The following is a 57,671-nucleotide window of genomic DNA, read 5'->3' as shown; positions in this document are numbered from 1 at the left end:
GAAACCAAATTCCCTATTGGAAGCAAGCGGTTTACACAGCGACTCTTGCTGAGCGGTTAGCCAAAAAAATGCCTTATGACGCACGGCCTAAGCCAGGGCTCGTTTATTTGACGGGTTTGCTTCACAATTTTGGTTATGTGGTGCTAGGGCATTTATTTCCGCCGCATTTTTCATTGCTATCGCGTTACATTGAGGCGAATCCGCACTTACGTTTAGATAGTATCGAAAAGCACATTCTACATGTGACACGTGAGCAAGTCGGTGCTTGGTTGATGGAGTGTTGGTCACTACCTGAAGAAGTGTGCCGTGGGGTTCGCTACTTCAATGACCCATTACATGCAGAAGCGGATTCGTTCTCTCAAGTGGTGTACATTGCGAACCGGGCCCTGCGCCAACATCAAAATGCGGATGGTCCTATTGAGTCTATTAATGATGATGTGCTCTTAGCAGCTGGACTAACGCAGCAAATTGTTGATGAAGAAATAGCACGAATGAATGAACATGATGATGAGTTGCAGGAGCTAACCCGCACGTTATCGCAGTAATGTGTAGGATAGTCTCTGGACGTATCCAAAAAGTCCGGTATCGATTATTCGTACCGGACTTTTTTGTAGGGCTTATATCCTATGCTATTCACTAGCTAGGCTTTGCTCCATGGTTTCTAGCGTTTCCGCTAGCTCCATCCATTCGCTCTCCGTTGTGTCCAGTTGCTGTGTTAATTGTGTCTGTTTAGCTAGCGTGTCTCGTAACAGGTCCTTATTACTGGCTTCGTAGAGGCTATTGTCGGCCAATAAAGTTTCTATCTCTCCCAGTTGCGCTTGAAGAGTTTCCATGGTTTTTTCGAGTGCGCTTATTTTGTTCTTTATTGGGCTAAGCTTTTTGCGTAACTCAGCGGCTTCACGCTTTTGAGCTTTGCGGTCAGCTGCTGAGATCGATTGGCTCTCACGCTCAACGGTTTTGCTTTGCGCCTGTTGGGCAATACGGCGTTGATCGGTTAACCAGCGTTGATAGTCATCTAAGTCGCCACTAAAGTCGCTTACGTTACCGTTTGCCACCAGTAAGAATTGATCGACAGTGTTACGTAATAAGTGGCGATCGTGCGAGACAAGAATGACAGCGCCTTCAAACTCTTGCATAGCCATCGTCAACGCGTGGCGTACTTCCAAGTCTAAATGGTTTGTCGGCTCGTCTAGCAGTAGTAGGTTTGGTTTTTGCCACGCAATTAAAGCCAATGCTACGCGTGCTTTTTCACCTCCGGAAAAGCGTTTTACAGGCGCTAGCGCATCATCCCCGATAAAACCAAAAGAGCCCAAGTAGTTGCGAACTTCTTGGTCGGTCGCTTGTGGTGATATACGTTGTATGTGCAAGGCCGCAGACGCTTCCATATCCAACGCTTCCAGTTGATGTTGAGCAAAATAACCCACCCGTAAATGCTCACCTGTATGACGCTCGCCATTTAAAACGGATAAATCGCCCACTAAACTTTTAATCAGAGTGGATTTGCCTGCGCCGTTAGGGCCCAAAAGACCGATACGGGAGCCGGATGTGAGCGTGATTGATACATCTTTTAGGATGGCTTTTTCAGCGTAACCGCAATCACTATGCCTGAGTGACAGCAAAGGGTTAGATACCTTATCGCTGCTCGGGAAGCGGAAAGTGAATGGGCTGTCGACATGGGCGGCGGATATTTGCTCCATGCGCTCTAGTTCTTTAACACGGCTTTGCGCTTGTTTGGCTTTAGACGCTTTGGCTTTAAAGCGGCGAACAAATTGCTCAATTTCGGCAATGCGCTGCTGTTGTTTCTCAAACTGGACTTGCTGTTGAGCTAGCTTTTCGGCACGAGCACGCTCAAAGGCGCTGTATTGTCCTTTATAGATATCCAGTTTTTGCTGGTGCATATGGGTAATATGCGTGACCACCTGATCTAAGAAGTCACGGTCATGCGATATAAGTAGCAATGTGCCCGGGTAGTTGCGTAGCCAATCCTCTAGCCAAATTGTGGCATCTAAATCTAAGTGGTTTGTCGGCTCATCAAGCAATAAGATATCCGAGCGGCACATCAAGGCTTGCGCTAAATTTAAGCGGATTCTCCAGCCGCCAGATAGCTCTTTGACCTGTTTTTGGAAGTCGTTTGCGCTAAACCCAAGCCCGGCTAATAATTGTTCGGCACGCGCATTAGCGCTATAGCCTTCGATAGAGTCGAGTTCGGCATGCAGCTCGCCAATTTTCTCGGGTTGGTTATGTGTTTCGGCGTCAACGAGTTGTTGCTGAATATGACGTAATGCGGCATCGCCATCCAGCACATAATCTAATACTTTACGGTTGGTTGCCGTTACCTCTTGTGCCATGTGGGCAATGGTAAGATTGGCTTGTACGTCTAAATCACCCGCGTCGGCCTCAAGTTGACCCAGTAAGAGTTTGAATAGGCTAGACTTACCGACGCCATTGGCGCCAATAATTCCCACTTTCCAACCGGGATAAATGGTAAGATTGGCTTTCTCGAGCAATGCCTGAGCGCCACGGTGTAAGCTGAGTTGAGATATCTGAATCATAGGCGCGAAAGTTTATCACAGCTATGCAATTACATACTCCTCTTTGGAACTTTGTGCTGGCCGTTTATGCGCAGCCAGAAGTGGAAGCCCTCTGCTTATCTTTGCAGAATGATCATGGATTATCGATCAATCGCTTGTTGTTTGCCGGATGGTTAGCTTCAGAAAAAAAGGAGTTAGATCTTGATGTGCTGGCGCAAACCCACGCCATTCGCTGGCAATCGGAAATTACAGCGCCGTTAAGGGCGTTACGTTACCGCGTGCGTGACGATCTAAAATTGGCTGCCGCAGGTGTTTACGGCGCAATGCGGCGCGCAGAGTTGGAGGCCGAACGAGTTGAGTTGGCGTTTCTCTACGATGCCTCCTTAGCATGGCCGCAACAGACTGCTAAAACAGTGAAAGAGTTGGTGACTGCTAATCTTATGTCACTCTTAAAAGACACGGGGGAAGCGAAAGTTAATGCTATCAAGGTGTTAGAGGTTGCATTTCTTGATACGATCACAGAATAGCTTATTGGTGAACTTTCCTGTGTAATGATGCACTAAGCTGTAAACTTGTATTGAGTCTTAAGGATAACGTAATGAAAAAAACGCTGCTGGCCATGACGGTCGCAAGTACCATCGCTTTGATGCCTGTAATGGCACATGCCGTAGATTTGGATTCTGAAGATCAGAAAGTCAGCTACAGCCTAGGTCTGATTTTGGGTGAAAAGCTCAAACAGGATATGGATACGCTTGATTTAGAGGCTTTCCAAGCGGGTCTAAAGTCTATCTATGAAGGTGCTACGCCAGAACTGGATGCCCAACAAGTGGGTGAAACCATGCAGGCTTTCCAGGCAAAAAAAATGGAAGAACAGCGTAAGTTAGTCGCTGATCTAGCCCAAAAAAATCTAGAGGCTGGTGAAGCATTCTTGGCTGAAAACGCAAAACGTGACGGTGTGGTGACGACGGATAGCGGTCTTCAGTTTGAAGAAGTAGTTGCAGGCACGGGTAAACAGCCTTCGGCAGAAGATACAGTCAAAGTACATTACCGTGGCACATTAATCGATGGCACTGAGTTTGATAGCTCTTATTCACGTAATGAGCCTGTTTCGTTCCCGTTGAATGGTGTTATTCCGGGATGGACAGAAGCACTTCAAATGATGAAAGAGGGCGGCAAAGCGAAGTTAGCGATCCCTTCTGATTTGGCATATGGCCCAGGCGGTATGGGTAATGCAATAGGCCCTAACTCAACGCTGGTATTTGACGTAGAGCTATTGGAAGTAAATCCAAGCGAATAGTTTGACGGCTGATCGATATAAAAAAAACCACCTTTACGGTGGTTTTTTTGTGTCTTGCTATAACGCTAGGGTACGACTAACTAGCTCTTCTTCGCTAATCGTTTAAGCATAATCTTAATACTAACCCCCATGCGCTCTATGGAGCGGGCTAGTGTGCCAATTTCGTCACCGCGGGCTGATTCATCAAGCTTGTCGTGAAACTTACCTTTACTAATATCTTCAGCAATAGCCGTAAGTTTCGCAATGGGGCGAGTGATGAGTCGAGCAATTAAGTAGGCTGCCAGTATGCTAATAATTAGGGTCGCAATCATTAAAATATACGCTTCTAATTTGGTGCGTTTTACGCTCGCGTAAGCGTCGTCATAGTCTTGCTCGATAATTAAGCGCCAGCCTTGGTTTAAAGGCTGCATGTAGGCGACTTTCTCTACGCCATTGTTGCTGTATACCACGGGTTGCTCTAGTGTGCCGTTAGCTACCATTGGGTAATCAGAAAAATCCTGTAACTGTTCTGATAGTAGCTCAGGCTTGCCGTGGGCAATAACCTTATTATCGTCGTCCAGCAGCATGGCATAACCGCTCTGGCCAAAGCTAATGTTGGCGACCGCTTCTGACATGTCGGTGAGTTTCATGCCCATACAAAGGGCCCCAGGGCTGCTCTGAATGCCGACCGTATGGCATAAGATAAATGCAGGTTTACCCAGCGTGCGGCTAAGCAGTACCTGCTGGCCTATAGCATTGCCAGCTTTTATTTGCTGAAAGTAGGTACGATCACCTCGAAAGTGTTTGGGTGTTCCATCAGCGTTGAGAACCGGGTCATTATCACTGCGTGCCGTTTTATAGCCGTCTGGGCCTATTGCGTAAACTAAGTAGGTCCATTCATAGGTATCTAAAATGCTTGCCAAGATAGGAGCCTGTAGGGCTTCGTTGTACGAACGCACCTCCGGTAAGGCAGCATTTTGCTTAAGTAAACGAACACTCATATCTGTCCAGCCGTTAATTTTCGCGGCTAAAGTTTCACTGGTGTTTTTTAGATCTTGATTAACTTTTCGTTCCAGTTCTGCCTGAAACTGGAATATGCTTTGGTAGAGTAAACCGGCAAGCGGTACGAGAATGACGAGTAAAATACTAAAGAGTATTTTTGGAAATAACGTCATACCTGTAGTTGTCGTTGTCTTCACTTTCTAAGCCTTTTTTGTTTTTTTAGGGTAAAAGTACACACTAAAACGAATAAGTGACCGTTATTAGCAACAAAATACTATATGGATTTGTGCGCTGACGCACGGTTAAAGACGAATAATGGCTTCGCTAATCTATTATAGACAGGAAATTAATTTTAGCGGAGGGTATTTAAAACACCATTTGAACCCATGGCATAGTAGGTGCCATTGCTGCCAAATGCGACATCATAAATGGAAGTGCTGTTGGGGCCGTAAGCCTCTCGTTTTTGAGCGCGCCAGCTTTTTGTTAATTGACCTGTTTGGCTGTTCCAAAGCTGGATTAAGCCAGAAGAGGTACCTGTTAACAGTTGGTTGCCATTGCTAGAAAAGCGTGCAGCCACATAACTAACGCGTTTAGGAATTAAGCCTTCGCTACTGCTTAGTGTGTGTAATACCTTGCCGGAGGCTGTATCCCAAATAATCGCCTTATCTAAGGTGCTGGCACTAAAGGCTAAACGTCCGTCGGGTGACAGGGCGGCTACATCAATAACATTGTCGAGCGTCAGTGTATGCAACGGCTCTGCGGTGGCGAGATTCCATACAGTAGTTGTGTAATCATCCGCGCCGGTTATGGCTAATTCAGCATCATCGCTAAGATCAACGGTACGGACGCGCGCTTGATGAGGAAGCGTTTGTTTGATGCCTCCGTTAATGATGTCAAAGTAGACCGCCGCTTGGTTGCTTAGCCCTAATAGCGCATATTGGCCTTGCTCACCTAAAGCCATATCTAAAATTTCACCGGGGGCTTTCCAAAACCATTCGGCTTGGCCTGTGTCTGTGTGCCAGAGCACTAAATCTTGCTGTGTCGCTGTTGCGGCAAACAGGCCATCAGGGGAAAAGCTGGTGGCAGCAATCAGAGATCGCTCTCCTGATGCGTGATTCCAGTCATACAGCCGCGCTTTGCGTTGTATGTTCCATAAGCTGCCTCCTTCCTCTTGAGCACCTACAACCGCTAAGGAGCCATCCTGCGAAATTGCACCAGAGTATGCACCCAAGGTGGTAAAGCGTTGCGAGTCAGAAGGAGATGATGTGTTATCACAGGCGCTGAGTAGTCCACAGATCAATGCCAAAGGTAGTAACTTGCCTGTGATAACCGGCATCATACTTGTGCTTCCTCCGCAGACATCACTATGTCGCGATGTGCTGTGTGGAGTACTTCTATGAGTTGATCTTCAAGCGTAAAGCGTTCTTCAATGTTCTCACCTAAAGTTGATAGCTGAAACGAAAACTCTCGGATTTGTTGAACGGTTGGTGAAGAAAAGGATGAATACGCGTCATTAAAGTCTAACGCTGCGTCCGTGGTGGGTTGTATCAGAGGGAAAAGCTTTTGCGCTTTTTCTAAGCCACCATCATCGTATTCGCTGCCTTCGCGTAATAATTGCTCATATACTTCGAAGTGACCTGAAGACAAATAGTCCATCATAGCGGTGCAGAACTGTCCGATCTTGCTTTCAAGGTTTTTCACTTCGGTGGAAGGCAAGGCAACAAACTGGCTAATGAGCTTTTGGCGAGCTTCTAACCAGTTATCGATAATATTGCTGACACCACCCCAGCGTTCTTTAGCGTTTTGGCATTTTTCTAACATAATCGGATTCCTGTTCCAATGCAGAGCTTCAATAGTAATCCCAAGCTACTTTTTAGTGCAATACGTGAATGACTGGCACTTAGATCATCCATAGCTATACTGAAGCTATTAACCCAGTATAGCTGATTTCTTGAGGATGTTCGTATGTTACCCATGCGTGGCTTGATAGCCGTCATATTTTTGTGCTTTTTTTCGGTAGCCTATGCGGCTGATGATGACGCTGCACCAGCGGATGATTATGTTGGCTATGTCGAGCTTAAGCCGTTTACAGTCAACTTTGGTGGGCCGGGTGTGACGCGTTTTTTGAAGTGTGAAGTATCGATTGCGGTAGGCTCTGAGGCCACACAGTTTGCGATTAACCATCACATGGCCAATATCCGAAACGATCTTGTGTTCTTATACAGCGGTCAAACAGCCGAAAGTGTTGATTCAATTCAGGCACAAACGGAATTGGCGAAAAAGAGCTTAAAAGTAGTTCAGGATTTAATTGTAGAAGAAGAGGGCGAGGCGATGATTTCTGACTTGTTCTTCACGAGTTTTGTGGTTCAGTAAGTTATTGTTATAAAAAATTAATACAGAATTTAGGTCGCAAGCTTCAGTAGTTGATAGAAACTTGCGACCTTTGGTATTTAGCTTTCCATATACTGGGCTAAGTACTGATCGAACTCCAGTGTATCATTTGCTTCTATATCGGCTTGTTTAAGTAAAGAGTCTGCGACAGATGCGTCGAACTCCGCTACTCGAGTGGGTGATATTTTCCGCTGTAAGAAGTTATTTTTATGCTCGATACTCTTTTGTACTAGCCATTCACTGTGTTCGGTATCACTGGCGAATAGGTCGGCAAGTACCATGGCTGATGGCGTTTTAGAGGCGTCGACCATTTTTACCTTTTGAGCCACGACAGCACTGCTATATGCGCTAGTTTGATGAATCTGATCCAGCATAGTTGCAGTAAGAGCGATCTGTTCAAGCGCGTCTATGCCGGCGGCTTTCAGGTCGATTTCGCCTTCGGGGGTCTCTAGGCTGAGTCCTGGCTCGCGCCCACGAGTGACCACCCGTTGCAGGTTTGTACTGAGCATGTCACATTCGAGCACGCTAATTTCTTTATCGCTCATCAAAAGACAAGTGATGAGGAACGCATCTAAAAAATGTGCCTGCGAACTATCAATCCCTGACGGTAATAATGGGTTGATGTCAGTGTTTCGCACTTCAACATATTCTACGCCACGCTCTTGGAGCGCATGCAGAGGCTTTTCGCCCGAGCGGGTAACGCGTTTGGGGCGAATATCGCTGTAATACTCGTTTTCGATTTGTAGAATATTGCTGTTTAATTGGCGGTAGTTACCATCCACTTTGACCCCAATTTTTTCATAAGCTGAATAGGGGGTGTGTATGGCGCTGTGCAAGGAGCGGGTGTAAGTGTGCAAGTGGTTGAAGCAGATGTTAAGCGACGATTGCGCTTTGTTTGAGTAGCCTAGATCACTCATGCGTAGCGACGTTGCGTACGGTAAGTAAAGAGTCTGCTCCTTGTGCTGCTGCAGCTCGTGAGTTCTGCCTGTAAGGAAGCTACTGCTTAATGCAGGGGAGGCTCCAAACAAATACAGTAAAAGCCATGAGTAACGTCGAAAGTTACGGATCAACTTAAAGTAAGAGGCTGATCGAAAGGCTTGTAAACTATCGGTGTTGCCTTCCTGAGCTTGATAGGCTTGCCAGAAGTCATCAGGTAGCGAAAAGTTATAGTGGATGCCTGCGATCGTTTGCATCATTTTGCCATAGCGATGCTCCAGTCCTACCCGGTAAATGTGCTTCATTTGGCCGACGTTCGAGGACCCAAACTCAGCGATGGGAATGTCTTCGGCCTTAGGAATAGTACACGGCATGCTGCCAGCCCAGATTAATTCATCCCCTAAGCCTTGGTAGCTGTAGGTATGCAGGTCGTCTAAAAACTCAATAGCGGCATCTGGCTCAGCTAGTACCGGTGTAATAAATTCAAGCAGGGCTTCTGAATAGTCGGTAGTAATATAAGGATTAGTCAGAGCGGCCCCCAATGAAGCAGGGTGAGAGGACTGACTAAGAAACCCTTGGTGATCAACCCTAAGCCCCTCTTTTTCGATACCATGAAGGATGCCTTTCAAATACTGTGCAGTGCCTTGGCTGGTCAGTTGATCAAGTTGTTGTTCTAAAACGGATGTCAAAATGAAGTCCTTCAACGAGAGGCTATATTGTGTGGCGCTATTATAGCCCACCTATTTATTAAAACGGCATTGCAACGATGCGTTCTAGTATTCAATCTGAAAGCGCTAATTTTATAACTATTTAATCTTAAAGCCAGCCGCTTTGAGGCTATCTGCAAGGCCTGTCCCTAAGTGCTGGCTGCGTTGTTGACTAGCGTTTTTGCTTGCTGGCGCTTTCTTGTACGTACGCTCACTTTGGGTAGATGTTTTGGGAGCCGCTTTGCGATTGTGGGACGTGGAGTCTGCATTTGACTTCATTGATAAAGCGATGCGTTTACGTGCCTCGTCGACATCAATCACTCGCACGCTGACAATATCACCTGTTTTGACCAAGGTGTGAGGGTCTTTCACAAACTGATCAGATAGTGCCGAAATATGTACCAAGCCGTCTTGATGGACACCAATGTCGACAAATGCCCCAAAGTTTGTCACATTGGTGACCACTCCTTCTAGTTGCATACCCGGTTCTAAATCCGCGATCTTTTCTACCCCGTCGGCAAACGTGGCTGTCTTAAATTCTGGTCGAGGGTCTCGTCCTGGCTTTTCGAGTTCTGATAGAACATCGCGGACAGTGTACTCACCGAACTGGTCACTAATAAAACGCTGGCGATCGATTTGAGAAAGCAAAGCCGTGTTGCCAATTAGTTGATCGCTTGTCGTATTAACAGAGTGTGCCATCTGATCCACTAAATCATATGCCTCGGGGTGTACTGCTGAATTATCTAGTGCTTGTTTGCCATTGCGAATGCGCAAAAAGCCTGCACATTGCTCAAACGCTTTTGCACCTAAACGCGGTACTTTAAGCAGTTTTTTACGGTCGCTGAAGGCTCCGTTAGCATCACGGTAATCGATAATGTTTTGTGCTGTCGTGCGGTTAAGGCCTGCAACTTGGACCAGTAACTCGCATGAAGCTGTGTTGAGGTCGACGCCAACATGGTTAACACAATCTTCGACAATACTATCGAGCGCGCCCGCTAAGGCTTTTTGATCCACGTCGTGCTGGTATTGGCCGACACCAATAGCTTTAGGGTCGATCTTAACAAGTTCGGCGAGCGGATCTTGCAAGCGACGCGCAATTGAAACGGCGCCGCGATACGTGACATCTAACTCTGGAAACTCTTTAGCTGCCAGCTCGGATGCCGAATACACAGAAGCGCCCGCTTCACTGACAACAATCGATGTGAAGGTAAGTTCTGGGTAGTGCTTATTAATTGCCTTTACGAGTTGTTCGGTTTCACGCGAGGCGGTGCCATTACCAATACTGATGAGGTCAACAGCGTGTTGTTTAATGAGAGTCGCTAATGAATGGATCGACTCGTCCCACTGGTTGCGTGGAGCATGCGCAAAGACTGTTGTGTAGGCTAATAGCTTACCTGTTTGATCAACAACGGTGGCCTTAACTCCGGTTCGCAGGCCTGGGTCTAAACCTAGCGTAATTTTTTGTCCAGCAGGAGCCGCTAGTAGCAAGTCTTTGAGGTTTAGACCAAATACACGAATCGCTTCTGCTTCTGCTGTTTCCCGAAGGCGGCGTAGGGCATCGGTCTCTAACTGTTTATGTAACTTCTGTGACCAAGTAAGCTCGGCAGTGGATGCCAGCCATTGATCTTGTGCTGAGTGCCCATTGGGTAGCGAGAAAAAGCGCTTGATGGTTTCTACCGGTGTTGATTGCTCTTGTTCAGGCGGTAGGATGCTTATTTTTAGCTCGCTGCCTTTTTGTCCACGAAACACGGCCAGCGCGCGATGAGAGGGCATTCGGCTTACCGCTTCGGTGTGGTCATAGTAGTCTCTGAACTTACTATCGTCGCTTGCTTTCCCACGCATGACGCTGGCATGCAGCTGACCGTTTTGCCAAAACCACTGACGTAGCGTTTCTATCAAGTTAGCCTCTTCAGCAAACTGCTCAATGAGGATCTGCTGGGCACCGTCGAGTGCGTCCTGTGGGTGGTTGATGGCGTGATCGGGATTTATGTACGCCTTGGCTAGCGTTAACGGAGCCTCGCCTGATTGCTGTAGTAACCTTGTGGCTAGCGGCGCTAATCCAGCTTCGCGGGCGATTTGTGCTTTGGTACGTCTTTTTTGTTTAAACGGTAGGTAGAGATCTTCTAAACGCACCTTAGTGTCGGCCGATTCAATATCGGCTTTTAGTTGAGGGGTGAGCTTGCCTTGTTCTTGGATGCTTTGCAGGATGGTTTGCTTACGGCTTTGCAAGTCACGCAAATATTCTACGCGCTGAGCCAGTAAGCGTAGCTGGCTATCATCCAGAGCGCCGGTCACTTCTTTACGGTAGCGAGCAATAAAGGGAACAGTCGAACCTTCGTCCAGTAAAGCTATGGTTGCTTCAACCTGCTGTGGACGGACATTGAGTTCCTTGGCAATCTGGCTGGCAAGAGTCATTGGAGCGGTATCCCTAACAATAAAAAACACAAGCGAGAGAATAACAGCAGGTTTGCGGATCGGGAACTAGTCTCTCAGTGTTAATAAAGAAAGCTTGCTACCTGTTGACGGCCGTTCGCGATGACAAGAGGGAAGGGGAAAAGGGGAAAAGTAGAGCGCACCTGTGTAAAGCCCCTGATCTGACGGCAGAACAGGGGCTTGAGTTCGTTATGCGAAATTACGGTACCTGCAATACTTGCATCGAGTTAGTGCCGCCGTTTTCCCCAATGTTAGCACCACGTGTGAGTATAATTAGATCGCCCGAGTTAAGGACACCTTTGGCTTTTAAGCCTGACAATACTTCATCGTTTAGTTTCTCGCTAGCAACTTGAGTGGCATCAAAGTGCATGGCTTCTACGCCGCGATACAAGGCCATACGGCGCATGGTGACTTCATTGCGTGTTAAGGCGTAAATAGGTAGACCCGAGCGTATACGAGACATCCAGCGCGGTGTAGAACCTGACTCTGTTAGGCAAATAATCGCCTTGACGCCCACTAGGTGATTGGCTGTGTACATGGCCGAACGGGCGATAGTCTCATCGATACGGTCACCTCGTTTGGTGATGCTCGTGACCGTTGGCTTAGCTGACTGATGCTCTTCGGCGCCTTGGCAGATCTTAGTCATGGCCTTAACGACCTCAACCGGAAAATCGCCAGCGGCCGTTTCGGCGGATAGCATAACGGCGTCTGTGCCGTCCAAAATAGCATTGGCTACATCGAATACTTCAGCTCGGGTAGGCATCGCGCTTTTGATCATGGTTTCCATCATCTGCGTTGCCGTAATCACAGACCGGCTAAGCTCGCGAGCACGAGTGATGATTTTTTTCTGTACGCCAATGAGTTGAGCGTCACCAATTTCTACGCCTAAGTCGCCACGAGCGACCATGACTCCATCACTGGCGAGAATCAGTGAATCTAATGCCTCATCGGTGGCGACCGTTTCAGCACGCTCTATCTTCGCGATGATTTCAGCATTGCTGCCTGCTTGTTTCAGTAGTGAGCGAGCCTCGTCTAAATCGGCGGCTGAGCGTGGGAAGGAAACGGCCACATAGTCCATGCCGATCTCGGCGGCCGTGATAATATCGCGCTTATCTTTGTCGGTGAGGGCCGCCGCTGAAAGGCCGCCGCCTTGCTTGTTAATACCCTTGTTGTTGGATAAATCACCAGCCAAAATGGCTTCGGTCTCTACACGCGAGCCATTGACGGCCAATACTTTCAGTTGCATACGGCCATCGTCTAGCAGCAAAATATCGCCGGGTTCGCAGTCTTTGGGTAAATCTTTATAATCCAAGCCTACTTGGTGCTGGTCGCCTGCAAGGGCATCTAGTTCACCATCTAGTACGAAATGGTCGCCAACGTTTAGATGTATTTTTCCGTCTTTGAATTTGGCAATACGAATTTTAGGGCCTTGTAAGTCACCTAAAATAGCAACGACTTTACCCAAACGGCGAGCAATATCGCGAACGGCTTCTGCGCGCTGGCGGTGATCATCAGGAACGCCATGAGAAAAATTAAGACGAACAACGTTTACGCCTTCGCGGATTAAGGCTTCTAAAATGCCCGGTTTGTCAGTGGCAGGCCCTAAAGTGGCAACAATTTTGGTTCTTTTTAACATGGCGGCTCTCGTTTGACTGAAGTCGGTATCACGCTCTTGTGTAGAGTGGATACATTTCATATAAAATCATAGCAGCTGATCATGTCAGCTTCATGTAATTAGTAATAGGACACGTGTTCTGACTAAATATCTTAATTTATCACGTACAGCCATTATCATCGGTTTGTCGGTGGGCTTCGTGTTGTTGCTAATCCAAGTATCCATGTTGAGTCAGCGTAACGGCATTGACGAATTGCAGCAGCGTACGCAAGCGGATATGAATCGCTATGCTTTGAGTCTGCAGCAAACGCTTGACCGGTATAAAGACTTACCTCGTTTATTGTCTACCCATTCGGAGCTGATTAATACGCTCTTATACGATAAAAGCAGCGATTCGCGCATGCGCGCTAATTTGTATTTAGAGCAAGTAAATAGCGTGATAGGCGCATCCGATACATATTTGATGAACAGCGAAGGGGTAACAATAGCGGCGAGTAACTGGACTAAAAGTAGTTCATTTGTTGATCGTAACTTCAGTTTTAGACCGTATTTTCAAGACGCTGTAAAAGGCCAGCCTGGTCGATATTTTGCGTTAGGAACAACCTCTAATAAGCGGGGATACTTCTTTGCTTACCCTGTTAAGCACCGTGGCACTATTTACGGTGCGGTCGTGGTTAAAATTGACTTAAACGAGATTGAAGAGGATTGGAGCGATCCCGATACAGACTTGTTGGTAACGGACGAGGATGGCGTTATTTTTATTTCCACGCAGCCCGAGTGGAAATTCCACACACTGCGGCCGTTATCTCAGGCGGATGTAAAGCGCATTATTAATAGCCTACGTTATGGCAATCATCAGTTAACCTCATTGGATGTGATTAAGCGAGAACAGCGTGCGGATGGGAGCCAGCTCATTACCTTAGTAGATGGGCCAGAAATACGAAACAGTGCGTTGGATGGAGCCAGAGCGGGTGAGTATTTACTGCAGAACACGCAGGTACCAGAAGCGGGTTTTAAAGTTGCTATTTTAGCCAGTTTAAAACCGGTAAAACGGCAAGCATTTAATGCGATGATTTTTGCTGCATTTATCTATATTGCCATTGTTCTCCTTGTGCTGGTGTTGACGATTCGGCGCCGTATCATGAAAGAGCGCTCGCAGTTTAGAAGCCGCGAACTTAAGACCTTAGAGAAAAATGAATCCCGTATCCGTGCCATTATAGATAACACACAAGCCGGATTGATTACCCTTGATAGCCAAGGACGAATAGAAACGTTTAACCACACCGCAGAGCGCTTGTTTGGGTATCGCGAAGATCAGCTTAAAAACCGCTTTTTCAGCTTACTGTTGGCGCATGCCGACAGACCTGTCTGCTGGCAGCACATAACCAACAACGCCAATGTGTTTGGTAATGATCTGAATATCGAAGCCTCAGGCCGTCGGCAGAATGGAAGCTTTTTCCCGGTAGAGCTGAGCATTGGCCAAATGCCCGGAGAAGCAGGCTCCCGTTTTCTGATTACCATGCATGACATCACTGAGCGTAAACAGTACGAAGAGGCCTTACAGCAGGCACAAGCTGAGCTTGAGAATCGCGTGCGAGATCGAACATTAGACCTCACCAAAGCGAACCAAAAGCTGCGAGATGAGATGCAACAACACAAAGAGACACAAAACGAGCTTATACAAACCGCGAAGCTAGCCGTGTTAGGGCAAATGTCGGCGGGTATCAATCATGAATTAAATCAGCCGTTGACGGCCATTAGAGCCTACGCGGACAATGCTCAGCAGTTTTTGCGCTTGTCTCGTATTGATAATGTTGAGCGTAACTTGCAGGAGATTAGCCAGTTAACTGAGCGCATGGCAAAAATTATCCACCCGCTTAAAGAGTTCTCGCGTAAGTCGAGCGGTCAGCAAGAATCGGTATGTTTGCAATCGGTTCGCGATGGCGCCATGGCGATTATGTACGGTCGATTAGGGCGTGAAGACGTGGTGATCAGTTGGCCCGAAGGCTTAGATCGTTACTATGTGCTTGGTGATATTGTGCGAATTGAGCAAGTGCTTGTTAACTTAATAGGCAATGCCATTCAAGCGATGGATCAGCAAGCAGAGCGTCGCATTGATATCCGTTTAGACTACGAAGAGCATTGCCATGTATTGTATGTCCATGATGCGGGCCCAGGAATCCCAGAAGCGGATCTAGAGCGTGTTTTTGAGCCATTCTTCACAACCAAGAAAGCAGGAAGTGGTCTGGGGTTAGGCTTGTCGATTTCACATCGTATTATCGCCAGTATGGGAGGTGAACTGTCAGTGAGTAACCACCCTGCTGGAGGAGCACAGTTCCGTTTAGCTTTACCGGCCGACCCGAGTATGGACTTGAACCAGCAGTTGACGACTCTCTAACTCGGTTTAGAACTTAACAATAATAGTGAGCCTTTTATGCAGCCCCTGAACACGACCTCTCTTGATACAACCCCTACACCCTCAGTGTTGCTGGTGGATGATGAAGAGCATATTCGGATATCAGCCGGACAATCATTAGAGTTGGGTGGTTATGACGTGGTCACAGAAGCCAGTGCCGAAAAAGCGTTGGCTTTGCTGGAAGCTGCTTGGCCTGGGGTTTTAGTGTCAGATATCAACATGCCTGGCATGGATGGTCTGGAGTTAATGAAAAAGGTACAGTCTATCGACCCTGATATTCCGATTATATTGATTACGGGTCATGGCGATATATCAATGGCGGTTAACGCAATGCGCGATGGCGCGTATGACTTTATTGAGAAGCCTTTTTCCACAGATTTGTTATTAGATATTGTACGTCGTGCCACAGAAAAACGCGCGCTTACCCTAGAAAACCGTCGACTGCGTCAGGAGCTGGAAGCTCAAAATGCTCCGGGACCTCGCATTATTGGTAATACCCCCTCTGTTCAAAATTTAAGGCGTTTAGTGTTTGCGGTAGCGGATACTCCGGCCGACATTCTCATCCTTGCGGAGACAGGTTCAGGTAAGGACCTGATGGCGCGCTACATACATGAGCACAGTAACCGTCGCAGCAACAACTTTGTAGCGATCAACTGTGGAGCTGTCCCTGAGAGCTTGATAGAAAGTGAGTTGTTTGGTCACGAGAAAGGAGCATTTACCGATGCCAAAGCACGCCGTATTGGTAAATTTGAGCATGCTAATGGCGGGACATTATTTTTAGATGAAATCGAAAGTATGCCGCTGGCGTTGCAGGTTAAGCTATTGCGTGTTCTGGAAGAGCGGACTATTGAACGCTTAGGCTCTAATGAATTAATCCCTCTTGATATTCGTGTGATAGCGGCCAGTAAAACCGACCTTAAAACGATGGCTGAGCAAGGAGATTTTCGTGAAGATTTGTATTACCGGCTCAACGTGGTTCGTATCGATATCCCTCCGTTGCGTAACCGTATAGATGATATACCGTTACTCTTTCAGCATTTCTCAATTATAGCGGCGGCACAATACAATCGTGATGTGCCCAGCATTTCGGCGGAACGGATGCATAGTCTGGTAACGCATGATTGGCCAGGGAATGTGCGGGAGTTACGTAACCTAGCTGAGCGTTACGTGCTTTTGGGCGAAAGCTGTACTTTTGACTTTGATAATCGACCGATTACCGATGCAGAAACAGGAAAGATGACGTTACCAGAACAGGTAGAACGCTTTGAGAAGATGCTTCTTCAGGCTGAGTTGGCCAGTCATGGCGGCTCAATCAAGGATACCCTGCTTGGTTTAGGCCTACCGCGAAAGACGCTATATGACAAAATGCAGAAGTATGGGCTCGATAAAAATGACTACAAACCCTAAATGTGTGGAAATCCGCCACTTTTGGGCTATACCTATGTGTGGAAGTCCGCCAAAAGTAGCGGGCTTGCGAAAGTTGTTAATTAACAATTTCAATAAAAACAATGGCTTATGCTAGTTGGTCTGCATTGTGCTATATAAGTTTCGATTAGCTGATGCTTGGCAATGCCTTGATCAGACGAAACGCAAAGAAATCTGAATAATACAAAAAACAGGAGATGCATTATGCGTTTATTGACTGCCGCTGTGACTTCAATCGCTCTGGCTATCGGTGCACAGGTTGCTACCGCTGCTCCAATCGAGATCAAATTTTCTCATGTTGTTGCAGAAAACACCCCTAAAGGTCAGATGGCTATCAAATTTAAAGAATTGGTAGCAGAACGTTTGGCAGGCAAAGCAGAAGTAGAAGTTTACCCAAACTCTCAGCTTTTCGGTGACGGTAAAGAGTTAGAAGCCATGTTATTAGGCGATATTCAGTTTATCGCTCCATCGCTGTCTAAGTTCCAAAAATATACTTCTTCTTTGCAAGTTTTTGACCTACCATTTTTGTTTAAAAACATGGAAGCGGTAGAAAAGTTCCAGCAAAGCGAAGCAGGCCAAAAAATGCTAATGTCCATGGAAGACAAGGGCTTGATCGGCCTTGGCTACCTGCACAATGGCTTGAAGCAGCTTTCAGCGAGTGAGCCATTACGAGTTCCTTCTGATGCCGCTGGTAAAAAATTCCGTATTATGACATCTGATGTGCTTCAGGCGCAGTTTGAAGCAGTTGAAGCTGTACCATTGAAAAAGCCTTTCTCTGAAGTATTTACGTTGCTTCAAACAAAAGCAATCGATGGCCAAGAGAACACATGGTCTAACATCTACTCTAAAAAATTCTTCGAAGTTCAGCCATACATCACAGAATCTAATCACGGTGTTTTGGATTACTTAGTTGTCACTTCAACTGAGTTTTGGATGGATTTGGATGAAGATATTCGTGCTGAATTGAAAAAAGCACTGGATGAGGCCATCGCTTACGGTAATGAAATAGCAGCGAAGAAAGGCGATGAAGATCGTCAAGCGATCATTGACTCTAACCGCTCAGAAATCATTGAGTTGACCGATGCTGAACGTCAGCAATGGGTTGACGCGATGAAGCCGGTTTGGAAACAGTTTGAGTCTGATATCGGTGCTGACTTAATCGAAGCGGCGGTTTCTTCAAACAACTAATCGCCACTGGTAACACATCAAAGTGGGTCGACCGACCCACTTTCTTCACAGTTTTATAACGATTTTCACGTCTAATACTTACAGGAGAGCTGTACTCAGAGCCGGGTGCTGTCCTGTAGCTATTGCTGCACGTTAATAATCGTTGCTACTCATGATTGCGGAGGCAGAAATGCTTAAAAAAATAATAGGGCAAGCAGAAGAGGCGTTTATATCGCTACTTCTTGTCTCGATGACATTGCTGGTGTTTGTCGAGGTAGTCGCCCGTTTTGGTTTTAATACGGGTATCCACTGGTCTCAAGAGCTAACGCTGATCCTTGCGGGTTGGTTTGTACTTTTTGGGGCCTCTTATGGTGTAAAGGTTGGTGCGCACATTGGTGTTGATGTGTTCGTTAAGCTACTTCCTAAAAAAGCGTATCGTGCATTAACGCTATTAGCGATCGTTTTATGCCTTGTTTACTGCGGCCTGTTCCTAGCTGGCTCATGGGTCTATGTGTCTAAAATGTACAAAATTGGTATTGAATTAGAAGATATTCCCCTTCCTCGTTGGATGCCGATGACCGTCTTGTTAATTGGTCTGGTATTACTAGTAATTCGTTTTTTACAGTTAGGTTGGAAAGTTATCACCGGCGAAGCCGATGGCTTCCACATGGCGGATGAAGCGAAAGAGTCGCTTGAACTTGCAAAAGAGCTACAAGAATCTGACGATGCGGGTGAGCTGTATTCTACTAATAAGGGGAGCAAATAATGACAATCGCGGTCCTCTTCACAGTACTGTTTGGGTGCATGTTTATCGGGATGCCAATTGCAATAGCATTAGGCTTATCGTCGATAACCACTATTTTATTATTCTCAAATGACTCGTTGGCATCAGTTGCGTTAAAACTGTTTGAAGCGACATCTGAGCATTACACTTTGTTAGCGATTCCTTTCTTTATTTTATCATCGGCTTTCTTATCGACGGGCGGTGTCGCTAAGCGTTTGATTAACTTTGCAGTGAATTCGGTGGGCCACATTCGTGGCGGCTTGGCAATGGCATCGGTTCTTGCTTGTATGTTGTTTGCGGCTGTATCCGGTTCATCGCCAGCAACGGTTGCTGCAATTGGTACGATCTGTATCGCGGGCATGGTGCGCTCTGGTTATCCACAATCGTTTGCGGCGGGCGTTATTGCTAACGCCGGTACGCTGGGTATTTTGATTCCACCGTCTATCGTTATGCTGGTATACGCAGCGGCGACTGAAGTTTCAGCATCTCGCATGTTCATGGCGGGTTTTATCCCCGGTTTGATGATGGGTTTGATCTTGATGATTGCCATTTACATTGTGGCGCGTATTAAAGGTTTGCCTTCTCAGCCGTTTCCAGGTTTTGGTGCGTTAGCTCGTTCAGGCCTTATTGCGCTGGGTGGCTTAATGCTGATCATCATCGTATTGGGCTCTATTTACGGAGGTATAGCGTCGCCAACAGAGGCTGCCGCTGTGGCCGCTGTATACGGTTACTTTATTGCTGTTATGGGGTACCGAGACATAGGTCCATTGCGCAATGTGGCATGGCGTAATGAAGGTGAAGCAATGCCCTCAGCTATCGTGCGTAACATAGGTCAGATGCTATTAGCTTTCCCTAAATCTGCATTCGACCCTGAAGTACGTAAGGTCATTCTAGACGCATCCAAAGTGTCGTTAATGCTGCTATTCATCATTGCGAATGCAATGTTGTTTGCTCACGTATTGACCACTGAGCGTATTCCTCATCATATTGCAGAAGCGATTGTGAGCTGGGGACTGCCTGCGTGGGGCTTTTTAATCATCATGAACTTACTGCTATTAGCAGCCGGTAACTTCATGGAGCCTTCGGCTATCCTGTTGATCATGGCACCGATTCTGTTCCCTATTGCTATGCAGTTGGGTATCGACCCTATCCACCTAGGTATCATCATGGTGGTTAACATGGAGATCGGTATGCTGACACCGCCGGTGGGGCTCAATCTCTTTGTTACAGCAGGTATCACGGGTCAGAACATGATCTGGGTAATCAAAGCCTGCCTACCGTGGTTGTGCTTGTTGTTAGGCTTCTTGGGATTAATTACGTATGTTCCAGAGATTTCATTGTTCTTGCCGGAATATATCGACAAGCTAAAAGGTTACTAAGCGAGTTAGGCTTAACGAATCCTGGCTGGGGGAGCCAGCCCTCTCCCCTGATTAATTAGTGTAAAAGTGCACTTCGCCGCCCATTGGGCGGCTTTTTTTTATCTCGATTTTGTTCATTGATCCCTTATAATACCGCTTCGCTTTTGTTTGTTTACGTATTGAGGTAGCTATGTTGGGGACGTTTGCAGCCATGTGGGGGTATGCGGGCATTTGTCTGATCTTCGCTAGCGCTATTTATCGCTTAGGCCCTATGGCTTTGCAGCTTACGACACAAACACTGCATTGGTATCATTGGTTGGCTCTGCTGTTTAGTGTGGTTTTTATGGGGTTTGCCGAAGGGTATAAAGGCTTTCAAAAAGGTTTTTCGCCTCGTGTGGCGGCTCGCATTAGATACCTATCTAATAACATTACTCCAGTGCGCGTATTGCTTGCTCCGCTCTTTTGTATGGGGTTTTTCCACAGCGAAAGACGCCGTAAGATAGTTACCTTTACGCTGACTATAGGCATTCTCATCATCATCCAAGTGGTGCATCATGTGCCGCAGCCTTGGCGTGGAATTATCGATGCTGGTGTTGTTTTAGGCCTGCTATGGGGGATTGTGTCGCTGACTTTGTTTACACTGAAAGCGTTCTTTGGCGAACACGATCACTCGCCGGAAGTCCCCACTAAGGCTGGTTAACGAATAACAGCAGACGGCAACCAGCGCTGCCCTTCATCGATGTCTTCTAACGTCATCGGTGCAAAAGGCGGTATGCCTAAGTCGTCGGGCGGGGCGGCCAGCTCATTTAAATCCACTGCGCGTGCTCGTCCAACTAAACCTTCATCCGTCACTGTAAATTCGTAATAAATCCCGTTCCAGAAATTCGCTCCAAATTCATTTGGCTTTTTAAACATAAAGAGTAAATCGTGCGATAGCCATTGGGTGTTGTCTGGGCTAATGGTACGAGGTGATGGGTAGGGATATGGCAGATGGCACCATAGTTCTGGGCCTTCTAAGCATTTCATCTCCTTCATAGAAAGGAAGTAATCGGTGAACTGGCTATGATCAATATGTAATTGATACTGGGTTTGTTCGCCTTCGTGAGTGAATGTGATGCTTCCTATGGTGTGAGCACTGTTGTCTTTATCGAGCAACTGTATTGTTTGGGTGCCGGATAGGTCTGCAATAGCGGGAGTTGATAGCGTTAAACAAAGACCACTGATGGCGGTGAGTTGACGTGTGAGATGCATCATAGCCGGTTCTGCCTGTTTTTATTGTTAGCCGTGAGAACTACGGTAGTTCAAAAACAGGAGCGCCTTAATGCTACTTTCAGGTTGTTTGAGTATCAATGCCGTTACATGCGGATATCAGTTATGCGCCGCTGATATCCGCTGTAAGGTCTAGCCTAAGAAAAGTTGATAGGACGCGTTGTCTGTTTCGTCCCAGTATTCATAACCGATTTCATCCAGAAACGCTTGGACTTGGCTATGCTCTTGCGCAGGCACTTGCATTCCTACTAAAACACGACCGGCTGCCGCGCCATGGTTGCGGTAATGGAACATGGAAATATTCCAACGGCCGCCTAGTTTGGTTAGAAACTTCATCAACGCGCCAGGTCGTTCAGGGAACTCAAAGCGATAAACCACTTCGTTGTCGACGGCTTCGGGGGCATGGCCTCCGACCATATAACGCACGTGTAGTTTGGCGGTTTCGTCATCGGTTAGGTCAATGACTTCGTCTAAGTGCTCTCGAATTTCAGCCAATAGCTCATCGCGGCCGTCATTGTTAGGTTTAACCTGAATGCCAGCAAATACGACAGCGGTATCGTCATTACTGTAGCGATAGTTAAATTCAGTGATGTTACGTTTACCTAACGCCGTGCAAAACTTTTTAAAGCTACCTGGCTTTTCTGGGATTTTAGCGGCGACGATGACTTCGCGCTTTTCTCCAAGCTCAGAGCGCTCTGCAATGTGGCGTAAACGGTCAAAGTTCACGTTTGCGCCAGAGTCGATGGCAATCAGTGTTTGGTTGCTGCATTGCTCGCGGGCCACATATTTTTTCATACCCGCAATACCCAATGCTCCAGCGGGCTCACAAATGGAGCGGGTATCGTCGTAAATATCTTTTATAGCCGCGCAGATTTCGTCAGTTGATACGCAGATCACTTCATCGACATATTCACGGGCCAGTTCAAAGGTATTTTCACCAATTTGAGCAACGGCCACGCCGTCAGCAAAAATGCCAACTTGTGGTAGCACGACTCGGCTACCAGCTGCCAGAGCGGCATGCAAACAAGCGGCTTCGCTGGGCTCTACGCCAATAACTTTTGTTTCTGGGCGCAGGTATTTCACATAAGCCGCAATACCTGCAATCAAGCCGCCGCCGCCAACCGGTACGAAAATAGCGTCAATCGGCCCTGACTCTTGACGAAGAATTTCCATAGCTATTGTGCCTTGGCCGGCAATAACGTCTGGGTCGTCAAAGGGGTGTACATAGGTCATGCCTTTCTCGGCAACTAAGGCTTTAGCGTAGGCTGAGGCATCATCATAGGCGTCGCCGTGCAGTACAACTTTGCCACCTAAACGGCGAACATTGTTGACCTTTAGCTCCGGAGTCGTTTTGGGCATTACAATGGTGGCTTTTACCCCCATTTTTTTAGCCGCCATGGCTAAGCCTTGCGCATGGTTACCCGCTGAAGCAGCTACAACACCACAGGCCAGTTGTTCTTCAGTTAACTGACGCATTTTGTTATAAGCGCCGCGAATCTTGAATGAGAACACCGGCTGTAAGTCTTCGCGCTTAAGAAGCACACGGTTATTAAGCCTTTCTGAAAGACCACGAGCCTCATCAAGAGGGGTTTCGACAGCGACGTCATAGACGCGAGCTTCGAGTATTTTTTTGATGTATCGGTGAGCCATGTTGTTAACTAATTTTTCAATAGGATTAGATCTGCAAGTGTCTTGCTAAGCGGTAAATGTGAGTATTTAGCAAGGAGAGGCAGAAATGCTACTCGCTGTGTTGCAATTCGTCTACAAGCGAGGGCAAATGCTGCGTATAATTTGGCCATATTTATGAATAATTAGGGTAAAACCATGACTCAAGATGAAATGAAGCTAGCTGTAGCACAAGCGGCCATCGAGTATATCCGTCCCAAGCTCAATGATGATTCCATTGTCGGCGTAGGAACAGGGTCAACAGCTAACTTTTTTATTGATGAGTTAGCAAAGATTAAACATCTTTTTGCCAGTGCCGTGGCAAGCTCAGATGAGACGGCAAAGCGTTTGGAAGCTCATGGCATCGAGGTCTTGGATCTTAATACGGCTGGGCAGCTTGATGTTTATATTGATGGCGCTGATGAGTTTGATCCGCACTTAAATCTCATTAAAGGCGGTGGCGCTGCGTTAACGCGAGAAAAGATTGTTGCAGCGGCCTCTCGTGAATTTGTGTGTATTGTCGACTCGTCAAAGCAGGTGGATATTTTAGGTGGCTTCCCGTTACCTATCGAGGTGATCCCGATGTCGCGCTCCTATGTAGCACGAGAAATAGTAAAGCTTGATGGCGCTCCGGTTTATCGTGAAGGTGTCGTAACAGATAACGGGAACGAGATTCTCGATGTGCATGATTTGTCGATCGTTAACCCTAAAGAGTTAGAGCGCGTTTTAAATAACGTGGTAGGGGTAGTGACGAATGGTTTGTTTGCTAATCGTGGTGCTGATGTCGTATTGATGAGTACTCCTGATGGCGTAGAAACGTTTAAGCGCTCATAAACGGAGCGTTAGATCAAAGCTCCCCATAATCTATTCATGGGGAGCGTATCTTAGATCAAGATCTTGTGGGGTGTGCTAACGGGTCGTCCAGTGCTTTAAGAATATCATTGAGCACGTCCTCTACAGGTTGATCGATATCGATATGAACCGCTTCATCGGTTAGTGGCTCGATGAGATCTCCAAACTGGCTCTCCAACATGCCTCGACCGTTAAAATAATGGCCTTCGCGTTGTTGATGACGTTTCCAAATCGTATCGATATCGCCTTTTAAGTAAATTAACGTGGCCTCATTGCCCTGACGTAACAGCTCACGATACTGGGGCTTAAGTCCAGAGCACGCCACAACCGCATTCGGCTTGCTAGTAATTAACTGATTGAGAGTGTGTAGCCACTCACGACGATCATGGTCATTGAGTGGAGTGCCTTGGCGCATTTTTTCCACGTTCTCAGGGGGGTGAAAATCATCTCCATCATAAAATGATAGGCCCAAGTGCTCAGCCAGCAATGATCCGATCAAGGATTTACCGCAACCCGATACGCCCATCACAATTATCTTTTGCTTATTCATCGCTTATTTCCACCACAAAGACAGTTGCGGAAAGGCGATAACCAGCGCAAGCACTATGATCTGCAACGCAATGAACGGTAGCAGGGCAGAGAATATCTCACCCAAGCTGATATCTTTGGGAGCCACCGACTTAAGGTAAAACGCCGCTGGGCCAAATGGAGGTGATAAAAAAGACACCTGCATGTTCAAGCAAAACACCACACCAAACCAGATAGGGTCTAAGCCGAGGCCGACGATAATGGGTACAAAGATAGGCATAGTGAGTAACGCAACACCCACCCAATCAAGGAACATGCCCAAAATCAGCAAAATCACCATCATGATTAATACGGTGCCCATAACATGACCGTTACTCAGCGACAGGATGACGCTTTCGACAAAGTCGATGCCGCCCATCAAGTTGTATACGCCGACTAGTGCGCTAGCACCGATACCAATCCACATGATCATACCGCAGGTTTGCATAGTCGATTTGGCGCTATCTTTGAGCATCTGGACATTAAGTTCGCCACGAATCAGCGCGCTGAGCATAATGCCAACAACACCCAGTGCAGAGGCTTCGGTGACTGACGCGACACCGGTGTAAATGCTGCCCAGAACGATGGCGACCGTTAGACCTGGGAAAAATAGCGCTTTGAAGTAATTCGTTTGTTTGGCGTCATCTTCTTTTTGCATTTCATCCGACGGTAGCGGCGCTAAAGAAGGGTCCATCCAGCAACGGATTAGTACGTAAGCGACATAAAATAGCGCGAGGATAGCTGCCGGTAAAAAAGCCGCTTTAAACAAGTCACCTATCGACACGCTGGCGGTCATGCCGTAGATAATCAACACAATGCTTGGAGGCATCATGGTACCAAGCGCACCACCGGCACAGGTTGTACCAATAGCGAGCTTACGGTTATAGCCTAAACGTAACATTTGCGGTAAGGCTAAAATACCTAAAAGAACGGTTTCTCCGCCGATGACACCGGACATAGACGCTAGAATTACAGCAACGACTAAGGTTTGAACGGCTACGCCTCCGCGTATTTTACGCGCGGCCTTCTTCATGGCGTCGAATAAATCAACAGCGATACCTGAGCGATCGAGCAGGGCTGCCATGAGAACAAACATGGGCACGGCTAAGAAAACATACCCGTTGACAAAGCTATACATGCGGCTGGTCACGAGCGGTAGAGCATCAACGCCAAACCAACCAAGAGTAAAAATTAACGCCACTAGCCCTGTTACAAAGGCTAATTGCATGCCAGTAAGCAGCAAGCCAATCAATAGGACCAGCATCGCTAAACTGCCTAAGCCGATACCGAGAGAAGATAAATCAAACATGATGACGGCCTCGATGTGTTAATGCTTTGAGCCGAGATACTTCGTTAATAAGGTGCAATAAAAACTGAATAAACATAACGCAGACAACGACCAGAATGACGGCCTTTAACAGGGAAGGAAATGCAGGGTCCCATGCCGATCCTGATGTCTCAAGGCGGATATCGCCAAAGGGTGTTACCCAGCTGCTGTATGTGATTTCCCAAGCGCCGTAGACCAGCATGCCGGTGAAAGCCAAGCCTGCAAGGTGGTGGAAAATGTTTAGATAATGGCGCGTGCGTTCGGAAACTTGGTCGTATATAAGCACAACGCGTACGTGTTTATTATTAGCCAGAGCATATGCTCCGCCTACAACAAATAAAGACCCGCCAATAAACGAAGCGCTTTCATGCACCCACATAGTGGGGGCGTTGAAAATGTAACGCATCACAATTTCATAGAATGAAATGGCAACAGTAAAGATAAACAATAGGCTAAGTAGGTTACCAATACGAAGGATAAGGCGGTCAAGAAGGTTTCTGCCTTGTTCATCGTCGGGCGAGTGATCGGGCGTGCCACCCAGATGATCTGTCGATTGCATAAAAACTCCAACAAAACAGAGCTAGGCCTGTTTATCTAGGCTGGTTAGTCGAGGTAAGGAGGAAGACGCTTATGGGCCTAAGAAGACCCATAAACCGTACTAGTAACGCAAATTAAAGCAGGCCATTCTCTTTCAGGTATGTAGAGATGGAGTTGTAGACTTTTTCAGCGTTAGGAGACTTTTGTGCATAAATTTCCCACTGAGACTGGGCGATAGCACGGAATTTTTTACGCTCTTGTGCTGACCAGTCGTGAATGGTGATTTCAGGATTAGCTTGTGCTTCTTTTACCGCTAGCTGGTCGGCTATACGCAATTGGGTTGTAATGTCTTGTGCAAAATCGCGTACCGACACGGTTAAAATTTCTTGAAGATCCGCTGGCAATTTATCCCATTTCTTTTGGCTAACCGAAATATCGATCAATGGCAAAGAATGGAAACCGGGCTGTACTGGGTGAGTTGCTACATCGTTCATGCCGGCTTTTTGGTTTGTTGAGAATACCGTGTAGTCGGCGGCATCGATAACGCCTTTGCTTAATCCAGTAAATACTTCGGAGCCTGGTAAGTTAACCGGAGACGCACCCGCTGCAGCAAAGACTTGTTGTACTAAGCCCTCTGGTGCCCGCAGTTTGAGGCCTTTTAAATCTTCTACACCGTTCAAAGGCACTTTAGAAACAAACGACTCAACGCCGGTTGTTGAGCCGCCGACAAATTTAACGCCATAGGGTGCGTAAAGGTCAGTCATTACTTGGTAGCCACCGCCATAGTTAATGTACTGTAGTAGCTGAGATGTATCTGACCAGGCGCCAACTGTATTACCAATAAGACCAAACGCTGGGTCTTTACCTGAGAAGTAACCCGTCGCTGTTACGTGACCATCGAGTATGCCCATCTTAATCGCGTCTAATGTTTCGGTGTGTTTAACTACACTGCCTACGGGGAGTAGTTCAATATCAAGGCGCCCACCAGACAGCGCTTCTACGCGATCAGCCCATTCTTGTTGAACTTGATAGTTTTTATCACCTGATGGATCAGATGACTGAATTTTAAAGGTAAAGTCAGCCGCCTGTGCGGTTACAGAAACCAAGCCCGCCAAGGCTGTTGTTAGAAGCGCTTTTGAGAAATTCATTAAATCAGTTCCTATGTTTATTTTTTTCGGGACTTTTAGTCAGCGACCGGAAGTGTATCCGAGCACTACCGCGTAACGCCTTGATGCGATGCTAGTCAGGATCGTGTTAAAGCTATGTTACCGGTAACAATGTAAATGTTACTGGTAACTTTGGCGCATAACAAGCCTTTTATACGTCTAAATAGGTTAGTTGGCTAATTTTTGAACACGCCGAAAAGGCGAGTTTTCATGCAAGTTATTGAAAAAAAAGGGGCATGCTTTAAAAAAGCAAACCCCTTCACAGGCGTAAAAGAATAACTGGTTGCTTACCAGAATAAGTAAGCAAAAGCGGTGATAACACAAATACAAATGATGTTTAGCACCATGCCTACGCGCATCATTTCGCTCTGCTTAATATAGCCAAGACCAAAGACAATGGCGTTAGGTGGCGTGGCTACCGGAAGCATGAAGGCACACGAAGCAGAAATCGCAATAATGGCTGATAAGATTACAGGAGAAATCCCCATGCTATCGGCGATCGCTGCGAAAACCGGAATGAGGATAGCGGCACTCGCTGTGTTGCTGGCAAATTCTGTCAACATCACAACGAAAGCCGTAATAGTCAGTAATGATACTAAAATACCGGCATGGTCTAGCAAGTGAGACAAGCTTTGCGCAAGAAACTCACTTGCGCCTGTCGCTTTAAGAACGCCACTTAAGCAAATGCCCCCACCGAATAAGATGAGCACGCCCCAGTCAGTACTTTTCTCAATGGTTTTCCATTCAACAACACGTGATGCACACAGCAAGATGATGGCCGATATGGCAATAACAGTATCAAGGCTTGCAATACCACCCAGTGCTTTATTGAGAGGGCCGCTAAATATCCAGCTGAGTACAGCCAACCCAAAAATGATAATGGTTAGAATGCGGCTGCGAGTCCATTCGATGTTGGTCGATTGTTGCTCAAAACGGTAACTGAGGTTTGGTTTTGTTAACAAGTATAAGATGGCGACGGCCATCGGAAGTAGGATCAACGTAATAGGTAGGCCTAGTTGCATCCACTGTGAAAAGTTTAATTTAGCTTCGGCGGCGGCTATTGCGTTGGGAGGGCTACCAACAATAGTGGCTATACCTCCAATGCTGGCGCAGTATGCAATGCCCAGCAGAATAAAAAGAAAAGTAGGACGGTCTTTTTCCCCATCCAGTTTGTTCATTATCCCTAACACTAAGGGCAGCATCATAGCGGTGGTTGCTGTATTACTGATCCACATTGATAGGCCTGCAGTAACGGCAAAAAGCATCAACACAGCGACACTCATCCGACCTTTTGCAATAGCGACCACTTTATTCGCAATAGCTTTGTCTAACTCTTGATGATGCAGAGCGGCGGCTAATGCAAAGCCTCCCAAAAACAAAAAGATGATGGGGTTAGCAAAGCTAACTAGAGCTTCAGAGGCTTTAAAAACGCCAGTCGCTATGGCCAGCAAAGGCACTAATAACGCTGTAACGCTCACATGCAATGCTTCGGTTAACCAGAGAATGGCCACAAAAACTAAAATGCTGAGTCCTTTAACAACATTAGCCTCAAATGGCAGTGTGTTTAGGAGAATTACGAACAGAGCAATGTCGGCTAATAGAATTAGCAAATGTCGCGAATTAATTGTCATAGGGGTTCCGGCTCAGGAAAGAAGTGTCTGTAATGGGTGCTGGGCATTATACATTCCAATCTGACCGTAAGAATAACAATTGGTTTAGGTGAACAGTCTTTTTCCCAAAGTGATTAAGGCGGTGAGAGCTTGTTCTTTTATGTATGATGTATTACTTTTTTATTTGTCTATACCTTAATCACAACTGCGTTAGGAAGCCTCCCATGAAATCGATCCATGTATTGTTAGTTTGGCCGAACCGTCCAGAGCAAATGGCAATGCTAGATGACGCATATCATCTCCATCGCTATGACTTGGCTAGCGAGGAGGGCAGGGTAAGCATGCTGGATGAATTTGGTGATCAAATACGTGCGGTGGTAACCACGCATGGCGGTGGGCTTGAAAAATCATTAATTGATCGTTTGCCCAATCTAGAAATTGTGGCTTGCAGTAGTGTTGGCCTAGATACTTTATGTGTTGATGAGTGCAAAGCTCGTGGCATTCAGGTAACCAATACACCGAATGTGCTGACTGATGATGTAGCCGATATGGCATTGCTACTTCTGCTCGCTACCGTTAGGCGTTTAGTGCCCGGTATTCATTGGGTGCACAGTGGAGATTGGGTCAATAAAGGCATGATGCCGCTGAACACTTCTGTTCATGGTAAAACCGTCGGGATAGTAGGGTTAGGGCGCATTGGTAAAGCCATCGCGCATCGCGCTCAAGCCTTTGGTATGAAGGTTTGCTATTACGGACGTCGTCAATCCCCCGATGTGGATTACACCTATTACGATACTATTGAGGCGCTCGCGCATGATGTCGATATTCTCATGCCTGCCATTCCTGGCGGAGAGAGCACCGAAGGTTTGATTAGTAAGCCAGTACTGAAAGCGCTGGGGCCTCAAGGCTACTTCATTAACATCGCCCGCGGGAGTGTGGTCGATGAAAACGCATTGGTTGAGCTACTCTGCGCTGGTCAGCTAGCGGGAGCGGGCTTGGATGTGTTTGCAGACGAACCGCATGTGCCCGAGGCTCTGCTTGCGTTAGATAATGTCGTTTTACAACCTCACTGCTCCAGTGGAACTTATGAAACACGTGGCCGTATGGCGCAATTGGTTGTGGATAACTTAGCCGCACATTTTGCAGGCAAGGCCCTTATAACGCCGGTTTGAGTCATTTGTAGTGGTTCGTAAAAGCATGAGACCTGAGGCTAGGGTGATTCAAAAGCCCTATCTACCTGTGCTATCGTTGCACCGCTTTGCAGGTCTCTTACGTAAAGAGCATCAAAAAGGAATTCGTTTAAACGAAGCTGTCCCCGCAACTGTATACGGGTAGCGATTCATCACAGCATTGGCTGATGATCACTGAGGTTTACCTTGGGAAGGTCGATGAATTGCAATGATCCGTGAGCCAGAATACTTGCCTGCAAGCATAACTATTTCTGATAGCCGGGGCGTGCCATCAAGGAGTGATCTGCGTTACGGCGGTTTATGCATGGCATAAGCTGTTTTTCTGCGTTTGTCTTTCCTCACCTCGGTTATCACTGGATCGGGGTGTGTCGTGATCAAGCTGTTTTCATTATGTGTTTTGTTGTGTCTTACTTTACCGGCTTATGCCGCGTCCTTATTGGCGATTACGTCGGCGGCTAATGTGCCTGAGCTGGTGTCGGGGGCGCATCGATTTTTAAAAGCGCAGCCGAGTGATCAAGTAATTATCCGTTCGACTGATCAGTGGAAACAATTGTCTCGCCATGAGCAAGCCTCATTATTATCTAACGCGGATATCGTGTTTGCCGCAGGCGTGTTTGGAGAGCCTGTTGCTCGGCTTCAGGCCGCGTTGAATGCGGGTGAGATGCGTTCATTTGTTGCACTACATAGTGATCGCTCCTTGGTGCTGCAATCCCATATTATGGGCCGACGCTTATTAAACAATGATGCAGATTTAGATGCGTTAATGGGTCACCCCAGTTTGGATCAAAGCCCAATGGAGTGGATGACTCAGCACGTAGCAAAACATCGCAATACTCAAGAATGGCTGCAAGCACGGCTTTTTTGGTTAGGGCGTGATAGCTATAACATGGAAGGGCTGTTTTATCACTTATCGCATTTAGCGACGCAGAAGCAGGTAGATGAGGCAACACGTTTTCTACCTCATTTAATCTCACCGATTCGAGTAGTGTATCAAGGCGAAACGACCGACTATCGCACGTTTGATATGAGTGTAAAGCCGCGTTGGGTCGTGGTAATGGATTATGAAACAGGTGATCGTCAAGGAGACAAATCGGTTAATGAGGCAATGTGTACCGCCATCGAGCAGCGTGATTCAAGCCTAGGGTGCTTATCTCTGTTGGCCAGCTGGGGAGACGCGAGTGTGGCCGCACTAGAATGGTTGACCGAGCACGACTCGTCCTTGGCTGCCATTATTAGTTTGCAGAGTTTTGTGATGGGCGGTAGTACAGGACGGGAGCAAGCCTCTCAACTTTTATCTCAATTGAATGTGCCTGTTATTGCCGCGCTGCGCTTAAATGATATGAGCGAACAGGCATGGCGCTTATCAGAAGAAGGCTTGCCGTGGGACTCGGTGCATTACCGAGTAGCCATGCCTGAGTTACAGGGGATTGGGCAGTCCATTATAGTGGCGGCGAAAGGTGCCGAGAGGGTTGATCAGCAAACAGGTGCTGCACTGGCAGTGATAACGCCCATTAAGGGGCAGATTGATATCCTAGCCCGACGGGTTGAGCGTTGGAGTCATTTGCAACAAACAGCGAATGCCGATAAAAAAATAGCCATTATTTATTACAACCACCCGCCTGGGCGCCATAATATTGGTGCCGATAACCTAAATGTGCCTGAGTCTCTTTTTGGAATACTGTCGTCGCTAAAAGCGGCTGGGTATCAGACCGGTGAATTACCTGAGAATGCGGAGGCGCTGCTTGATCTTCTACAAGAGCAAGGTGTTAATTTACCCGAAGATGGTGAGGCGCTGCGCACCATGGCGACCATGGTTGCAACGGTATCTCCGGATCAGTACAGCACTTGGTTCTCAAGTTTGCCAGAGTCCCTTCAGAACGAAATGCAGTACGGCCCTTTAGGGTATTTGCACAGCGCGTTTAAGCAAGCACAGCAGCTAGAAAATTCTGAAACCGGACGGCAGATGATGCGTCGGGTGATTAGTGATTTAAAACATGCCGTAGAAGGTGCTGATCATAAGGGGCGTGAGCGAGTGCTAAGCTTGCTGAATCAGTTGGAGGCAATATACGAAACGCCTGAGCTAACGGATAAAGTCTGGCACAGCGCGAAAGAGCACATCGATGCTATTGTTGAGCAACAAATAGAAGGCATTCGCGGTTGGGGCGCGCCACCCGGTAACGTAATGGTGTCTGGTGGTCAGCTTGTGTTACCTGGGCTTCAATTTGGCAATGTCTTTATCGGGCCGCAACCTCCACGAGGGTGGGAGCTTAACGAGGAGCTACTGCATGCTAATCTGTCGTTTCCTCCTCCCCACCAATATCTCGCTTTTTATCAATGGTTGCAGAAAGAGTTTAAAGCCGATGCGCTTGTGCATGTTGGGCGTCACTCTACGTATGAGTTTTTGCCAAGGCATCGTGTTGGCATGAGCCCAGAAGATTACCCTGCCGCGATTGTCGATGACCTTCCCAGTGTATACCCCTACATCGTGGATGGTGTTGGGGAAGGCATACAAGCTAAACGTCGTGGTCAGGCCATTATGGTTGACCATCTAACACCTCCGCTAGATAGCACGGAGCTATACGATCAATTACTGGCGTTGCGTCAATTGATTGAAAGTTACGAAGCGGCCCCGGATACGGCTGTTGCCATGCGCCAGCGAGCGATTGCAGAGATACGTGCGCTGGTGGCTCAACTGCATTTGGAAGATGAGCTGACAGCTAGCATGGCTGGCGAATTAACGGTACGTGGTTTAACTCGCTTTGATGAAGTGGATGACACCTTATTAGTCCATGAGGTAGGGCATTATCTAACCGGGCTGCAAGAATCCTTTATGCCACTGGGTTTGCATCGATTTGGTCAAGCATGGAGCGCTGAAGCTGTGGATACCATGTTGGCTTCGATGGGGCAGCAGTCATCGTTAGCCGATAACGTGCGTACTCAACTAAAGGCTTCGCCTGCGGCGGAAATGAGCGCCTTATTAGCAGGTTTATCCGGTGAGTTTATTGAACCAGGTAAAGGTAATGACCCCATACGAACGCCTGAAGTGCTGCCAACTGGACGTAACTTTTTTGCGCTTGACGGTAGCCTTATTCCCACGAAGTTAGGTTATCAGGTGGGCGTTACCTTAGCGCAAAAAGCGAATCAACAAGAAGGGATAGCTCACACGGATCAAGACGCGGACAGCATCGTATTGTGGGCTTCCGATGTGGTGCGTGATGAGGGCGCACTAATTGCCTTCGGGTTGGATCGCTTAGGTATCAAGCCCGTATGGAACAGTCGCGGTATTGTTAAAGGGTTAGCGCGCGTAGATTTAAATGCTGCATCTAATAACCCTGATCGATCACCTCGTATCCGTCACGATATCGTATTCACCACATCAGGCTTGTTTCGTGACTTATACGGTGCGCAAATTATCTGGTTAGAACAAGCGGTGCTGATGGCTCTTGATGCTTCGGCAAACACTATCCGCAGCCAATATCCCGCTCTCGATTATGCCCTCACAACAGCGCTTGCGCCGTTAGGAGACTTACAGCAGCCAGGTGATGATCCGCTATCCCGTAATCGATTGGCGGCACGTTGGGTGCGTGATGCACAAGCAGCCTTAAATCAAGGTATGCCCGTTGAGCAAGCGGCTGTTCAAGCCACCTATCGAATTTTTGGTACGGCTCCCGGTGCTTATGGCGCTGGTATAAATCGGTTGGTTGAGCGCTCGGGAGCATGGCAAGATAGACAGGAGCTTGCAAGTACTTACTTACTCCGTATGGGCCATGCTTACGGTAGAAACCTGCAGGGGGAAGCCAAACAATCCTTGTTTAAGCAGCGGCTACAAACCGTTGGGCAAACCTACCTTGGGCGTGCCAGTAACCTGTATGGTCTTATTGATAACAACGATGCTTTCGATTACCTCGGAGGTTTGAATTTAGCCGTCGAGACATTCTCAGGGCAGATACCAAAGGGGTTTGTACTGTCCCATGCGGATAGCCAAAATATTCAGGTAGAACCGCTACAAGTGGCTTTGTTGTCTGAGTTACGAGGACGCTTTTTAAACCCTCAATGGATCGAACCGCTGATGCAGGAAGGCTACGCCGGAGCGCGCACTATGGGCAGTGAGTTTATTGAATACCTTTGGGGATGGCAGGTGACTAGCCCTGATTTGATAAAAAGCTGGGCATGGGACGAAGTAAAGCGTGTTTATATTGATGATGGGTTGGAGCTAGAACTGGATACCTTTCTATCGCAAGGTCAAAACGTGCACGTTAAGTCCAATATGTTGGCTGTTATGATGGTAGCTGCATACAAAGAGTTTTGGCAAGCCGATCAAGAAACCATAACCCAGTTGGCGAATGAGTTTACCGACCTCGTTTTGGAAAATGGTTTACCTGGCAGCGGGCATACTAGCCCTAGCCATCCCATGTTTGGTTGGTTAGAGAGCTATGTTGAACCGGCTAGCTATCAAAAATTACAGGCATTACTCACAAAAGCACAAACGGAATTAGCGCCTCAAGCGCAGGCTTCCGTTAATATCGCTAGCCGCATCACCGAGGTCAATATCAGTACAACAGAGGCTCAAAAAGACGCTAAAAATCCACAAACCTCCCAAAAAGAAGACCACGTCATTACAGAAAGTGATGCGCTTTATTTTGGCTTATTTGCAGCGACGTTATTAATGTTGTGGGGGTACTGGCGCGGAAGCCGTTCTGGCATGCCCAAACCTACCTCACGGAGGGACTGAGGTTATGATGAGTTCGTATTCCATTGGGCTAATGCATCAACTGGTTGCTTTACTTTTAGAGCCCGTTATATGGGGATTACTGGCTTTGACGGCCTTGGCCGTGGTTGAGCTAGGAATGTTACCTGCCGAGCGTTATAAGGGGATTCCTCGTTTTATCAAACAAAAAAACGCAGAGAGCTTAGAGGTGATAGCGATCAAGCGTATAGAACGCAGCGACTTTATTGCCCGCATAGCGCCTATGCTAGGTCTAATGGGAACGCTTATTCCGCTGGGACCGGGGCTATCAGCTTTGGGTAACGGGGAGCTGGATATACTGACTACCGCGATGAGTGTTGCCTTTGATACCACAGTGCTCGGCTTGTTGGTGGGTGTGGTGGGCTTTGTGATCGGGCGGCTTCGACGTCGCTGGTATGATCAAGCCCTTACACAGTTGGAGGCGCGGTCATGAGTCGACGCTGGAACCGTGGTCGCTTTGATCAAGGTGATAATGAACCGTTAGGCCCCATGTCTAATTTAGTTGATCTGATGTTAGTGTTTGCTTGTGGGCTTATCGCTGCCCTCATCGCGTTGAGCGATCAGTTGCAGGCGCATTTTAACCCGCAGGATAAAACGCAACAAACGATAACATCCGGTAAAGAGCTGCCCAACTTACCCACAGGTAGCGCCAATGGCGCCGCCGGTTATGAGTCGGTCGGGCAGGTGTATCGTGATCCAAAAACGGGCCAACTGATTTTGATTGGGGAGTGATTACTTCAATCTAAATTGGCTAATTAGCACATCAAGCTGGCCGGCTTGATCGGTTAGCTTACCTGATGCTGACGCACAGTCTTCCGAGCTTTGGCTGTTTTGATGTGTTACTTCATCGATTTGATGGATGCCCAAGCTCATTTGCTCAATAGCCGAGGCCTGCTCTTGCGCGGCGTATGCGATGTCAATGACCAGCGCTGATACTTCGGACGTCCCGCTAACAATCGTTTGCAATGCTTCAGAGGTCTGCTGAGCCAATTCGGTTCCTTTAATGGTCCTTTGGCGAGATTCTTGAATAAGTTGTGCTGTTTTCTGAGCGGCTTCTGCACTTCGTGCGGCCAAACTTCTTACCTCATCAGCAACAACCGAGAACCCACGTCCATATTCACCCGCGCGAGCAGCTTCAATAGCAGCGTTTAGCGCCAATAGGTTGGTTTGCGATGCGATATCCTCTATAGCTTTAATGATATTCGTAATATTCTGACCCGATTCATCAATCTCTGACATAGCTGTAACTAAATCGGCCATCAAATAATTACCAGACTCGGCTGAGTTTTCAGACTGTTGAGAGATACCACTGGCCTTGTTGGCGTTGTCTGCGCTTTGTCGGGTCTGAGCGGCCATTTGCGTAATAGTGGCGCTTATTTCGGTGATCGCTGACGCAGAGCTACTAGCTCCAGCGGATAAGTCGTTACTTAGTTTGGCCACCTGTTCTGCACTAACATTAATGTGTGTTGAGCCTGCGCGCACATCAGCGACTAGTTGGTTCAGGTTATGCACCATACCTTGTAAAGCTAGTCCAAGCTGGTCCTGATCTGAAGCCAGTATAACGTCCTGATTTAAATCTCCCTTTGCAATACGCTCTGCTACGTTAACTTGAGCTTGTAATCCTGAGGCCATCTGATCAAGTGCAGCTGAAAGCTGTCCTATTTCATCTTCACCTTCATGATTAAGGCGTTGAGAGAAATCCCCTTTGCGTATAACACCCGCTAACCAAGAAGCTTTTTTAATCGGCTCTGCCAATTTTTTAGCAGTTATCCACAAGGCTATTAAGGCAACAATTAATATGAAGATGCCTACAAGCACTTGCCAGTATATATCTTGCGTAGATTTGGATGACATTTCACGGAGCAGCTGGTCTACATTTTCAAGAATCACGGATTCGTCTATTTTGATAAAAATAGCCCATTGATTTCCGGTTCTGCCAATATTTATGGGAGCAAATACTTCGGCTATGCCCGTTTCTACGTCGACCTTAGAATAAGGGTTGCCCCCTTTAATTTTGTTAAAAATCGAGTCCATATTGCTATCATAATGATCCGTAAAATGGCTGCCGATATAATCGGCATTATCGCTATCTGCAATAATTAGCCCACGCTCACTAACAATAACTACCTCGCCTAAACCTGAATATAGGCCGCTATCGACTTTCTCACTCAGCTTTTGTACAAAATCCAAATTGTAGTCAGTTCCAACGACTCCATAAAACTGATTATTCGCTTTGATAGGGACTGATAAGGTTGCCAACCACACCTGCTTACCTTGAACAATGTAAGGCAGTGGTCCAAGGATGCTCTCTTTACCCGTGTTTTTAGGGCCTTGATACCACCCGCCTTTTGGTACGCCATTGGGATGGTTTTCTAAACTATCATACTCCACAAGAGGTTGTACGGAGACATTTCCATTAGCGCTTCTGGTCCAATAGGGTGTAAACCGACCAGTATCCGGGTTATTGCCATTTTGACCGTTACGCTCTTGGCTATCATTATTATCTAAAGCGTTAGGTTCCCAAGCGGAATACGTGCCGTTGAATTCTGGGTTAGTGGTGAGAACACTTAATAGCAGTCCGTTTACCATATCACGACTAATCGAGTGTGCTCCTTGAGTAGAATAAGGCTGTTTACCTAATGAAAGGTAATCACTCATTGTTCTCGCCGCATCCATAGCTGCTTCAAACTTTAGTTGAATTTCAGCGGCATTTCGGCTGGACAAGTTCTCTAAATCACTCAACACTATTTTTTCAATTTCAGTGCTAACGCTGGCCGCAACAAATGTTTGAGAAGAGTTGGACGAGAATATTCCATAGGAAATTAACGCAGCACTGGTGGCCAGTAGGCATATTCCTGCACTTAACACTATTTTTAATTGGATGGATTTGATGTTCATTATTTCACTGCCTCAAAGGTGACTGCACCGCATACTTGATATTGATATAAACGGCGGCAATATAGGCAGTAGCTTGAACTCAGAATGACGAAAAGATACTAAAGTATGTGGCTTATCGTATTATTAAGTATAAACCAGTACTTTTTAATTAGTTGCTCATAAAAATAGTGGCTTGCTATTTAAGCTTGTTTGCAATCGACATCCCAATAAAAATCCACTGTTTATTTGCTTGTCATTTGGAAAAGCTAAAGCGTTGAAAGAAGCTTTGAAGTCGATAATTGACGGTATCGAGCAATAGTTAACCTGTTTGCTTCTTGATTCGAAAAAAATCACTTTGAGTTATGGCAATTTACATATATCGACTACAATTTCTTTTTTAAATTAAAAGGAAATTAATATGTTACGTTCGTTATTCATATCAATAGGGATGATATTTTTTCTTACCGGCTGCAGCACTAATAAGCTGGCATTTCACTCAAACCCGGAAGAGGCTCTCAGCAAATCAGATCCAATTATTCTATTCACAGCTCATTTGCGTAATGACTATCGAATATCTATTCAGCCAACTTTAATGGGTATCACTATTCATTCATTAGATGATGAGGGGGAAGATGTAAGAAGTTTTTTTAACGCGTGGAAAGATGACTCCGCTTTACTAAAGCCGGAGGTAGAAGAGGAGGGTGATGAGTACTTAATTAGTATACAGTTGAAACCTGACCATTTTGAATTAACGAGCATTAGCAGCATGGGTCAGATCTTTCCTTTCTTCGGTGAATACCTTTTAACCTTGGAGTTGCCGTTTGATGTAGAGGATGGACATGTTTACTACTTGGGGCACATAGAAGGCGTTATTCGAGAGCGTCAAGGCGATGAGGAAAGGGCTGGTAGTGTTATACCCCTTATCGACCAAGCAATCATCGGAGCATCAGGTGGTACGTGGGATGTGGAGATCAGTGATCGCTACGAAGAGGACATGAAAAAGTTTGTTGAGCGTTTTCCTGTGCTGGAGAATGTTGTTATCGAAAAACAAGTATTACCGTTCATAAAGCGAGCTGCTGTCTCGGAACATACACAGGATAGTTAACTCTATCCCTATCTCTAGTTCCGTGTAAGCGGGGCTAGAGAGCAGTTTAAGGTTTTACGTATTCATTAGTAATGCGTGTTTTGTTATATGAGCAACTCAACCGCCTGCCAAATTAGTCTCAAAGCCATTAGCGTTAGTATCCAGTTCAGTATCAGACTGAAGTGTTTGTCTTGAACGCGTTTTAGCACTCGTAAGCCTACATATGTGCCGATGGCACCGCTGATGATCATAGCGATTAATAGGGGTAGCCATGCGGTAATATTGACACCAGCTTCCTCAAATACAGCGATTTTAAGAACATGTTGTAATGACATAGCCGCCGCAAAGGTCGCTACGGTTTTAAAACGGTCACTGTAGATTTGCTTCAGAAAAGCACCGACTAACGGCCCAGTAGCACCCACAAATAGTGAGATAAATGTTGTTACACCACCCGCGAACACTGTACCCCAAGAGCCAAGTATGAGCTTAGGGAGTTTCGGCCCCCAACAGAGGTAGAGAATAAAGCTGGCGATGGTCAGGTACATAACGGCGGGGGGTAACGCTACCAATATATAATGCCCGATAAACGCGCCCACTAAGGCACCGGGTAAAAAGCGTGCAATTAACCCCCAGTCGATATGGCGCCAGCTCATGGTCGCGCGGCCTGCGTTTGAACCCAGTTGAACCACACCATGCAGCGGAATGATCAACTGCGGCGGTAATACTTGCGCCATGGTTCCGAGCAGAATAATGCCGCCGCCAGCACCTAAACAGGCCGTTAGAAAAGACGTAAAGCCTGCGACAAAGATAAGGACAGTCGCAATAAAAGGGGAAAGGCCGTTAAATAAAAATTCAGACATGGGTATTTAAGTATCCAGTAAATGACTCGTAGCATACCTACTTCTTTCATTATTGGGTGGTTTTTTCTGTGTAAAGAAAGCTAATAGTTTTTATGTTGGCGGTGTTCTTATAATGTGATTTATGTCTGAATTTGGATGTGTTTATAAAGTAATTTTAGCGCCTAAGTTTTTTACTCCAAAGTTGTTAGGCTTATAGTCCCGCCACACCTTTAAAACTCCACCACAACATTCCCTTTTGGTGCTGAACAGCACGAGAGTATATAACCGTCTTCGACATCGTCCTCTGTGATGCCGCCGTTATGAGTCATATCAACATCGCCTTCTAGCACTTTGACTTTACAGGTGCCGCAGATGCCCATACCGCAGGCTTTAGGAATATGGAGGCCAAGTTTGGCTGCGGCAGCGTGTACCGTTTCGCCCGGGGCGATTTGAACGCTTTTCCCGCTGTCGGCAAAGTTAACAGATAGTAGTTCGCTGGCGGGCATGGCGTCGGCGTCTTCTTGGGCTTGTTCTGCCGACTGAATCGCGTCTTCTTCGATGGTTTCGGGGGTCGCGCCGAAGGACTCTTCATGGTAGCGGCGCATGTCAAAACCGGCGTCTTCAAGCATTTTTTTAACGGCTTTCATGTAAGGCGTTGGGCCACAACAGAAGACCTCGCGCTCTAAGAAGTCGGGTGCGATCAGTTGCAATAAAGCCAGTGTCAAAAAGCCACGATACCCCGACCATGGTTGTCCTGATTCGAAGCGTTCGCAGATGGTGTGCACACGGAAATTTTCGATTCGTGAGGACATGGTATCCAGCTCGCGTCGATAGATGATATCGCGAGGTGTCCGGGCGCTGTGAACAAAAACCGCATCGGCATTGGTGTTGGTGTCATAAGACCAGCGCGCCATTGACATAACAGGCGTGATGCCGACACCTCCGGATAAGTAGAGGACTTTATCCGCCGGGAAGTCGATGCTGTTAAATTGCCCAACGGGGCCGTGAACAGCGAGCTCCATACCTTCGCTCATGGTGTCGTGTAACCAGTTAGAGACTTGCCCGCCTGGGACGCGTTTAACGGTAATTGAAAAACTATAGGGTACGGAGGGTGAGCTAGAAATGGTATACGAGCGGAAAACCGCCTCACCCTGTATTTCTAGCTCTAAGGTGACAAACTGGCCCGGCTTAAAAAAGAACATGACGGGCTGCTCGGCCATGAAACAGTAAGTTTTTACATCCCACGTTTCATTAATCACTTTGACACAACGCACTTTATGGCGGCCATTGCTCCAGGTTTGTGTGGTAACCGGGATAAAAGTGTCGGCTGTGGCTGTAGCAGCGTTCGTGTCTGTCATGGCGTTGTCTCGCACGTCTATGAGGTCGGTTGTTTTTCCGAATAAGCCGCCATTGTCTGACCAAGTATCTTTCAGCATTTAGTTGTTTACGACAAAGACTTATCTAGGATGACCACCAGCAAGGCTAGAGTCATTAAGTACGTCTGTTTCAGCATGGTTCGTGTCGTGAACAGGTAACTACTGAATGGCGTTGCAGCGCAGGATTAGCGGAACACAAATCCTTACAGCGGGCAGGGTCTACATGAGCCAACTGGCAAGTTTGTGCGGTGTGTAACTGTTAGCGATTGCGTGTCGCTTATTATCGAAAAAAGGAGTGGCCGCATGAGCCCGATAGACTTACTTAACACGACCTGCTCTGATCTTGAGCAAGCGAAAGCCAAAACTACTGCGCTGTTGACAGAGCGCCAGGCGGGTTATTCGCTGTCGCAGCCTTTGTATAACGATCCGCATATGTTCCGTATTGATATGGAGGAAGTTTTCGAGCGCGAATGGTTGTTTATGGGGATGAGTAGCGAGATCCCCAAACGTGGGGATTATATCACTGTCGAAGTAGGCCAAAACCCAGTACTCATTGTGCGCGACGCCAATGGTGATATTAACGCCTTCCATAATACCTGTCGGCATCGTGGTTCTCGCTTATGCTCAAAAGAACGAGGCAAAGTGGCTAACCTTGTGTGTCCGTATCACACTTGGACATACGACCTAAAAGGCAATTTATTGTTTGCGGGCACAGAGATGGGCGACGGCTTTGATATGAAAGAACATGGCTTGCGTTCTGCCCATTGCCGCGTTGCCGGAGGTTTTATTTTTGTCTGTTTAGCAAAGCATCCACCGGAATCTGATTTTGATGAGTTTTTGGCGACGTTAGATGAATATATGGAGCCATATGATGTCGACAATACCAAGTTAGCCGTTGAATCCACCTTGATTGAAAAGGCTAATTGGAAGTTAGTGTTAGAGAATAATCGGGAGTGCTATCACTGCGAAGGCAGCCATCCGGAATTGCTAAATACCTTGCTAGAATGGGACGACACAGAAGACCCGCGCGCGCCGCAAGACTTTTTAGATCACTACGCAGAACAAGCTGCCCAATGGGATGCCGAGAACATTCCGCACAAGCACAAGAGCTTTGGTTTGCGTAACCGTATTGTCCGCATGCCGCTTAAAAAGGGGACTAACGTGATGACGATGGATGGCCAGTCTGCTTGTAAGCAATTACTGGGTCGGATTAAAAATCATCAACTGGGATCGATGCGTATTTTGCACTTACCTAACTCTTGGAATCACATGCAAAGTGATCACTTTATCGTATTCCGTGTTTTACCTATCTCCGCACAAGAGACCATGGTGACGACTAAGTGGTTTGTGCACAAAGATGCCGTAGAGGGCGTGGATTATGACGTTGATCGCTTACGTCATGTGTGGGATGCGACTAATGATCAAGACCGGGTATTAGCCGAAGAAAACCAGCGCGGCATTAACTCACGAGCCTACACGCCAGGGCCTTATTCCACCACGTACGAGTTTGGTGTGATTAACTTTGTCGATTGGTATAGCAATAGTGTATTGGCAAACCTAGCGACATCATCGCTGAAATAAAGGTGTAAAAGAGTGGAGAGACAAGGGGCATACGCCCCTTTTTCTTTTCTTGATTGCCTGAACGTTAATGCAAATTATCGTATTTTTGAGCGGCGAAAAACTCTCAACGGTATGATTATTACGCCGTGAGTGTAGACCATTGGGTAAGGTAAGCACGTACCTCTGGCAACACGAGTGAGGCTTTCTCTTCAAGGCTGTGGATAAGTTGAATTAATGATGCTTTCTGTTGCGGGTGTTCGGCTAACCAGGCTTGCATGCGGCGGGTGTCGTCGCTAAACATTATGTCTGATTCGATATGGCTTTCCTTAAAGGCGTTACGAATATCTTCCATGTCGACTAAGTCTGCAATCATCATTGCATGGGTCCTCCATTTCGTTGACATAGCTGCCATACGTCGATGGCAGCTATGTTGGTTGGCCATGAGGATTAATAGAGATGAACGTCTTGTTTCAGGCCTCGGTAAAGACTAAAACACATCACAATCAACACAACCGTAAAAGGTAGACCTGTGGTTATCGCGCCTGCTTGTAAAGCGGTTAAGGCTTCAGAGCCTCCGCCGACTAGCAGTGTGCCTGCAATTATGCCGACTAACGTGGCCCAAAATAGCCGCTGAGGCATAGGCGCATCTGTTTTACCGCCAGCAGTAATGCTATCAATCACCAACGAGCCAGAATCGGCTGAGGTAATGAAAAACACCATCACAAGCACGATACCCATAAACGATAGCAATGAGGTTAGCGGTAAGTTATCGAACATTTGGAACATGGCCAGTGACACGTCACCGATACCGTTTGCCAGCTCGCCAATACCGTTACTGGCTTGTTCAATAGCAGTGCCGCCCATCACGCCCATCCAGAACACAGTGACTAGTGTTGGGATTAGCAATACCGCAATGAGAAACTCGCGCACGGTTCTACCACGAGAGACTCTTGCAATGAACATGCCTACAAATGGTGACCAGCTGACCCACCATGCCCAATAGAAAACTGTCCAACCGTGGAACCAAGTCGTATCTTCGCGGCCAACCCAGTTAGAAAGCGGGATAATATCGGTTACATAGTTAGTTAGCACTGTACCCATCGCGCCAAAAATAGCTAACGTAGGCCCAACGACGATAATAATAGCGATCATACTGGCGGCTAGTAACATATTGATATTGCTTAGTATTTTGACGCCGCCTTCTAGCCCGCGGGAAACAGATACGAGTGCGATTGCTGTCACGATAACAATAACGCCTAACTGGGTGCTAATGCTGTTATCAATACCGAACAGATAGTTAAGGCCACCAGCCGCTTGTTGTGCGCCTAAGCCCAGCGAGGTCGCTAGGCCAAAGATAGTGGCGAGTACGGCAAGAATATCAATGATATGACCTGCAACGCCCCAGCAGCGCTCACCTAGCAGAGGGTAAAAAGCCGAGCGAATGGTCAGCGGTAAGCCTTTGTTATAACTAAAAAACGCTAGTGATAGCGCAACAACGCCGTATATCGCCCATGGGTGCAACCCCCAGTGGTACATGGTAGCGCCCAAAGCGGCATCAGCCCCTGAGGGCGTGCGTGCAGTCGCGTTTAACGGTGTGCCGTACCAGTCTGTGTAATAGGCTACGGGCTCGGCGACACTCCAAAACATTAATCCAATGCCCATACCTGCAGCAAACAGCATGGCAAACCACGAAAGACGTGAAAAGTCCGGTGTGGCCGTTGCACCACCGAGGCGCACTTTACCGACAGGCAGTAGGATTAATGCAATACAGAAAAGCACAAACACATTGCAGCCAATCATGAATAGCCAGTCAAAGTTTTCAATCGACCAGCCGCGAGCATTAGTTAAGCCTGTTTTGGCTTCGCTAGGGAAGAGCAGGGTAGCTACAATAAAGAGTAAAATAAGCCCAGCGCTAATACCGAAAACGGGGTTGTGGATATCAAATCCAATGATTTTTACATTGTCTTGACCGACCTTGTAGTCGGTATCATATTGCGCATGATAGGCGGCATCATCCTGGCCTATCGCATGAGTTTCACCTGACATCGCATTTCCTCGCAGTTATTAATAAAGATGAGTTACACATCACTTTTCATACTACAAACTCTGTTCGGTGCAGGTATTCTGCTAGCGACAGCTAACGGGGTATTAGGGAAGGAAAAACGACATCAAAGCCCGCCCTAGAGCAGGCTTTGTAGAGTGGCGCTACATACGCAATTGTTAGTTAGGTTGCTTATTAGCTGTGCTTATCGCTTTTTCTGATAATAAATAGTCGATCAGCATGTGTGCCATATTGTCGGGAGACTCCTCTGCTATGACTCGCCCGCCTTGTTGCTCGGGCTTGGCGGTAGCGGCCTTGAAGCGGTCAGCGGCTGTTTTCGCTTTGACCGTTTTCATCCGTTTAGGACGAGGCTTGGCTGGCGTTATAGTCCAGCTCAACCGAACGGTATCAGCTGTCTCCTTGACAGGCACACTGGTGAAGCTAGCGCGTTGACCCGGACCAAAAGCGCTCTGGCGAGGTGCGGCGGCGGCCATGTCGACCGTGATCACACAGGGGAGGTTTACCATCACTTTCCGCCGCTGGCCACGGGGTAAGGCTTGTAGGCATTCGACCTGACCCTGATTGACGGAGATGATTTCAGCTACACTATTTATGATAGGCATGTTCAGTGTGTTTGCTAAGAGGTAAGGAAGCATGCCAGAAGACTCGCCGGATTCAGCGCGCATACCGGCCAAGACAATATCCGCGCGAGTCGTTTGCAAGTAATCGATCAGTGAGGGTAAAGGATCGTTTTGTGTAGGTTGTTCCAGAATTGTGAGATGCGGTAGGCCCATACCTGCATATTGTTTTAGGGCTGGGGTGTCGGTGCTCCCACAGTGCACAACATCTAAGGTGTGGGCAGAGTGCTGGGGTGTGGCAGGTGTGTGGATGAGCCGTAAACCTTGTTCGACGGCGCGCGCGTCAAGTTCGGCACGTCGTTGACGGCCTGAAGTGGGGTGCATGCCGACTGAAACCAAAGCAACCACATTTAACCCTTGGCTAACAGCAGCTCCTGTCTGAACAGTGAGGGGGGATTTATTAAGCGGCATGTTCGTTGGCCTCGTTGTTGATCGGCTTAAGCGCATTGAGCAGCGCCTCTAGAAAGACTTGGCTGTCGATAATAAAGCTAAGATCAGCCCGTTTGACCATGTCGCAATTCGGATCTGTATTCACGGCAATAACTTTACGGCACTGTCCAATGCCTTGCATGTGTTGGATTGCACCGGAAATACCGACGGCTAAATACACATCGGCCGTGACCCACGTGCCCGTTGCTCCGACTTGGCGATGACGAGGCATAAAGCCATCATCCACAGCTACACGGCTTGCTCCCTCCGTAGCTCCGAGGGCTTTAGCGGCCTGATGGAATAGCTCCCATTGGCGAATACCGTTACCGCCTGAAAAAATAAAAGGGGCTTCAGCTAAGGGAATCGCATTGGGGTCTACATTTATTAAGCCTAGACTGGTGATATGTTGAGGCTTGAGGGAATAGCCCGAGTCTTGGATAAGTGGATCAAGCAGCGGCTGTATAGGTAGTTCGATGACCTCGTGTCGTGTTTCATCCACCGGTAAATGACACTCGGCACTGAGCATTAATAGACGAGGCGTTTCACGTTGATAATCTTGTGTTGATCCATTGATGCGGCCGATCACTTGTTTGGCATTGGCTTGGTATACTTGTGTTGCGGGACGCTCCCCCAGCGCTGCCGCTAGCCGGCAGCCGGTATCAAAGCCGCCATGTGTGCTATCAGGTAGTAACCAATGCAAGGGGGTAAGTTGAGAGTCAACAGCGCAGAGGACAGATAAGCAAGCTTCGGGGTTATAGTCGCCGTTAAAAAGTTGGCGGTACACGGAAGCCGTTGGCTCCACCTGGGTATCACACATGTGAATAAGTCGGTCTACACCCGCCGTATCCAAATCGGTGGCGTTGATGTCCCCAAAAGCAATAGCGACTACCGCGCCAACTTGGTTACGGGCTTGGCTTATTTCGTCGACCAGTGCTTGTGCTTGACCGAGTATATCTTTGTCATGCGCACTCAGGTAACCACCACTAAAGTCAGGAACAACCGCAATGTAAAAGGCGGGATCAACTATATTGATTAACGGCAATGGTATGTCTGTTGTCACCGGCGCCCGTCGCAGAGAGAGGGGTTGGGATGAGTTTCCGGCCATACGATCAATACGTTTTATGCCATGCGGCCCAATAAAGCCGACTTGGTGAGGATTTTTTCGAATAAGACCGCTGGGTCCGCGCTGTTCGGTTAGCTTTGGGTGTATCACTTGTCCATGCAATGGATGCAGCCTGTTGCGCTGAATCCATTCTTGGCGAGGGTCTCTTCGATATAAACCATGGGGGTTGTGAGTATCGGTCTCGTTCATGCAGCCTCCCCTTTCGGCGTCGTTAGTGCAGGCATCGAGATGGCGTCGGCTACTAATTCAGCAATATCCTTAACTTCTGCACGGGGTTCAACCACCCCTTCCAGCATAGCGGTGCATTGTTGGCAGCCAACGGCGACTAATTCTGCTCCGGTTTCGGTGATATCGGCCATGCGCATATCGGCGATACGGCGTTCGCCGGGGATGTCGGTAATGGGGGCTCCGCCACCGCCACCACAACAGCGGGATCGAAAACCTGAGCGCTCCATTTCAATAAGCTGGATACCCATGGCGCTTAATAGCTCACGGGGAGAGTCGTACTCGCCGTTGTAGCGGCCAAGGTAACAAGGGTCATGATAAGTCACAGTCCCGCCTTTGAAGGCTGATAGTGTGATTTTGCCTTGCTGCACTAACTGATTGATAAAGGTGGTGTGGTGCATCACGGTGTAATCCACCGAGGCATCGAGTTCTGGATACTCGTTTTTCAAGCAGTGGAAGGCGTGTGGGTCGGTCGTTACTATGGTTTTAAAACGGTATTGCTTGAGCGTGGCAATATTGCGTTTGGCTAACGTTTGGAAGGTCGCTTCATCGCCCAAGCGTCGCGCCACATCGCCGCTGTCGCGCTCTTCATTACCGAGTACGGCAAAATCGACATGAGCGGCTTTGAGTACACTAACAAAGGATCGCAAAATACGCTGGCTGCGCATATCAAAGGCGCCATCGCTCACCCAAAAGAGCACATCGGCTTCTTTTACATCACTCATCAGTGATAGGTCTTGGTCAGCTGCCCAGTTCATGCGATTGCCGGGGTTTAAACCGTTGGGGTTGTCCGTCGCGATGAGGTTGTCGAGTACTTCGGCGCCTTTGTTGGGTGTGTTGCCGCGCTCCAATGTGAGGTAGCGACGCATATCGACGATGGCATCCACATGTTCAATCATCATGGGGCACTCTTCGACACAAGCGCGACAGGTCGTGCATGACCAGAGGGTTTCGGCACTTAATACGCCATCAACAATTGGCTGATGAACTCCACCTTTGGCCGAACCAACCTCTATGCCAGGGTAAGGGCTACCGGCGTATTGCTCATCCGTGCCACCGGCAAAAGCAACCACCATATCTTGGATCAGCTTCTTGGGGTTAAGTGGTTGTCCGGCGGCATAAGCAGGGCACATGGCCTCACAGCGGCCGCATTGCACGCAGGCATCAAACCCTAGCAACTGGTTCCATTTAAAATCGCTAGCGCTTTCTACCCCCAGTTTAGAGGCCGTGAGGTCGATGGCTTTAAGTCCCGTTGAGCGCCCGCCGCCAAAGCGTTCCGCGCGGCGATGCCAAGCTAGGTGTAATGCACCCGCAAAGGCATGTTTCATCGGGCCGCCCCAGCCCATGCCAAACAGCATTTCACCCAAGCCCCACATAATGCCGAGGGTAAGCACGAGAGCCAGTACCCAACCGCCTGTTTGTGCTGGTAAAACACCCGCAACGGGCAAGGTGACGATAAAGAAGCTCGCTGCAAACGCCATCAAACTCTTGGGTAACCGCATCCATACACCTTTAGAGAGGCGTGAGGGAGGGGTGATGCGTCGCGCTGCCACAAAGAGTGCACCTGCGAACATGACGCTCGTAGCGGCAAGCAGCGCCCACCCAAGAAGCTGATTATGCACACCCAACAAATGTACCGCCATAATAAGCAGTATCGACAATACGAAACCGCCTGCGGTGGCAACGTGGGTGTTCGACATCTTCTTATCGCGGCCAACGATATGATGGAGATCCACTAAATAACGACGTGGCATGGAGAGCAAACCGCCCATTAAATCTACGGACGAGGCTTGTCCAGCGCGCCAAAGCAAAGCACGGCGGACCATGCCTACAACCGCCAAGACAAGTGCGGCCAGTAACAATAAGGGCAACAGCGTATCAAGGATCATAAGAAGTCCTCAGCGTTACAAGTCTTTGCACAAACGCAGCGCATCATAGATGGCCGCATGCGTATTTCGCTGAGAAACGCAGTCCCCCAAACGCCATAAAATCATCCCTTCGCCCGATTCGCTTAAAACGGGTTGAGGTAGGGCTGCGAACAGAGTGTCGTTATCGATTTGGCCTTTGTTACGTGAGTCCGCTTTGAGCGCGTAATACAGTGATTCGCTAGGACGAATGCCGTTTTCTACAACCACCTGATCGACGACACGTTCTTCCTGCTGGCCGGTGTATTCGTTCTCTAATACCGCCACTAGCTTGTCGCCTTCGCGATAGACTTTCTCTAACAGCAAGTCAGAGGTCATAATAACTTCGCGCTCATATAAACTGCGGTAGTAGGTAGGGAAGGTGGTGCCACCAATGCCGACACCGGGCTTGATATCATCAGTAACCAGTTCAACAAGTGAGCCTTTGCTGGCTAAATAATCGGCAGCCGACATGCCGGAAAACTCACAAATCGTATCGTAGATCAGCACGTTTTTACCCGGCTCAACGGTGCCATTGAGGATGTCCCACGTTGAAACCACTAAGCCCTCTTCAGCACCCCAGTGTGGGTTTTGTGTTAAGAATGGCGTACCGCCCACCGCCAAGATGCACACATCGGGCTTTAGATCTCTAATCATGTCGACATTGGCTTGTGTACCCAAGCGAATATCAACGCCTAAGCGTTCAACTTCCATGGCTAACCAGCGGGTAATGCCGGCCATTTGATCACGCTGGGGAGCTTTGGCCGCAATGTTAATTTGGCCGCCTAGCTGTTCGGCCATTTCGACTAATGTAACCTGATGACCGCGCTCGGCAGTCACTCGTGCAGCTTCCAATCCACCTGGGCCGCCGCCAATGATGACCACGTTGCGAATCGGCCCTTCGGTCTTTTCGATAATGTGCGGTAGCCCCATGTATTCACGCGACGTTGCCGCATTTTGAATACATAGCACATCCAAGCCCATGTATTGACGGTCTATACAGTAGTTCGCGCCAACGCATTGGCGGATCTGGTCTACTTGGTTCATTTTAATCTTGGCGATGATGTGCGGATCTGCAATATGTGCACGTGTCATTCCGACAAAATCCACATAACCGGCTTCTAAAATGCGCTTGGCTTGGTTAGGGTCTTTAATGTTTTGTGCGTGAATTACAGGTACATCAACAACCGCTTTGATACCGGCGGCTAGATGTAGAAATGGCTCGGGTGGGTAGCTCATGTTCGGGATAACGTTTGCTAAGGTGTTGTGTGTATCGCAGCCGGAACCCACTACGCCAAAGTAATCGACCATGCCGGCGGCGTTGTAATACGCCGCGATCTCTTTCATGTCGTCGTGGTTTAAACCGTCTGGGTGGAACTCATCACCCGTGATACGCATACCCACGACAAAGTTTGGGCCAACCGCTTCACGTACGGCTTTCAACACTTCCATACCAAACTTCATACGGCCTTCGAACGTGCCGCCCCATTCGTCGGTCCGTTTGTTCACTCGCGGCGACCAAAACTGATCGATCATGTGTTGATGTACTGCCGATAACTCTACACCATCTAAACCGCCTTCTTTGGCGCGCACGGCTGCTTTAGCAAAGTCGCCAATGACACGCCAAATTTCTTCGACTTCAATGGTTTTACACGTAGCGCGGTGAACCGGCTCACGGATACCGGAAGGAGACATCAAGCTTGGCCAGTTCTCCCCGTCCCAGCGGGAGCGACGTCCCATGTGGGTAATTTGAATCATAATTTTTCCACCATGCTTATGCACAGCATCGGCTAGGTTTTGAAAGTGTGGGATAATACGGTCTGTGGATAAGTTAACTGAGCTCCACCAACTTTGCGGGCTATCGATCGACACTACACTCGAACCACCACAAATGCATAATCCACAGCCACCTTTAGCCTTTTCTTCGTAATATTTAACGTATCTATCGGTCGTCATCCCGCCATCTGTGGCGTATACCTCGGCATGTGCCGTACTCACAATGCGGTTACGAATAGTGAGTTTATTAATATTTAACGGCTGAAAAAGGATATCGAAAGACATCATGACACCTCGGTCGGTAGTTGCTCGCTGGGGGATGGCTGAAAGCTAATCAACGGGTTGTCCACAGCTAACACACAAGTTCCTGTCAACACCGTTCTCTACGGAACGGGCGTTATTATCTGTTAACAGCATACGAGGAGGTGTAAATCACGAGTGTTCTAAAAACGGCACTGGCCTAGTTTTGAGCGGTGTGGGAGCGGTTTGCCGTATTAATAATGACGGCCGAATACACAATAAAAATTAAATGCATCTTGGGTGCCGTTTCAGAATCTACCTAGGCAAAAAGCCTTTCTCTTTTCTCATTCTGTTGTTGCTAGTATTCGTTAGCGCTAATACCACTGCCGGGTAATCCACGCGAAATATCACGGGTGACACCTGGTAAAAAGCTTATATATGAGCGTAACGAATGTCAGATGTGAGTGCATGAGAGAACGATTGATAAAAGCCCCGAGAGTCAATGCTTTCGGGGCTTTTTAGTTTAAAAGCAAGTGACAGGGTAATCAGGGTCGATTTCTAATGCTGACGTTACCCAAAAGCTCATAGTGGAAGGCGATTCTCCATCCGTCTTTTCTTCTGGATTAAGTGTATTGAAGGTGATGGAGCAAGCCCACCCTTTATGATCACCTTGGCCTGCACACTTCTGGTAGATTACAAGAGGAGCCTCATCACTAAAGTATTCGCTTAAGCGATGATCAAAGATCTGTTTCAGGGTTGGTTTTATATCTTCACTGAGGTCTAAACAGCCGTCTTGACTTACAGGTGTATCACTTTTTTTCTTGAGTATATCTAATGCAAATACCTTGGCTGAATCATGCGCATGCAGAGGTGCCGAAATAAGCGCTAAGATAATTGTTGATATTAGAGAAATTTGTTTAATCATAAGAATCTGCCATAGTAGAAAGACACTGAATTTCCTCCTTTACCATAAGCACCAGTAAATTTTCGGATAAAGGCATCAGGACTATCGCAGGCGATTTCATTCTTCGTGTTTCCGTAATGATAGACATGCCCGTTTGTAAAAATACCGATGTGTTTTTTTGACATACTGCCCATTTTTATTGAGCTGCCAAACGGTGAAATATTTTTATCTAAAGTAACAAAAACTAAGCATTCTGTTAGTGCTTTTGGCTTACTACTCCACAAACCTTTAATTGATGATGTGTTAAATATATCATCAACACGGATAGTGGCTCCCTCAGTCTCAAGTTGCTTATCTGCAAAGGTGTAGTTTTTACAAGTAGCAGTGCCTACTGAGTAGTTCATTATATGTGATACGAAGTGGGCGCAGTGGTTTTGGGCATCCTCTTTACCTAAAGAGTGAGGACAAAGCGAAGAAATATGAAGTCCAATTTTCTCGTCTAAATTAACGGGAACTAATGAAGTACGCATAAATATCCTTATTTATATCGATCCATGATGGTACGCACTATAACGGAAATTCTTATTGATTTAAAACAGAGAGTTAATCAGATAACTCAACAAGAGTTATTAATATAAATTAAAAGCGGCTAATAATTAACCGCTATACTCTGTTACATAGGCCTCACCTCAAACACCCCAAAGTCACAGCCTTCTTCGGCTTCGCATTGAGTCTGTTCAGAGATAGTACGGACCGGATACCCCAAACTCTCGGCTACTTGATCTAATGCGCCAGCGAACCAGCCGGTGAACATGTAATCCACTTTGCGGTTTACCTTGCCGAGTTGATACACAAAGCAGGAGTGGTCTAAGCGGATTCGTGCTTCGCCTTTTTCGACATCTAAATGCTCGATGGTGAAAATGCCCCAGCCACGTTGGCAAAGTCGCTTAAGGTAATGTTCGAAGACAGCGGCACCGGATAAGCCGTGTTCTTCGGCTTCTTTTTCGCACCAGTAATAGGCCGATTTATAGCCGGCCTTGTAGAGTATTTCCGCGTATTTTTCGGCGCCCAACTCGTCTTCAATGCCTATATGGTTATTCACAAAAAAATGACGAGGTACATATAGCATGGGCAAAGCATCGGTTGTCCAAACACCGGTTTCGTCATCAACATTGATCGGTAGTTCAGGGGCATGAGTTCCCATTATTCAATCTCCAAAAATAGTCCCCGAAGGGGTGTTGATGTATACACTTACATCAAACGAGTTAAATACCTTTATGCTTCATTCCATACATCACTGAGTACCCGCAACCAGTTTTCTCCCATGATTTTGCGGACTTGTGTTTCGCTAAATCCGTTGCGTAGTAAGGCTTCGGTTAAGTTAGGAAATTCGCCTAAGGTACGTATACCTTCGGGGTTTATGATTTTGCCAAAGCTGGTGAGCCGACGAGCATAGCCTTTGTCGTGTGTTAGCCATTCAAAAAACGGCTGGCCGTGGCCTTGTGTAAAGTCGGTGCCGATGCCGATATTGTCTTCGCCAACAATATTGAAGATGTATTGGATCGCTTCAACATAGTCATCGACAGTGGACTCGATCCCTTTTTTTAAGAAGGGCGCAAACATGGTGACGCCCACAAAGCCGCCGTGATCGGCAATAAATTTAAGCTCCTCATCGGATTTATTTCGTGGGTGGTCTTTTAAGCCGCTGGGTAAACAATGGGAGTAACAAACGGGCTTTTTAGACGCAAGGATCACCTCTTCCGAGGTTTTAGAGCCGACATGCGATAAGTCGCACATCACACCTACACGGTTCATTTCGGCTACGATCTCATGACCAAAACCTGATAGCCCTCCGTCACGCTCGTAGCAACCGGTACCGATTAAGTTTTGAGTGTTGTAACACATTTGCACAACACCTACGCCCAAGTCTTTAAACACCTGAACGTAGCCAATTTGATCTTCAAAAGCGTGGGCATTTTGGAAGCCCATTAATATCCCGGTTTTATTGAGCGCCTTGGCGTGACGAATATCAGCCGTGGATTTTACTTTTATGACAAGGTCATTGTTGGCTTCGATCAGCTGGTTCATCTCTACGATGTTATTCACTGTATTTTGGAACCCTTCCCATACCGAAACAGTACAGTTAGCCGCTGTTAGTCCACCTATACGCATATCCTCAAAGAGGTCACGATCCCACTTCGCAATGACTAAACCATCCATCACGATGGCATCGTTGTGTAACTCTAATGCGTTCATCACCTTGTCCTATGCTGAGATTAGGGCTGCTGTATAAAGCGCCAATTACCATCAAGCATAGGGCGGGCCGTCATGCATGAGTGTTCTAAAAACGGCATGCGGTGGGTCTGGAACAGACATGGAGCCACTTCGCTAGTATTTAGTGCATGGGTATAGCCGTTTTGAGCTTGATAATGCGGTGTATGATTTGTAGTCTTAAATGAGTCGGGACGACCCGCCCCCGAGCTTCGAAGGTAAACGCTGCTTTATTGTCGATGCATCGGTTGTAGTAGCATTCTGGACGGCCAGGTATTTTCATTTAGCTTTGGGAAATTACCATGACACGCATCCGCACCACGCCCCAGCATAGTGCTTTTCAAAAAATCCCTGTTATTGATATTGCCGATCTTTTTTCGGAGCATGTAAACGACCGCAAGCAGGTGGCTAAGGTGCTCGCCCATGCTTCCCGTGAGGTAGGCTTTTTTTATATTACGGGGCATCGTATTTCTGCTACTCGGGTTGATAATTTAAAGGCGGCTGCTAAGCATTTTTTTAGCCAACCGTTAGCGAGTAAAATGCAGTCCTATATTGGCTTATCCACCAATCATAGCGGCTACGTCCCAGAAGGCGAGGAGCAGTTCTATAGTGCTAGCCAGTCGGTTCATAAAGCGGATCACAAAGAGTCCTATGATATAGGCTTTGAGCTTGATAATGCTGATTATAAAAGGCCAATGTTAGGCACGAATCAATGGCCAAACGTTGAAAACTTTCAAGCAAACGTGACCGCGTATTATCAGGATGCGTTGTCGCTAGGGAAGGTGCTATTTCGTGGTTTTGCACTCGCGTTAGGGTTACCAGAGGAGACCTTTGTAAAACAGGCGATACGACCGCCAAGCCAATTACGCTTAGTGCATTACCCCTATGACCCAAGCGCACAAGATCGAGAAGGAATTGGTGCCCATACTGACTACGAATGCTTTACCTTGTTGTTGCCCACCGCCGATGGACTGCAAGTGTTGAATGGTGCTGGAGAGTGGATAGATGTGCCTTATAGGCCTGACTGCTTTGTTGTTAATATCGGTGATATGTTAGAAGTGCTGTCGAATGGCCGTTTCATTGCAACCTCGCATCGCGTGCGCAAGGTTAAAGAGGAACGTTACTCTTTTCCTTTATTTTGTAGCTTAGATTATGACACCTGCATCGAGCCTATTTTGCCTGTGATGGAAGGGGAAGACCCTAACAAATACAGCGCATTAGTCTGTGGTGATCATTTATACGCTCAAACAATTCAAACCTTTAGGTATTTACAGAAGCGTTTTAAAGCCGGTGAGGTGAGTTTGCCTAAGTCAGCTAAGGCGGTAGCGTCATTTGGTCAGTTTAAAGCCGTAATTGATAAGTCTAGTCAGTCGGGAGCCTAATTAATGACGCTATTGGAAATAGCAAAAACACACTTATCCACAGCCCCTTACAGCGTACCCGAGTGGATGCTAGGTGCGTTTTGCCGTCGTAGTATTAGTTTTGCTGATGGCCTAACCGATACAGACACACGTGTCTTTTGGTTGCAAAGCCGTGGTTTGACTATCGATTTGCGTTTACCTCTTCCACGTGATCAACCCGCGCTAACCGACCATAGCGATGCGATACGCGCCATGTCGGATTTGGAAGGGTGGTATGCCCATACCTGCTGGGAAAATAACTTATTGAGCTGGTGTAACGGAGCGAGCTATCAGCTGCATAACCGTTGGCCTGAGCCCGCTCAGCTTCGGCGGGTGGGTAATTGTATGGTGGAGTTTGCGCCAAGTGGTGCATATGTTGAGGATTGGCGTTTGCTCAACGAGAGCAGTAAGGGGCTCCTTATCGGCTTAGAGCTGGAATCTGAAATGGATGTGGCAACAGGGGTTGTGAGTGCCCGGCAAGGGGCGCTCATCATTAATGGTGAGTATGCGGGAATGGTACTTGGGCGCACCCACACGACTCTGGAAACGGAGTGGATTGCTAACGGTCGTCGCTTAAAGGAGGTTGTGACTGCGCAGCCTGATCATGTTGAAGCCTTATTAAATTTTCAAACCGTAATCGCTAAACAAGCGGCTGATGGACGTTATTGTGTTGAGCACTCGCTCGATAGTAATCGCGTAGGGGACTTTTTAGCGTTTGACGGTTTTACTTATGCTCAATCAGAAAGAAAGTTGATACAGCGTTTACACTACGAAGGGCGCGAGGTCGAACGGGTGTGGCGGATAGACTGTCTAGAGGCTTCGTACGAGTATTGTCGCTCAACGCCGGTTAACAACCCAAGTATCCGTCAATGGCGCGCTGGCGAGAGCCCTACGCTTGATCGTTATACCCGAGCCGTTGAGGCTTAGACTTCTAATCGCCCTTTGACGACGGTAATGGATGAATGGGCGGAATAATGTAGGAGTTGATCAGTAACCGGCCGTATACAACACCGCGCAGCGTAATCATTTTATCAGCGATCATGTTGAGCTTATCGGCAGGCCCTTGAACCAGAATAATTGATAGCGTGTTGGTATGAGTCAGGTTGACGTTAAGGCTGGAGATGACTTCATCAATAAACTCAAACTGCAAATCATGCAGCTTTTTCTGTAACCCCGGTGTTGAATGGTTATAAACAAGGTTAACGGTGCCCGTCATAACTTCGTGGCCTTGTTTGGCACGATGATCATTCAGCTGTAAATTGATCATGTCGCAAATTGCTTGCGAGCGGCTTTCAAACCCGCGCTCGTTAACCATTTGGTCTAGGCCGTCTAGTAAGCTTTCAGGGAGTGAGATGCTGATTCGACTGAGTTTTTCTTTGCTCATTTTACGTCCTTTAGGCTTGTCCTAGACTCAATCTCGCTGGATATTATGGGTTAAATGGGTGCCACTATAGCACTTTTATGTAGGTTGTTCTGAGTGAGGGCGCCCGTCTCTTGAGGCGCCCATTAGTTCTTTTTTATGATTGCCTGTGGGCGTTTTTAGAACAAGTGAGTGTAACGCTCAAGCTCCCATTGGCTTACATTGAGGTGATACTCATTCCATTCGGCTTGTTTAACTTTAATAAATTCATCTTTGAGCTCTTTACCGAGGACTTGCTCTACAAAAGGGTCGGCATCAAACACTTGAATGGCTTCTTGGAGTGTTCGCGGTAAGAAATCGATGCCCAACTCTTTGCGTTCAGACTCTGTGAGGTCATAGAGGTTACGCTCTTGAGGTTTGCCTGGCTCTATCCCCTCGCGAATGCCCTCAAGACCGGCGGCTAGGGCTAAAGCTGCAGCTAAGTAAGGATTAACAGCGCCGTCGGCATTCCGAGATTCGCAGCGGCCACCGCCCATGGGCACACGAACGGAGTTGGTGCGGTTATTAGAACCAAATGAGTTAAACACAGGTGCCCACGTAAAGTAGGGCATATCACCTTGGCGCACGAGACGTTTATAGGAGTTAACGGTTGG

At 47.4% G+C, this 57,671-nt stretch carries 48 protein-coding genes and 1 riboswitch (2 of these 49 running past the window's edge); of the genes, 19 read left to right on the top strand and 29 right to left on the bottom strand.

What is annotated here, in order from left to right; all coding sequences use genetic code 11:
* On the top strand, positions 1-545 hold the 3' portion of the coding sequence (locus BS617_RS13405; protein WP_083610039.1) for an aminoacyl-tRNA deacylase and HDOD domain-containing protein. 781 nt of this gene lie to the left of the window's left edge; only the last 545 of its 1,326 coding nucleotides appear in the window; the start codon falls outside the window, past its left edge; it ends in the stop codon at positions 543-545.
* Between the two features lie 84 nt (positions 546-629).
* On the opposite strand, the gene BS617_RS13400 is transcribed toward BS617_RS13405, so the two are convergent.
* Positions 630-2,552, bottom strand: coding sequence for an ATP-binding cassette domain-containing protein (locus BS617_RS13400; protein WP_075173276.1), 1,923 nt, complete (start codon positions 2,550-2,552; stop codon positions 630-632).
* 23 nt (positions 2,553-2,575) lie between these two features.
* Here BS617_RS13400 and BS617_RS13395 point away from each other — a divergent pair, with 23 nt between their 5' ends.
* Together BS617_RS13395 and bamJ are read left to right on the top strand one after the other, a co-directional pair.
* The gene (locus BS617_RS13395) at positions 2,576-3,058 is read left to right on the top strand and encodes a TIGR02444 family protein (RefSeq protein ID WP_075173275.1); all 483 of its coding nucleotides are present in this window, start codon (positions 2,576-2,578) and stop codon (positions 3,056-3,058) included.
* A gap of 71 nt (positions 3,059-3,129) precedes the next feature.
* Positions 3,130-3,828 carry a BamJ family beta-barrel-assembly machinery protein gene (gene bamJ / locus BS617_RS13390; protein ID WP_075173274.1) on the top strand — a complete coding sequence of 233 codons (699 nt, stop codon included), beginning with the start codon at positions 3,130-3,132 and terminating at the stop codon, positions 3,826-3,828.
* Positions 3,829-3,908: 80 nt separating this feature from the next.
* On the opposite strand, the gene BS617_RS13385 is transcribed toward bamJ, so the two are convergent.
* The 3 genes from BS617_RS13385 to BS617_RS13375 all read right to left on the bottom strand — a co-directional run bounded on the left by BS617_RS13385 (position 3,909) and on the right by BS617_RS13375 (position 6,630).
* Positions 3,909-5,006, bottom strand: coding sequence for a PDC sensor domain-containing protein (locus tag BS617_RS13385; protein WP_139303168.1), 1,098 nt, complete (start codon positions 5,004-5,006; stop codon positions 3,909-3,911).
* A 155-nt stretch (positions 5,007-5,161) separates the two neighbouring features.
* Positions 5,162-6,148 (bottom strand): WD40 repeat domain-containing protein, encoded by a 987-nt coding sequence (locus tag BS617_RS13380; protein ID WP_083610038.1) that lies wholly within the window; start codon positions 6,146-6,148, stop codon positions 5,162-5,164.
* A complete protein-coding gene (locus BS617_RS13375) occupies positions 6,145-6,630 on the bottom strand; it encodes an Rsd/AlgQ family anti-sigma factor (protein ID WP_075173272.1) in 486 nt (161 codons plus the stop codon). The genes BS617_RS13380 and BS617_RS13375 overlap by 4 nt, the downstream gene beginning before the upstream one ends.
* A 144-nt stretch (positions 6,631-6,774) precedes the next feature.
* On the opposite strand from BS617_RS13375, the gene BS617_RS13370 reads away from it, so the two are divergent.
* Positions 6,775-7,182, top strand: coding sequence for a flagellar basal body-associated FliL family protein (locus tag BS617_RS13370; protein ID WP_246283283.1), 408 nt, complete (start codon positions 6,775-6,777; stop codon positions 7,180-7,182).
* 77 nt (positions 7,183-7,259) lie between these two features.
* Here BS617_RS13370 and gshA read toward each other — a convergent pair whose 3' ends face one another.
* The 3 genes from gshA to pyk all read right to left on the bottom strand — a co-directional run bounded on the left by gshA (position 7,260) and on the right by pyk (position 12,912).
* Complete coding sequence (gene gshA / locus BS617_RS13365; protein ID WP_075173271.1) at positions 7,260-8,825, bottom strand: glutamate--cysteine ligase; 1,566 nt, start codon at positions 8,823-8,825, stop codon at positions 7,260-7,262.
* A 117-nt stretch (positions 8,826-8,942) separates the two neighbouring features.
* Positions 8,943-11,258 carry a Tex family protein gene (locus BS617_RS13360; RefSeq protein WP_075173270.1) on the bottom strand — a complete coding sequence of 772 codons (2,316 nt, stop codon included), beginning with the start codon at positions 11,256-11,258 and terminating at the stop codon, positions 8,943-8,945.
* A gap of 217 nt (positions 11,259-11,475) precedes the next feature.
* Positions 11,476-12,912: a pyruvate kinase gene (gene pyk, locus BS617_RS13355; RefSeq protein WP_075173587.1), complete on the bottom strand. Its 1,437-nt coding sequence runs from the start codon at positions 12,910-12,912 to the stop codon at positions 11,476-11,478.
* A gap of 178 nt (positions 12,913-13,090) precedes the next feature.
* Between pyk and BS617_RS13350 the strand changes: the two genes are divergently transcribed.
* From BS617_RS13350 to BS617_RS13325, 6 genes are all read left to right on the top strand, one after another.
* Positions 13,091-15,289, top strand: a complete 2,199-nt coding sequence (locus tag BS617_RS13350; RefSeq protein ID WP_246283282.1) for an ATP-binding protein — start codon at positions 13,091-13,093, stop codon at positions 15,287-15,289.
* Positions 15,290-15,325: 36 nt separating this feature from the next.
* Positions 15,326-16,714 carry a sigma-54-dependent transcriptional regulator gene (locus BS617_RS13345; protein ID WP_075173268.1) on the top strand — a complete coding sequence of 463 codons (1,389 nt, stop codon included), beginning with the start codon at positions 15,326-15,328 and terminating at the stop codon, positions 16,712-16,714.
* A 222-nt stretch (positions 16,715-16,936) separates the two neighbouring features.
* Entirely contained in the window at positions 16,937-17,920 is a 984-nt protein-coding gene (locus BS617_RS13340) for a TRAP transporter substrate-binding protein (protein WP_075173267.1), read from the top strand.
* A gap of 169 nt (positions 17,921-18,089) precedes the next feature.
* Positions 18,090-18,665: a TRAP transporter small permease gene (locus BS617_RS13335; RefSeq protein WP_075173266.1), complete on the top strand. Its 576-nt coding sequence runs from the start codon at positions 18,090-18,092 to the stop codon at positions 18,663-18,665.
* A complete protein-coding gene (locus BS617_RS13330; protein ID WP_075173265.1) occupies positions 18,665-20,062 on the top strand; it encodes a TRAP transporter large permease in 1,398 nt (465 codons plus the stop codon). The genes BS617_RS13335 and BS617_RS13330 overlap by 1 nt, the downstream gene beginning before the upstream one ends.
* Before the next feature lie 169 nt (positions 20,063-20,231).
* On the top strand, positions 20,232-20,741 hold the full coding sequence (locus tag BS617_RS13325; RefSeq protein WP_075173264.1) for a hypothetical protein: 510 nt from the start codon (positions 20,232-20,234) through the stop codon (positions 20,739-20,741).
* On the opposite strand, the gene BS617_RS13320 is transcribed toward BS617_RS13325, so the two are convergent.
* Together BS617_RS13320 and ilvA are read right to left on the bottom strand one after the other, a co-directional pair.
* Positions 20,738-21,295, bottom strand: coding sequence for a hypothetical protein (locus BS617_RS13320; protein ID WP_075173263.1), 558 nt, complete (start codon positions 21,293-21,295; stop codon positions 20,738-20,740). The two genes, BS617_RS13325 and BS617_RS13320, sit on opposite strands and share 4 nt — an antisense overlap.
* A 147-nt stretch (positions 21,296-21,442) precedes the next feature.
* Positions 21,443-22,960 carry a threonine ammonia-lyase, biosynthetic gene (gene ilvA / locus BS617_RS13315; RefSeq protein WP_075173262.1) on the bottom strand — a complete coding sequence of 506 codons (1,518 nt, stop codon included), beginning with the start codon at positions 22,958-22,960 and terminating at the stop codon, positions 21,443-21,445.
* Positions 22,961-23,134: 174 nt separating this feature from the next.
* Here ilvA and rpiA point away from each other — a divergent pair, with 174 nt between their 5' ends.
* Complete coding sequence (rpiA, locus tag BS617_RS13310; RefSeq protein WP_075173261.1) at positions 23,135-23,809, top strand: ribose-5-phosphate isomerase RpiA; 675 nt, start codon at positions 23,135-23,137, stop codon at positions 23,807-23,809.
* Positions 23,810-23,864: 55 nt separating this feature from the next.
* On the opposite strand, the gene BS617_RS13305 is transcribed toward rpiA, so the two are convergent.
* The 5 genes from BS617_RS13305 to BS617_RS13285 form a co-directional block, all read right to left on the bottom strand.
* Positions 23,865-24,377 carry a gluconokinase gene (locus BS617_RS13305; protein ID WP_075173260.1) on the bottom strand — a complete coding sequence of 171 codons (513 nt, stop codon included), beginning with the start codon at positions 24,375-24,377 and terminating at the stop codon, positions 23,865-23,867.
* A gap of 3 nt (positions 24,378-24,380) precedes the next feature.
* A complete protein-coding gene (locus tag BS617_RS13300; RefSeq protein WP_075173259.1) occupies positions 24,381-25,703 on the bottom strand; it encodes a TRAP transporter large permease in 1,323 nt (440 codons plus the stop codon).
* Positions 25,696-26,280, bottom strand: coding sequence for a TRAP transporter small permease subunit (locus BS617_RS13295; protein ID WP_075173258.1), 585 nt, complete (start codon positions 26,278-26,280; stop codon positions 25,696-25,698). Before BS617_RS13295 ends, BS617_RS13300 begins: the two co-directional genes overlap by 8 nt.
* 112 nt (positions 26,281-26,392) lie before the next feature.
* The gene (locus tag BS617_RS13290) at positions 26,393-27,406 is read right to left on the bottom strand and encodes a TRAP transporter substrate-binding protein (RefSeq protein ID WP_075173257.1); all 1,014 of its coding nucleotides are present in this window, start codon (positions 27,404-27,406) and stop codon (positions 26,393-26,395) included.
* 305 nt (positions 27,407-27,711) lie between these two features.
* Positions 27,712-29,055 carry an SLC13 family permease gene (locus BS617_RS13285; protein WP_075173256.1) on the bottom strand — a complete coding sequence of 448 codons (1,344 nt, stop codon included), beginning with the start codon at positions 29,053-29,055 and terminating at the stop codon, positions 27,712-27,714.
* A 203-nt stretch (positions 29,056-29,258) separates the two neighbouring features.
* Here BS617_RS13285 and BS617_RS13280 point away from each other — a divergent pair, with 203 nt between their 5' ends.
* From BS617_RS13280 to BS617_RS13265, 4 genes are all read left to right on the top strand, one after another.
* Complete coding sequence (locus BS617_RS13280; RefSeq protein WP_075173255.1) at positions 29,259-30,206, top strand: 2-hydroxyacid dehydrogenase; 948 nt, start codon at positions 29,259-29,261, stop codon at positions 30,204-30,206.
* Between the two features lie 73 nt (positions 30,207-30,279).
* Positions 30,280-30,475, top strand: a riboswitch (cobalamin riboswitch).
* Positions 30,476-30,594: 119 nt separating this feature from the next.
* Positions 30,595-34,956: a cobaltochelatase subunit CobN gene (locus BS617_RS13275; protein ID WP_212667432.1), complete on the top strand. Its 4,362-nt coding sequence runs from the start codon at positions 30,595-30,597 to the stop codon at positions 34,954-34,956.
* Positions 34,957-34,960: 4 nt separating this feature from the next.
* Positions 34,961-35,404, top strand: coding sequence for a MotA/TolQ/ExbB proton channel family protein (locus BS617_RS13270; protein WP_075173254.1), 444 nt, complete (start codon positions 34,961-34,963; stop codon positions 35,402-35,404).
* On the top strand, positions 35,401-35,703 hold the full coding sequence (locus BS617_RS13265) for a DUF2149 domain-containing protein (protein WP_075173253.1): 303 nt from the start codon (positions 35,401-35,403) through the stop codon (positions 35,701-35,703). Before BS617_RS13270 ends, BS617_RS13265 begins: the two co-directional genes overlap by 4 nt.
* Here BS617_RS13265 and BS617_RS13260 read toward each other — a convergent pair whose 3' ends face one another.
* Positions 35,704-37,869 carry a methyl-accepting chemotaxis protein gene (locus BS617_RS13260; RefSeq protein WP_075173252.1) on the bottom strand — a complete coding sequence of 722 codons (2,166 nt, stop codon included), beginning with the start codon at positions 37,867-37,869 and terminating at the stop codon, positions 35,704-35,706. It abuts the gene before it with no gap.
* 397 nt (positions 37,870-38,266) lie between these two features.
* Between BS617_RS13260 and BS617_RS13255 the strand changes: the two genes are divergently transcribed.
* A complete protein-coding gene (locus BS617_RS13255) occupies positions 38,267-38,953 on the top strand; it encodes a hypothetical protein (RefSeq protein WP_075173251.1) in 687 nt (228 codons plus the stop codon).
* 83 nt (positions 38,954-39,036) lie between these two features.
* Here BS617_RS13255 and BS617_RS13250 read toward each other — a convergent pair whose 3' ends face one another.
* Positions 39,037-39,792, bottom strand: a complete 756-nt coding sequence (locus BS617_RS13250) for a sulfite exporter TauE/SafE family protein (protein WP_075173250.1) — start codon at positions 39,790-39,792, stop codon at positions 39,037-39,039.
* A 209-nt stretch (positions 39,793-40,001) separates the two neighbouring features.
* Entirely contained in the window at positions 40,002-41,129 is a 1,128-nt protein-coding gene (locus tag BS617_RS13245) for an FAD-binding oxidoreductase (protein ID WP_075173585.1), read from the bottom strand.
* Positions 41,130-41,450: 321 nt separating this feature from the next.
* Between BS617_RS13245 and BS617_RS13240 the strand changes: the two genes are divergently transcribed.
* Positions 41,451-42,728 (top strand): aromatic ring-hydroxylating oxygenase subunit alpha, encoded by a 1,278-nt coding sequence (locus tag BS617_RS13240; protein ID WP_075173249.1) that lies wholly within the window; start codon positions 41,451-41,453, stop codon positions 42,726-42,728.
* 118 nt (positions 42,729-42,846) lie between these two features.
* Here BS617_RS13240 and BS617_RS13235 read toward each other — a convergent pair whose 3' ends face one another.
* From BS617_RS13235 to BS617_RS13190, 10 genes are all read right to left on the bottom strand, one after another.
* The gene (locus tag BS617_RS13235) at positions 42,847-43,083 is read right to left on the bottom strand and encodes a hypothetical protein (RefSeq protein WP_075173248.1); all 237 of its coding nucleotides are present in this window, start codon (positions 43,081-43,083) and stop codon (positions 42,847-42,849) included.
* Between the two features lie 71 nt (positions 43,084-43,154).
* Positions 43,155-44,753, bottom strand: a complete 1,599-nt coding sequence (locus tag BS617_RS13230) for a BCCT family transporter (protein ID WP_075173247.1) — start codon at positions 44,751-44,753, stop codon at positions 43,155-43,157.
* A gap of 174 nt (positions 44,754-44,927) precedes the next feature.
* The gene (locus BS617_RS13225) at positions 44,928-45,797 is read right to left on the bottom strand and encodes a hypothetical protein (RefSeq protein ID WP_075173246.1); all 870 of its coding nucleotides are present in this window, start codon (positions 45,795-45,797) and stop codon (positions 44,928-44,930) included.
* Positions 45,787-47,127: an electron transfer flavoprotein subunit alpha/FixB family protein gene (locus tag BS617_RS13220; RefSeq protein WP_075173245.1), complete on the bottom strand. Its 1,341-nt coding sequence runs from the start codon at positions 47,125-47,127 to the stop codon at positions 45,787-45,789. Before BS617_RS13220 ends, BS617_RS13225 begins: the two co-directional genes overlap by 11 nt.
* Entirely contained in the window at positions 47,124-49,049 is a 1,926-nt protein-coding gene (locus tag BS617_RS13215; RefSeq protein WP_075173584.1) for a (Fe-S)-binding protein, read from the bottom strand. The genes BS617_RS13220 and BS617_RS13215 overlap by 4 nt, the downstream gene beginning before the upstream one ends.
* An 18-nt stretch (positions 49,050-49,067) precedes the next feature.
* Positions 49,068-51,128, bottom strand: coding sequence for a dimethylglycine demethylation protein DgcA (dgcA, locus tag BS617_RS13210; protein ID WP_075173244.1), 2,061 nt, complete (start codon positions 51,126-51,128; stop codon positions 49,068-49,070).
* 478 nt (positions 51,129-51,606) lie between these two features.
* Positions 51,607-52,008 carry a hypothetical protein gene (locus tag BS617_RS13205; protein WP_075173243.1) on the bottom strand — a complete coding sequence of 134 codons (402 nt, stop codon included), beginning with the start codon at positions 52,006-52,008 and terminating at the stop codon, positions 51,607-51,609.
* Positions 52,005-52,517 carry a hypothetical protein gene (locus tag BS617_RS13200; RefSeq protein ID WP_075173242.1) on the bottom strand — a complete coding sequence of 171 codons (513 nt, stop codon included), beginning with the start codon at positions 52,515-52,517 and terminating at the stop codon, positions 52,005-52,007. Before BS617_RS13200 ends, BS617_RS13205 begins: the two co-directional genes overlap by 4 nt.
* 143 nt (positions 52,518-52,660) lie before the next feature.
* Entirely contained in the window at positions 52,661-53,191 is a 531-nt protein-coding gene (locus BS617_RS13195; protein ID WP_075173241.1) for a 4-vinyl reductase, read from the bottom strand.
* A 71-nt stretch (positions 53,192-53,262) separates the two neighbouring features.
* Complete coding sequence (locus BS617_RS13190; protein WP_075173240.1) at positions 53,263-54,243, bottom strand: dipeptidase; 981 nt, start codon at positions 54,241-54,243, stop codon at positions 53,263-53,265.
* A gap of 317 nt (positions 54,244-54,560) precedes the next feature.
* On the opposite strand from BS617_RS13190, the gene BS617_RS13185 reads away from it, so the two are divergent.
* A complete protein-coding gene (locus BS617_RS13185; RefSeq protein WP_075173239.1) occupies positions 54,561-55,640 on the top strand; it encodes an isopenicillin N synthase family dioxygenase in 1,080 nt (359 codons plus the stop codon).
* Positions 55,641-55,643: 3 nt separating this feature from the next.
* On the top strand, positions 55,644-56,585 hold the full coding sequence (locus tag BS617_RS13180; RefSeq protein ID WP_075173238.1) for a hypothetical protein: 942 nt from the start codon (positions 55,644-55,646) through the stop codon (positions 56,583-56,585).
* A gap of 4 nt (positions 56,586-56,589) precedes the next feature.
* Here the strand turns inward: BS617_RS13180 and nikR are convergent, their stop codons facing one another.
* Together nikR and glnT are read right to left on the bottom strand one after the other, a co-directional pair.
* Entirely contained in the window at positions 56,590-57,042 is a 453-nt protein-coding gene (nikR, locus tag BS617_RS13175) for a nickel-responsive transcriptional regulator NikR (protein ID WP_075173237.1), read from the bottom strand.
* Positions 57,043-57,197: 155 nt separating this feature from the next.
* Positions 57,198-57,671 carry the 3' end of a type III glutamate--ammonia ligase gene (glnT, locus tag BS617_RS13170; RefSeq protein WP_075173236.1) on the bottom strand. The gene runs 897 nt beyond the window's last position, so 474 of the gene's 1,371 nt are visible here — the last part of the coding sequence; its start codon lies off the right edge, out of view — the gene reads right to left on this strand; its stop codon occupies positions 57,198-57,200.

The sequence above is a fragment of the Neptunomonas phycophila genome, assembly GCF_001922575.1.
GTDB classification, from domain to species: Bacteria; Pseudomonadota; Gammaproteobacteria; order Pseudomonadales; family Balneatricaceae; genus Neptunomonas; species Neptunomonas phycophila.
The sequence above is the reverse complement of the archived record's forward strand: the minus strand, read 5'-3'. Positions and strand labels throughout refer to the sequence as shown.

Excerpts from the sequence above, each read along its gene's own strand:
- BS617_RS13245 (WP_075173585.1), bottom strand. The coding sequence starts at position 41,129 with ATGACAGACACGAACGCTGCTACAGCCACAGCCGACACTTTTATCCCG.
- BS617_RS13235 (WP_075173248.1), bottom strand. The coding sequence starts at position 43,083 with ATGATGATTGCAGACTTAGTCGACATGGAAGATATTCGTAACGCCTTT.
- BS617_RS13270 (WP_075173254.1), top strand. The coding sequence starts at position 34,961 with ATGATGAGTTCGTATTCCATTGGGCTAATGCATCAACTGGTTGCTTTA.
- BS617_RS13320 (WP_075173263.1), bottom strand. The coding sequence starts at position 21,295 with ATGATGCATCTCACACGTCAACTCACCGCCATCAGTGGTCTTTGTTTA.
- nikR (WP_075173237.1), bottom strand. The coding sequence starts at position 57,042 with ATGAGCAAAGAAAAACTCAGTCGAATCAGCATCTCACTCCCTGAAAGC.
- BS617_RS13220 (WP_075173245.1), bottom strand. The coding sequence starts at position 47,127 with ATGAACGAGACCGATACTCACAACCCCCATGGTTTATATCGAAGAGAC.
- BS617_RS13260 (WP_075173252.1), bottom strand. The coding sequence starts at position 37,869 with ATGAACATCAAATCCATCCAATTAAAAATAGTGTTAAGTGCAGGAATA.
- BS617_RS13225 (WP_075173246.1), bottom strand. The coding sequence starts at position 45,797 with ATGCCGCTTAATAAATCCCCCCTCACTGTTCAGACAGGAGCTGCTGTT.
- BS617_RS13195 (WP_075173241.1), bottom strand. The coding sequence starts at position 53,191 with ATGGGAACTCATGCCCCTGAACTACCGATCAATGTTGATGACGAAACC.
- BS617_RS13360 (WP_075173270.1), bottom strand. The coding sequence starts at position 11,258 with ATGACTCTTGCCAGCCAGATTGCCAAGGAACTCAATGTCCGTCCACAG.
- pyk (WP_075173587.1), bottom strand. The coding sequence starts at position 12,912 with ATGTTAAAAAGAACCAAAATTGTTGCCACTTTAGGGCCTGCCACTGAC.
- BS617_RS13240 (WP_075173249.1), top strand. The coding sequence starts at position 41,451 with ATGAGCCCGATAGACTTACTTAACACGACCTGCTCTGATCTTGAGCAA.
- BS617_RS13230 (WP_075173247.1), bottom strand. The coding sequence starts at position 44,753 with ATGTCAGGTGAAACTCATGCGATAGGCCAGGATGATGCCGCCTATCAT.
- BS617_RS13335 (WP_075173266.1), top strand. The coding sequence starts at position 18,090 with ATGCTTAAAAAAATAATAGGGCAAGCAGAAGAGGCGTTTATATCGCTA.
- BS617_RS13250 (WP_075173250.1), bottom strand. The coding sequence starts at position 39,792 with ATGTCTGAATTTTTATTTAACGGCCTTTCCCCTTTTATTGCGACTGTC.
- BS617_RS13180 (WP_075173238.1), top strand. The coding sequence starts at position 55,644 with ATGACGCTATTGGAAATAGCAAAAACACACTTATCCACAGCCCCTTAC.
- dgcA (WP_075173244.1), bottom strand. The coding sequence starts at position 51,128 with ATGTCTTTCGATATCCTTTTTCAGCCGTTAAATATTAATAAACTCACT.
- BS617_RS13400 (WP_075173276.1), bottom strand. The coding sequence starts at position 2,552 with ATGATTCAGATATCTCAACTCAGCTTACACCGTGGCGCTCAGGCATTG.
- BS617_RS13340 (WP_075173267.1), top strand. The coding sequence starts at position 16,937 with ATGCGTTTATTGACTGCCGCTGTGACTTCAATCGCTCTGGCTATCGGT.
- bamJ (WP_075173274.1), top strand. The coding sequence starts at position 3,130 with ATGAAAAAAACGCTGCTGGCCATGACGGTCGCAAGTACCATCGCTTTG.
- BS617_RS13395 (WP_075173275.1), top strand. The coding sequence starts at position 2,576 with ATGCAATTACATACTCCTCTTTGGAACTTTGTGCTGGCCGTTTATGCG.
- BS617_RS13265 (WP_075173253.1), top strand. The coding sequence starts at position 35,401 with ATGAGTCGACGCTGGAACCGTGGTCGCTTTGATCAAGGTGATAATGAA.
- BS617_RS13380 (WP_083610038.1), bottom strand. The coding sequence starts at position 6,148 with ATGATGCCGGTTATCACAGGCAAGTTACTACCTTTGGCATTGATCTGT.
- BS617_RS13200 (WP_075173242.1), bottom strand. The coding sequence starts at position 52,517 with ATGCGTACTTCATTAGTTCCCGTTAATTTAGACGAGAAAATTGGACTT.
- BS617_RS13280 (WP_075173255.1), top strand. The coding sequence starts at position 29,259 with ATGAAATCGATCCATGTATTGTTAGTTTGGCCGAACCGTCCAGAGCAA.
- BS617_RS13190 (WP_075173240.1), bottom strand. The coding sequence starts at position 54,243 with ATGAACGCATTAGAGTTACACAACGATGCCATCGTGATGGATGGTTTA.
- rpiA (WP_075173261.1), top strand. The coding sequence starts at position 23,135 with ATGACTCAAGATGAAATGAAGCTAGCTGTAGCACAAGCGGCCATCGAG.
- BS617_RS13185 (WP_075173239.1), top strand. The coding sequence starts at position 54,561 with ATGACACGCATCCGCACCACGCCCCAGCATAGTGCTTTTCAAAAAATC.
- BS617_RS13285 (WP_075173256.1), bottom strand. The coding sequence starts at position 29,055 with ATGACAATTAATTCGCGACATTTGCTAATTCTATTAGCCGACATTGCT.
- BS617_RS13290 (WP_075173257.1), bottom strand. The coding sequence starts at position 27,406 with ATGAATTTCTCAAAAGCGCTTCTAACAACAGCCTTGGCGGGCTTGGTT.
- BS617_RS13370 (WP_246283283.1), top strand. The coding sequence starts at position 6,775 with ATGTTACCCATGCGTGGCTTGATAGCCGTCATATTTTTGTGCTTTTTT.
- BS617_RS13300 (WP_075173259.1), bottom strand. The coding sequence starts at position 25,703 with ATGTTTGATTTATCTTCTCTCGGTATCGGCTTAGGCAGTTTAGCGATG.
- ilvA (WP_075173262.1), bottom strand. The coding sequence starts at position 22,960 with ATGGCTCACCGATACATCAAAAAAATACTCGAAGCTCGCGTCTATGAC.
- BS617_RS13295 (WP_075173258.1), bottom strand. The coding sequence starts at position 26,280 with ATGCAATCGACAGATCATCTGGGTGGCACGCCCGATCACTCGCCCGAC.
- BS617_RS13205 (WP_075173243.1), bottom strand. The coding sequence starts at position 52,008 with ATGATTAAACAAATTTCTCTAATATCAACAATTATCTTAGCGCTTATT.
- BS617_RS13345 (WP_075173268.1), top strand. The coding sequence starts at position 15,326 with ATGCAGCCCCTGAACACGACCTCTCTTGATACAACCCCTACACCCTCA.
- BS617_RS13330 (WP_075173265.1), top strand. The coding sequence starts at position 18,665 with ATGACAATCGCGGTCCTCTTCACAGTACTGTTTGGGTGCATGTTTATC.
- BS617_RS13375 (WP_075173272.1), bottom strand. The coding sequence starts at position 6,630 with ATGTTAGAAAAATGCCAAAACGCTAAAGAACGCTGGGGTGGTGTCAGC.
- BS617_RS13255 (WP_075173251.1), top strand. The coding sequence starts at position 38,267 with ATGTTACGTTCGTTATTCATATCAATAGGGATGATATTTTTTCTTACC.
- BS617_RS13325 (WP_075173264.1), top strand. The coding sequence starts at position 20,232 with ATGTTGGGGACGTTTGCAGCCATGTGGGGGTATGCGGGCATTTGTCTG.
- BS617_RS13305 (WP_075173260.1), bottom strand. The coding sequence starts at position 24,377 with ATGAATAAGCAAAAGATAATTGTGATGGGCGTATCGGGTTGCGGTAAA.